We start from the raw sequence: 57,671 nt of genomic DNA, 5'->3' as shown, positions 1-57,671 counted from the left end.
TGAAATTATAGTTAAAGATACAGTACATACCGTTAAAAACTTTAAAATTTTCTTATGCATATTTGTTCACTCCAATTTATAAAGATTTAACCTTAGAAGATTATGTATTTCTAAGATTATATTATAAGCATTTCATAAGTATATGTGTTACCCTATTATTTATTATATAGTCTTTTAGTATATTACTCAATTTTTTTATTCAATATATACTAGTCAAAAATCGATAGTTGTTCAATCTTTATGGTTAAAAGATTTGAAACAGATAAACCAATCAGTCTAATATCAGCACTTATACTTACCTCTTTTAAAAGATTTTTAGAAATATTAAATATCTCCTTAGAGGATGTAATATGATTACTTAAAGTAATACCTCTAGTTTGAGTTCTAAAATTTGTATCCTTGATTTTTAATGTTATTGTTTTAGCTTGCATTTCTTTACTCTTCAATGAAAGCTCTAGTTCTAATGAAAATTTATATAAGTATTCTTGTAATATTTCTTTATTCTTTGTATGATTTGTAAATGTTCTCTCTACTCCTATAGACTTTCTTTCAGAAGATATGTTAACAGTTCTATTATCTATACCGCGAATTCTATTATATATTTCTCTACCAGACTTTCCAAAGAAATCTACTAGAAAATCTTCCGGTAATCTCATAAGTTCTTTAATTGTATATATGCCTATATTATTTAGCTTTTGAGAAGATTTTTTGCCTATTCCATGTACTGAGCTAACTGAAAGCGGCAACAATATATCTGGCACCATTTCTTTAGTTATTATTTTTATTCCATTTGGCTTATTCCAGTCAGATGCAAGCTTAGCTAAAAACTTATTATACGATATCCCCCTAGACATAGTTAATCCCGTCTCTTTTAGTACTTTATATTTTATCTCCTCAACTATCTCTAATGGATTTTTCTCTATATTAGAAACATCAAGATATGCTTCATCTATAGATACTGGCTCTATTAAGTCTGCGATCTCATATAGTATACCAAATACTTGTCTAGAAACTTCTTTATACCTTTCCATTCTGACAGGTAAAAATTGTCCATTAGGACATCTCTGTCTAGCTATAAATCCTGGCATAGCAGAGTGTACACCATATCTTCTAGCATGATAATTAGCAGTAGTTACAACACCATGTTCACTTTGTCCCCCTACTATTACTGGAAGTCCTTTAAGCTTAGGGTTGTCTACCTCTTCAACAGATGCGTAGAAAGCATCCATATCTAAATGAATGATTTTTAAATTTTTTGCTTGAGTTAAGTCTTTATAAGAATAAATTTAGAATCACTCTCTTCTTTAATAATCTTAACATCTATAAAATCATCTTATATCCATGAATTTTAAGCCATTCTTTTTTATCTCTATAGTCTGGTATTATAGATTCTACCATATTCCAATAGTCTTTAGAATGATTTTTATGATGCATATGACACATTTCATGAACTATTATGTAGTCAAGTACATCTGGTCTAGCCATTACACATCTCCAATTAAACAAAAGATCGTCTCTGTAAGTACAGCTTGCCCATATCCTTTTTTGCTGTTTTATTCGTATTGATCTTGGTTCTTTTTTAAAAAGATGTAAGTAGTATTTTACTCTCTCCTCGACTTTTTCTTTGGTTTTCTCTCTGTACCACTTTTCCATAGCTCCTTGAATTATACGTTTATCTTTTATACTAGTATATACATAAATTTTGCCTTGGAATAATTTTACCTGTGGATCTTTTATATTCTTATCAACTTCTATCTGGAGTAGGTAGCTTCTTCCTAAATACATGAAGGGTTCATTGTTTATAAATTTTCTATTAATCTTTTCATATTTTATATCTTTAAAATAAAGTATTTTCTTCTCTATCCAATTCGCTTTTATTTTTACTATATCAATTATATTTTCTTCACTCATACCTCTTGGTACTGATACTTTTATTTCATTCGGGGGTGTTATGGATATTTGTATAGTTTTTCTCTTTCTAAAAGCTACGTCAAATTCTATATATCTTGTTCCGTGCATAAATCCTAATCTCATTTAAAAACTCCTTAACTTATATCTTTTAGCTCATAGTAAGATTTTTAACATACGAAACTAATGGTTCTATCATTCTTATATCAGTAAAATCGACCTTATCACCATATGTTTCTAACAAAACTTTATCATCATCTGATAGTTCTTCTACTTTTTTCTTAGAAGTCATTCTCTTAACCATTGCCATCATAGCTCTATGAACAAAGTTTAGTTTCTTGTAGTCTATTCCTCCACGAGCATGAAAAAACTTTATCTTTTTACGCATTTCTTCTGTACAACTTTTTGCAATGGTTGGTTTAAAAATCTCTTTATCATCTATTGAAGCAAGACCTACTGTAAAGACCACTATATTTTTGGTTTTTAAAGAGTGAAAGTTTTCAGTTATAAGTCTTATACCATTAATACCACTTGCATAAAGTCCCCCACCAAATATTATTGTATCATATGCTAATAAATTCTCAGCTTTAATCTCTGAATATTCAAATAAATCAGCATTCAGATCATTTGATATCCATTCCGCATACCTTTTAGTGCTACCATACTTCGATTTATATAAAATAGCTACTTTACTCATGAATACCTCCCCCAAAGCTCTAGTTAATATTCTTCAAATCACTTTCATTTATCTTCATCATATCTTTTTAACATATGGTGAAATAAATCCAATTGTTTCTTCAGCTGATTTACAACAAGTATAAGTTTTATCTGCCCTTCATTTTATTGACATATCTACTCAGATTATAATACTTTTTACCCTATCAAGTTGAGTTTTAAGAGGTCGCATATATAATATTATTTAATTCTAAATAACTGTTTCATTACAATTTATTTCCACATGCTCATTATATCATATTTTTACCAAATGATAGAGGTAGTTTTAATTTTGTTATATTCTTATAATTTTTTCTTCAATGTTTAAGGCAGTACCTCCAACCTTTACCTTTTTAATTTCTTCATTCTCAATTGTTAAGTTACTTAAAATCTTTGAAGGTCTGTTCATAGAGTATCCTTGTTCAAAGACTAAGTTTTGCGCGTCTTCTTCAGGAATATCATATAAAGGAGAGAAGTTTCTACAATGAGCTATTGAATCATTTCTTGTTTCTAACGTAAATAGATGATATCCTACAGAATTTTGCTTTCTACTAAAGTCTAGTATCTTATTGAAATCAGGATTTATATTATTTAGTGTATTTAATAATTTTATTGGAATTAATATATCTCCTAATCCTGTGGAAACTATTGGTATGGAAAGATGACCAGATACTTCATCGAATTCATATTTACACCGTTCTATATAGGTTAACCTATTATGCTAGTAAAACTTACTAATAAAAAATTCTAGCAATTATGTTGACCTATCATTGATAACCTCAGCGAAATAAAGATAGGGAATAACATATGTTATAGTTATCTAAATATTCTATCAAAGAATTAGAAAATTTAAAGGATTTTTTCTTGCTAACCTATGTAGTCATTCATGGCATATACCAAGAATTTACTTCAGAATATATTAAATTTCATAAAAATGTAAATTATTTAATTTTATCCAATAACGAAATTATTACTATTAACATTGTAGGTAATTTACTATATATAGATTCTAAGAAAGATTTGTTTAACTTTTTTAGAAAAAATTCATTTGATTTATTCTCTAATTCCGACATAGAATTATATTAAACAGAACTCATATAAATCTACATTCTATTGTAGATAAAATTAGAAAAAGGCTTTCTTCTAAGTTTAAATATCCAAGTCATACCCGTAGAATAATTGATAGTATACCTATACCCATTTGTAAATCTGTAGAGCTGTATTTCATAAGGCTTTTGAGAGAATATCAACTTACGATAAATGTTTATCTAAAAAAGAAGCCTATATTGGTTTTAAGGTTCATATGTTATTCACTCTAGATAATTACATTACAGACTTCGTTTTAATCGATACTAGTGGAAATAACTCTAACGTTGCTTGAAACTTAGTTTCACCATCTAATTCTTTAATCATTGTAAGAGACAAAAGTTATATAAGTAAAAAATTAGCTTTTGAATTAAAACATAAAAAGAAATATACTTAATTTCTATGAAAAGATAAAAAGGTAAATCTCAATTTCCAAAGTCCTTTAATCAATCAATTTTTAAAGGATAGAAACTTCATTCTTAACTATCTGAACGACTTGCTATAATAAAGTTAAAGCAAAGTCTCTATGAAGATTAATAACAAGACTCAAAACTAAGATTTTAGGTCATAACATTTGGATAAGTAATCCATATATTAATTATAATTTCCTAAAATTAGTCTACCCTTATACATTGTAATATTTTTCTGATAGATAATTAGTTTTATCTATCACAATGAGTAAAATTAAATAAATCTACTATAGTATTCTTAATTATTTTATATATTTAGTTTCTAATATTTTATATACGTCTTTTTACCTAGTATTTAAGCTCTTCGCATTTTCTACTTACATCTTTCATACAAAATCACTATAATTTTATCATAGTAAATAAGTTTTTTATTTACTCATATCTGTAATATTTTTAGAATTATTAGTTATAAGACAATTATCTATTCATAAAAAAATTGACAAGAGAGGTATAACATCTTGTCAATTTTTTATGAATTCTTATATATTTAACTACTATTCTATTATCATATACTTTATTACGGCCTATACTTGTTTTCCAGCTATACCATCTATATAAATTCAGACCAAATACATTTTCACATATATTGAAATAACCTTATACTTTCTTGTGCCTTTACTTCATACACTTCATCCGACATCTATAGTTTGTTATTTTCCATCTTCATAGACTCCAATTTCATCAATTATTCTTGCAGCTCTTCTATCATATAGTTTATTGCAGCCCATACTTGTTTTCCAGCTATACCATCTACACTAAACTCAGACCAAGTATTTCGCCACATATATTGAAATAACCTTACACCTTCTTCCGTCTTTGCTCCATATACTCCATCTAGAGCTCCTACATCTATAGTCTGCCATCTTCCATCTTTATATACTCCCATTCCATTGATTATTCTTTGTAGTCGTAAAACATCTGATCCAGTAGATCCACGAGACAGTGTTGGTTCACCTCTATAGTACCATTTTATAACATTAGATAAAGAAGGTGCTGATGAACTCAATTTAACTATTTCTTCACCTAAATTTTCTTTTTCAGTGATAGAGTGCATTTCATTTATCAACATATGTTCACTTTCCATATCTTTAATATCAGTCTTTTGTAATTCATCATTTAGATTATCACTCTTTTCTAAAGTATTAATAATAGTAATTTGATCCTTTTCGTCTACTTCATTGCTATCACCCTGAGCATATACAGTTGATGTAGACGCTATCATTACTGATAGTGTTAAAATTGTTAATGTTTTTTTCACTTCTTATCTCCCCCTAGTTTATTTTAAACAATGTGATTAATATTGATTTTACATTGTTTACATCATTGTATATATCATATACATTTATATCAAGTTATGTATGCAAGCAACGCTTTAATTCATCTCATTTTTTCTATTATTAGCTTTAAATGTCACTGTTTTACAACAAATTCCATATGTTTAACGCTAAAATAGAAGCAAATTATATTTTTATATGTAATTAATGAATCGTATTATTTCTTATTTAATAAACAAAGTAATATGTTTTATTTCTATAAAGAGTTTAAATAATTAAATAAATCAAAAGTAACACTATAGTTAAAATTTCAACATGATTTTTTAGATATATTGAATCTTTCCTATCAAAATACGAAATAATTTTTATAATAAAAATCTTTGAATTTAAGAACTTAGCTATAAAATTGATGTTTTAAATTTGCTTTATCGTTTTATTACTTCTTCTGTTTATTTTTTATAGTAGTTAAGATTGTTCAAAATATTATTTCCTTGACTATGTTGACCTTATAAAATTTTCAATAATTCCGTAAACCACTATATATAGGATATAAAGATTTGTATGTAAAAACTTGTTTTAGAGTTAAAATAAGAAAAAGAAATAAAGTTAATTTCTATGAAAAAATAGTAAGTCTCACTTTCCAAATCCCTTTAGACAGTTAATTTTTAAAGATAGAAGAAAAGTAGAAACTTTATTTTGTCAACTGACTAGACAATTTAATATAAATAAGGTTAATAATAAAACTCAGAACTAAAATTTTAGGTCATAATATTTACTTATTTATTAATAAATGCTTGAACAAGTCTATTAGTCTAGCAAATATCAAAGAGTCAATATTTAGACAAATAATCCATATATGTTAATTCTGATTTCCTAAAACTAGTCTAAATTTATGAATTACTATACTCTTCTTGTTGGTAACTGATTTTAACTAACACAATAGATTAAGTTAATCTAGATTTCTTTTTTAGTACCATACTATTTTATTTGATGATATTCTTATTAAACATAATGATAATAGATAAACATAGTCTTTTCCTACATTCCCTTTTATAATTACTATTTTTCTTGATTCATATCATTAATCCTACTTTATTACTTATTTGCTTTATATTATATACTATGGTTTTTTTGATATATTCGATATGTATGAAAGTTAAAATTATCACTTGAAACTTTACTTAACAATATAGTATAGGTAATTAAATGTTTTAACGTTTTCTTTTCCACAATAATTCACTTCAATTCTAAATACCTAACTCTAAGTTATGATCCATTGATAACTATGCAGTTTTTTAGTACTAAGAAGTTTTACACTAAAAAACTATAAGTCTTGAATTTTATTTTTTTTTATAAAAAGAATAGACTATAGAATTTAATCTATAGTCTATTCTCCAATTTTATTTTGCTAGTTTGCTATTTAAGTCAAATTTACTATCTTCAACATCATCGTTTAATCCCAGATATTCAGCTATTATCTCCCTGGCGATTGGTGTTGTATTTCCACCACCACCTCCTTGGAATATAACTACTGAAACTGCTATTTGTGCTGCATCAGGGTTATAGTCTTCATATGGTGCATATACTGTACTCCAAGCAAAGTCATCATATTTTCTTTTTGTAACTGGGCTTATTCCATCTTTTTCTGCTGTACCGGTTTTAGCAGCAACATCTACCTCAAAGCCTCCGAATGCTCTACTAGCCGTACCATCTTTTTTAGCAACCATAGACATACCTTTTGCTGCTTCTTCTAGATATTTATAGTCTTTTATATCTATTCTTTTAACTTCTTTTTTAGGCTCATATGTCTTTTTAGTATTATCATAAGTTTGTATTCTATCTACTACACTCATCTTATGTTTATATCCTCCATTAGACAAGATAGCTATATAGTTTGCCATTTGTATTGGCGTATAAGCATTTTGACCTTGCCCTATAGAGATATTCAGTGTATCTCCTATTCTCCATCCTGATTGATCAAGATAAGTATATTTAATCCTATCTGCTAAGTCTTCACCCTTTTCACTTTCTGGAATCTTTCTTTCTCCATCTATTCCTAGTTTATCTAGCCTTTTAATTACTTCTCTTTTACTCAAAGGGTCTTCATACTCAGCCCAACTAGCTATTTCATCTATTGCAGCTTCTATTTTTTTCTCACTTAATTTCACATCTTCCTTTATATAATTATCTATATTGTCTTTTAAAAAGCGTTTTAATGATGATTTTGTACTTCTAGTTTTAGACTCTGTATCTGGAACTCCAGACACATATTCTCCTGGTATTTCTACTCCAGTTTTCTCACCCAATCCAAATTCTTTTGCTACTCTTAGTATACTATCTATTCCTGACTCTTTACTTAAAACTTCTCCAGTCTGAGGAATTCTTCCAAGAGCTACAGCATAGAAATAATAGTTACAAGATTGTTCTAAAGCATTGTAAAGATCTGTTGCTCCATGAGTCCTTCCACTTCTGCTCCATATTAAACATGGGAATTTTTTATTCCCTACTTTTACATATCCATAATCATATATCTTTTTCTTTGGACTAATTCCATTTTCCATACCTGCTATACCAGTTACCATTTTAAATATAGAACCAGGTTGAACTGGAGATTGAATTGCAATATTATAAAGTGGTAATCCATATTCATCATGTTTTGGATTTAAACTCTTCCAATCTTCACTAGATATACCTGTAGCAAATAAGTTAGGATCATAAGATGGATAGTTCGCTAAAGCTAGTACTTCACCAGTTCTAACATCTGTTGCAACTACCGATGCTGCGTATGCATTAGGGTAAGCTTTAGAGAAGTTATAGTTACCCCATTTACTTTCAAAGGTTCCTCCTCTTCTAATCTCTCTTAGTGCCTTTTCTAGTGACTCTTCTGCTATTCTTTGAAGATCTGCATCTATTGTAAGGTATAGTGTATCTCCTGGCTCAGCATCTTTTTCTTCTACTACTTTTACCACATTTCCGTGTGCGTCTGCCTCAACTATTTTACTACCATCTTTTCCTTTCAAGTAATCTTCAAATTGTACCTCTACACCTGTTTTTCCTATTAGTGTACTTGGAAGATATTTTTTTTCTTTTATATATTTTTCTATTTCATTTTCTTGTGCGATTTTACCTACATAACCTAGTATATGAGCTGCAGTTTGTCCATAAGGATAGTATCTGACAGGCTCTAGCGAAACTTTTATACCTGGTAATTCTAACTTATTTTCTTCTAGTTTAGCTACTGCTTTATCACTAATTCCATAAGCTATATTTATAGGATAATATCCTTGATATCCTACTTTACTTATTTCATCTAGTATCAATAGTGATGCTCTTGCCTCATACTCTGTTAATTTACTGTCTAACTCAGATTTTTTTCTTAAGTCATTAAATATTTGTTCAGTATCTTTCTTTTCATCCAACTTATATTTATCAATCCATGCATTTTTTTCTACGATAGGAGTGTACTCCCAGTCACTTATAGAGATTCTAGGGTTAGAATGCTCTTTTAGTACTATTGTCTGAGCTATTCCTTTTATTTTATCATGCTTTATAAACTCTTCTAATATACTTATTCTTTCCTTTTTAGAGTTTTTGTCTTTCTTTTTAGAATCCTCTACTTTAGTCTTTTCGATTTGTGCTATTTCCATAACCGCTTCCATAGGACTAGTATCTGATTTTAATTTATATTTTTTTAATAATTCTTTTTTCTCTTTTTCATTTTTATATTTATATATAGCTTTATTACCTTCTTTATCAGATGATACTTCTATTGGCATTTCTATATCATTCTCTTTAAATATATTTAATATAACTTCTCCTGGAACTACTGTAACTTCCTTATCTTTTTGTGGATAAGTTTTTTGGAATAGTTCTGACATTCTATTACTTTCTTTTAATATATTTATAAAGTCATCTATAGCTTTGCTCTCCATGGTTATACTTTTAAATGTTTTCATAAGACTTCTTTTTGTCTCTTTAAATTGCTCGTCATAGCTGAAAATCATAGGCTCTAACTTTATATCTGGAATTAATCCTTTGCTATCTACTATGTCGTATGCAATTTTACTTATTATAGGATCGTTTATTGTCTTTAGCACTATTTTTCTTGCATTTCTATTGTTTATAATTTGAATTATAGCACTTTTTGCATCTACATTTCCTTGTATACCATTCTCCTGTTTCCACTTATCTATATTTGTATTTTCATTATAAACAAATTCTACAGTATTATTATTCTGAACTACATCTATAGGAATCTTTATACCTTCATTTTCTAATATATTTATAACTTTTTTACCTACAGTAAAGTCTTTTATATTTTGGTGATTACTATACTTTGCACTTGAACTTATTAGCTCGCTAATTAGATTGTGCTCAATTATTGCATCTACAACTTTGTCAGTGGGAGTTTGTTCTGCTTCAAAGTACATATTCTCATTTCTATAAATATATGAGTTAAAAACTATTGGAAATTCATCTTTGTATGTTACTCCCTCTTCTTCTAAAATGTGAATTAGCTTTAATATAATTTCATTTCTCTCTTTTTTATCTTTAGTGTTTAGTTCATCCTTTATTAGTTGAACAGTAAAAGTTGCTTTATTTCCTGCTAAAAGTCTACCATATCTATCTCTTATTTCTCCTCTTGGGGCTGTAATTGGTATATGTTTTAGTTTTTTATTATTTGACTCCTCTCTCAACTCATCTCCACTTATGATAGTTAAAGATGCTAATCTAAAAGAGAGTATGAAAAAAGTTATTGACAATACAAATATCAATACACTATATCTATCTTTTAACTTTTCAAATAACTCTTTCAAACTTTCACCCCTTTTTTCTTGAATTTATTCTTTTTAATTAATTACATTTTCTTTGTAAAACTTATATGTGGCGCTCTATAGTATTTTAATATCTTTTTATATAAAATAATTGATAATAGTGAATTATATATAGTCTCTTTTAGCAAAATATTTTTTAGCATAAGCGTGAAACTTACATCTATAGATAAAAAAATCATAAATAAATAGTACATAATATGATATGCAAATGTAGAAACGAAAGTAGTTGAAAGTGGTAATAGTAGATTTTCTTTAAATACTTTGTTATCTAAAAGTCCTATTGAATATCCTATTGTAGCATATGTTAATGCATTTATTCCTATAGGTCCTCCAAAGAATATATCTTGTAATAATCCTGTTATCAAACCTATTATAGCTCCTATATTTTTTCCGGCTAGAAGTGCAAATATATTAACTAAAATAAGTGATGTGTTTGGTACCACTCCAGATATACCTATGTACTGAAATATAGTTGACTGAAGTATAAAGTTAAAGACTACTATTCCAATTATAATAAAAATATTCAACTCAATTGCTCCTTTATAGTTTAGTTCTGCTTTATAACAAAAACATCTCTTACTTTGCTAAAATCCACTGCTGGAGTTATTTCAATATCTACTAATAAGTTGTCACTTCTTTTTACTACCTTTGTTACTTCTCCTACATAAAGTCCTGGAGTGAAGGCTCCACCAAGTCCTGATGTAAATATCTTGTCTCCCTTAACCACATTCGACTTTACATCAAATAGTTCTCCTGATATTTTTCCTTCTAAATTTCCCTTTCCTATACCTCCATCTTGTGTTCTTCCTATAGTAAAGCTTACGCTGCTTCCACCATCTACTATAGATATAACTTTTGACCAATTATGTCCTACATCAACTACTCTACCTACAAGTCCTTCTACAACTACATCATTTTCTATCTCCGTACCTTGTACTATTATATCTCCTTTTTTTATACCATCTTTTGATCCTTTGTCTATAACAAATTTTTCAAACCAGTTTCCAGGATCTTTTCCTATTATTTTTGCTTTCGTAAGATTATATTGTGTATTATTAATTAATTCAAATTCATTTTTAAGATATTCTTTTCTATCTATTACACTTTCATATTTTCTTACTTGATCTTTCAGTGCAGCTACTTCTGTCTTTAACTTTTCATTCTCTTTTTTAAATGTAAACACATTTATAGCAGATTGAAATCCATCAGATATTCCATTTCCGATGCCATAGAACACTTTTTGAAATGGACTTAGTACATTTCCTAAAGCACTCTCTGCTTTAGTAATATTTTTCCTCCCAGATGCGGTAATTGATATAATTACAATTAGAATGATAGCAACAGACGTTACTATCATTCTTCCTTTATATTTCTTAAATATATTCATTTTATCACCAACTTGAAAATTCTAGTCTATTCTTCTAGAATTTTTCCCTATTCTCTTTAATGTATCTATATCTTCAAGTGCTCCCCCTGTACCTAATGCTACGCAATCTAGTGGATTTTCTGCTATGTGTACAGGCATTCCTGTTTCATTTCTTATAGTTTTATCTAAACCGTCTAAAAGTGCTCCTCCACCTGTAAGCATAATTCCAAATTCCATTACATCTGATGCTAATTCCGGTGGTGTTTTCTCCAGTGTATACTTTATTGCATCTATTATTCCACTTATAGGCTCTTTCATAGCTTCATAAATTTCTGCTGAACTTATTTCTATGGTTTTTGGTAGTCCAGTTACTAAATCTCTACCTGTTATCTTCATTTTGACTTCTTTATCTTTTAAATCTGCTGTTCCTATTTCTATCTTTACTTCTTCTGCTGTTCTTTCACCTATCATAAGGTTGTATTCTTTCTTTACATAGTTAACTATAGAATCATCTAATTCATCTCCACCAATTCTTATTGATCTACTAGTAACTATTCCTCCAAGAGATATTATGGCAACTTCTGTAGTTCCTCCACCTATATCTACAACCATGCTTCCTGTTGGTTCTTGAACTGGTAATCCTGCTCCTATCGCTGCTGCCATAGGCTCCTCTATAAGATAAGCTTCTCTAGCACCGGCTTGTACTGTTGCCTCTTCTACCGCTCTTTTTTCTACTTCTGTAACCCCTGAAGGCACACAAACTACTACTCTAGGTTGAACTATCGATTTTCTTGGATAAGCCTTTTTAATAAAGTACTTTAGCATACTTTGAGTAACGTCAAAATCTGCTATAACTCCATCACTTAAGGGTCTTATTGCTACAATATGACCCGGTGTTCTTCCTATCATTTTCTTTGCATCTTCTCCTACAGCCAATACCTCTTTAGTTTGTGTATGAATTGCCACTACTGAAGGTTCTTGTATAATTATACCTTTACCTTTTAAGTAAACTAGTGTGTTTGCTGTTCCTAAGTCTATTCCCATGTCTTTTGAAAACGAATCAAATATGCCCATCTTCTTTTGCTCCTTCCTAAAATATACCTTATAAAATATCCATTTCTTTTAAACTTATATGTTTTTATGTCCTATCACTATATGGTCTAGAACTCTTATTCCTAATATTTCACCACTCTCCATAAGTCTCCTAGTGATATTTATATCTTCTTTACTGGGTGTTGGATCTCCACTTGGATGGTTATGGACAAGTATGATTGATGCACTACTTCTTTTTATAGCTTGCTTATAGACTTCCCTGGGATGAACTATAGATGAGTTTAGATTTCCTACAGAAATTTCTTCTACGCCTATAATATGATTTTTGGTATCTAGCATTACTATTTTAAAGTGTTCTCTTTTTAAGTACTGCATATCTGCCATAAAGAAATCCACAATGTCTAGTGGTGATGTTATTTTCTTTTTATTTTTTGCTTCCGACAAAACAATTCTTTTGCCAAGCTCAACTGCTGCTAAAATCTGTGCTGCTTTGCAATTACCAATTCCTTTTACTCTAATTATTTCTTCTATAGAACTATCTGCTAAAGAAGCTATTCCATCTTCTCTAGTAGATAAAAGTTGATTTGCTAATTCTATAACAGAATGATCTCTGCTGCCCGTTCTTATGATTACAGCTATTAATTCACTGTTACTTAAGCTCATAGCACCATGATTAACCAATTTTTCAGTAGGTCTCTCATTTTCAGGTAGGTCCTTCATGGTATATTTGCTTTCAATTTTCATTTTAAAGCCCCTTTGAATCAGTATTTTAAAATATCATAGTAATTGTATATTGTAGTTTTTATCTAATAATTCTTCTAACTTTGCAATGGGTAGACCTACTACATTACTATAAGATCCTTCTATTGATTCTACTAAAACTTCTCCATATCCTTGTATACCATAAGCTCCGGCTTTATCTTTATATTCTTCTGTATCTAAGTATCTTTCAATTTTATCTTTAGTTAAGTCCTTAAATTTTACCCTTGTTACTTCATAGTCTACTATTTTTCTACTATTTCCTACTTCTATTATGGATACACCTGTTATAACTAAATGTGTATCACCACTTAAATGTTTAATCATATTTAATGCTTCTTCTCTATTTTGAGGTTTTCCTAATATATAGTCTTTATATACTATTGTATCAGCTGCTATTATTATATCACCTTCATTACATCTATTAGCTACATCTTGACATTTTTCAAATGCTAATGACATAACAGTTTTGATAGGATCATCATTCTTATCTACATACTCTTCTATATTACTACAAATAATATCAAATTTTAAGTCAAATCTATTAAGTATTTCTTTTCTTCTCGGAGAAGAAGAAGCCAAAATTATTTTTTTCATAGTTAGTTTATTCTCCTATTAACTTTTCTGTTATAAATACTTTTTTAGAGTTACTTTAATATTATCTATAGAAAATTTAGATCCTAACCCTACAAAGTATCCTGTAAATATACTCATTAAACTCATAATAGGAAGATATGAAAATATTTTTATATTCTGCATAATGAAACTTGCCACACCTATTTGAGTTATATTATAGGTTACAGCACCGAATAAACTTACACCTATTAAGCTAAAGTAATTACTAAAGTTCTTATAAACTATAGCCATAACAGTGGTGCTTATTACCGATGATGGTATACTATACATAAGTCCTGAGACGTTGCCTATTGCAACTGCTAAGGTTATACTTCTTAGTAATACAACTATTAGTGCTTCTTTAAATCCAAATAAAACTAGAGTTATTAGAAAAACCATATTTACCAGACCTAATTTTACCCCAGGAACTGGGATAGGTAAAGGTATCATATTTTCGATAATGCTTAGAGTTAATCCTATTGAAACTAGTAAAGATAAAAAGATTAATTTCTTTATATTCATAATTTCAGTCACTCTTTTCTTAATAGCTAATGGAGTCTATTTCATCTTGTGAATTTTTCTCTCCCCTTATCTCTATGACTAATCTATTCGGTAGACAAACTATTACTTCATCTACACTACTTATCCATCCTTGTTTTACATCTAATTTATCTGGACAGTCTGCGTCTATTACTCTTACTTTTTCACCTTGAATCTCTACCTTATTATACCCATATTGAGTTTTTATCTCTAAGTGTTTTTTTTCATTATCATTACTAAATGTAATCTTCTTATACTCTTTTCCATCAACTTCAATTACTGCATATTTATTACCTTTATTGGTAGCTATATTTTTTATATATATCATGCTTGAAAGGCTTAATAATATGATTAAAGCTGCAAGATATTTATCCCATTTAGTCATTTTTAGACATCCTTCCTTTTTTAATAAAAGTACTTGATATCACTATCTAAGTTTATCATTTCCTTATTTTATTTACAAGTTTTTATTTAATAGAGTTGCATAAAGCCTCATATTTTATTTTTATTCATAAAAAAACTACCCTTAAGTATCTAAATATACTTAAAGGTAGCTTTTTTATTATTTAAAAATAATGAATTTTTAATATTAAGATAATGTAATTGCTTTTTTAGGGCATTTTTCCGCACATACTCCACATCCAATACATTTATCTTGCATTACTACATGCTTTTGTTTTACTTCCCCTTCAATTGCATCTACTGGACACTGCTTTTTACAAATTGTGCATCCAATACATAAATCCTCATCTATTTTTGCCATTTTTCTTTTCTCAAAGTCTGCAGTTATAGCTTTTGTAGGACATTTTTCTGCACATATCATGCAGTTCGTACATTTGTCGTAATTTATATAAGCTAAGTTGTTTTCAAATCCTATTGCATCAAACGGACATGCTTTGACACATATCTGACAACCTATACATCCTGTTATACATTTAGATTTTACATCTTTTCCGAAATCTTTACTATTACAATCTATTACTACTTCTTGATCATAAGGAGTCCATGCTATAACTGATTTAGGACATACCTCTATACATTTTCCACAAGCAACACATTTATCTGGGTTTATTTTAGCTATCCCATCAACTATATCTATTGCATCAAACTCACATGCTCCTACACAAGTTCCATATCCTAAACAACCATAAGCACATGATTTATCTCCACCCGCAACCATAGCTGCTGCTCTACAGTCACTTATTCCTTCATACTTGAATTTATCAGTTGCATTACAGTTATTACCTTTACATATTACTCTAGCAACTTTTTTATCTGATGCACCTGCTTCTACGCCCATTATTTCACTAATTTTTTCTGCAACAGATGATCCTCCTACTGGACATGCGTTTACTGGTGCATTCCCACTAGCTATTGCCTCTGCAAGTCCACCACACCCTGGATATCCACAACCTCCACAGTTAGCTCCTGGAAGTGCATCTCCTATTGCTTCAATTTTAGGATCAGTAGGTACATGTAGAACTTTCGCTGCTATAGCTAAACCGATTCCAAATGCTAATCCTAAACCTCCTAAAGCTATTATTGATACTAATATAGTATTCATATCCTTTCACCTCCTAAACAAGTCCAACGAATCCTAAGAATGCTATTGACATAAGTCCTGCCGTTATTAATGCTATTGGTGTTCCTTGTAGCGATTCTGGCACATCAGCTAACTCTAATCGCTCTCTTATACCTGCAAATAAAACTATCGCTAATGTAAATCCTATAGCTGCTGATACTCCATTTACTATAGATCCTATTAAGTTTAAATTTTGATCTATATTAAGAATAGCAGCACCTAAAACAGCACAGTTAGTAGTTATAAGTGGTAAGAAAACCCCTAAAGATTGATATAGTGCAGGGCTTGATTTTTTAATAAACATTTCAACTGCTTGAACTAAAGTAGCTATAACTAGTATAAAAAATATCGTTTGTAAAAACTCTAGCTTAAAATTAACTAATATTGCTTTTTGTACTATATAAGTAGCTGCTGAAGCTATTGCCATAACAAAAGTTACTGCAGCCCCCATCCCTATAGAAGTCTCTACCTTTTTCGAAACCCCAAGGAACGGACATATTCCAAGGAACTTAGATAGTACAAAGTTATTTACAAATATCGAACTTATAATTATCGTAACTAAACTCATTATTCTTCCCCCTAATCATATATTATTAACAATTTGATTCTGCTTTCTTTTTACTATTAGTATATTTGTTTATTCCTGCTATCAACAAACCTAATACAATGAAAGCCCCAGGAGGTAGTATAAATATTAATGCCGGTTGGTATGACGCTCCTAATATTACTTTTCCGAAGAGTTGGCCAGCACCTAGTATTTCTCTTATAGCACCTAATATAGTAAGCCCAACAGTAAATCCTAATCCCATTCCTAATCCATCGAATGCTGAAGATCCTACATTATTTTTAAATGCAAAGGCTTCTGCTCTAGCTAATATCAAGCAGTTAACAACTATAAGTGGTATATATAAACCTAGTGTCTTATTAACGTCTGGTAGATATGCTTCTAGCAACATGCCTATGACAGTAACGAATGTTGCTATTATTACTATGAAAGCTGGAATACGTATTTCATCTGGTATAACTTTCTTAAGCAAAGATATAGCTATGTTAGATCCTATTAGAACTAATGCAGTAGCTAATCCCATCGATAGTCCATTTATAGCGTTTGTCGTAACACCTAGGGTAGGACACATTCCTATAAGCTGAATAAATACTGGATTTTCATTTACAATTCCCTTTTTTAATATCTTAAATATATTCATTTATTTTTCACCTCCATATAAATCTCCTATTTTGAAAGATTTTTATAAGCTACTATAGCTTCATTAACACTATCCGTAACTGCTTTTGTTGTTATTGTAGCTCCTGTTAGTGCCTGTATTTGATTTCCTGTAGGTGGTACTTTAACTACCGCTAAATTTTCTTCTGTAGTTTTTCCTTTGTATTGATTTTGGAATTCTGGAGTTGCAGCATTTGCTCCAAGTCCTGGAGTCTCTGTATTGCTTACTATCTTAACTCCTTCTAACTTTCCTTCCATTCCTATTCCCGTCATAACCACGACTGGTCCTGAGTATCCTGATATTGTAGTTTTTATAGTATAACCCACTACGTTCGAACCGTCTGTTCCTTCATATATTTCCGTTATAAGATTTGTTCCTTCTATTGCAGAGTTAAACTTATCTTTATCTAACTCTTTAAAATCTTTACCATTTGGCAAAACTTCTTTTCTTGCTAAATTATTCGCTTCTTCTTGTTGCTTAGCTATAATAACTTTTGTTTTTTCATTTAAAAACGATAGTATTCCTGCTGCAACTGAAGTGATTATAAGAAGTATTATTCCTAGTTTAACTATTTTGTTCATCTCACTTCACCTCCCCAAATACTTTCGGGCTAGTATATTTATCAATAAGTGGTGTAGCAACATTCATTAATAATATTGAGTATGAAACCCCTTCAGGGTATCCACCTTTAAGTCTTATAATTGCAGTTATCAATCCACAACCTATACCAAATATTATTTGTCCTTTTGGTGTAACTGGTGACGATGAGTAGTCAGTTGCCATAAAGAATGCTCCTAACATAAGTCCTCCAGCAAATAAATGATATAGAGTATCTGTAACTCCACCAGTGAATATTAACATAATTACAGCTACTGTTCCTATATAAGTGAATGGAATTCTCCAGTTTATAATTCCTCTATAGAATAAATATATTGCTCCTACTATTAATAAAATTGCTGATGTTTCTCCAAGAGATCCGGGTATATTACCTATAAATACATCCCATAGTGATGGTAATTGTTGGCCTACTGCTTCTCCACCTGGTTTTAATATTGCTAATGGACTTGCTGTTGTTACTGCATCTGCTCCTGTACTTGTCCATGTAGTCATTATTACCGGCCAAGAGGCTAGTAAAAATGCTCTTGCGGCCAATGCAGGGTTAATAAAATTGTTTCCAATCCCCCCAAATAACTGTTTACATATAGCTATTGCAAATATTGATCCTATTACTGGTATCCACCATGGTGCCGATGCAGGTATATTAAAAGCTAAAAGTAGACCTGTTACTGCAGCACTATAATCATTTATTGTAACTCGTTTTTTCATTGCTTTTTGCATTATATACTCTGTTGCTACCGCCGATACTACTGCAAGAATTATTAACTTTAGAGCTGCAAATCTAAAGAAAAATACACTTGCCAATGTAGCCGGTGCTAGCGCAATTAATACATCTCTCATTATCTTAGAAGTTGTTTCATTTGATAATATGTGTGGAGAAGATGATCCGAATAATCTATTTTCCATTTGTCTCCCTCCTATTTCTTGATTACTTAGATTTTCTCTTTCTAGCTAAAAGATCTTGCTTAGAAACTTTAATTGATTGTAATAGTGGTATTTTAGCCGGACAAATAAATGAACATGATCCGCACTCTATACAACTAAGTACATTGAGTTTTTCTGTCTCCTCGTGTCTCTCTTTTACTGAAAGTTGTCTTATAGATACTGGTTGTAAATTTACTGGACAGACTTCAACACATTTCCCACATCTTATGCATTGTTGTGCCTCTGGGATTTTTGCTTGCTCTTCTGATAGTACTAATATACCTGAAGTACCTTTTATAACAGGAACTTCATCAGTAAACTGAGCTCCACCCATCATAGGTCCACCCATTATAATTTTACCTGGTGTTCCTTTGTATCCACCACATTGTTCTATAACTTCTTTAAAAGGTGTTCCTAGCTTTACTATTAAGTTTTTAGGTGTATTTATTGCACCGCCTGTTATAGTAACTATTCTTTCTATTAGTGGCATACCTGTTTGTATAGCTGTAGCAACTGCCGCTGCTGTACCAACATTATTAACTACTACTCCAACATCCATTGGAAGTCCACCCACTGGTACTTTTCTTCCTGTAGTGGCATCTATAAGTCTTTTTTCATCTCCTTGAGGATATTTCGTCTCAAGTTCAACAATTTCTATATTTGGCTCATTTGCTGCAGCTTTTTTCAGAGCTTCTATAGCATCTTTTTTGTTATCTTCAACTCCGATACTTCCTTTGGTTACTCCAACTGCTTTCATAATTGCTTTTAAACCAAATATTACTTTTTCAGGTTGTTCTAACATTAATCTGTGGTCAGCAGTTAAAAAAGGTTCACATTCTGCACCATTTAATACAACAGTATCTACCTTTTTCTCTGGTGGTGGTGACAGTTTTACATGTGTAGGGAAACTTGCTCCTCCTAAGCCCGTTATTCCTGCTTCTTTGATGATGTTAACGATTTCATCTTTAGTAAGTTTATCTAAACTTCCTTTTGGTTTAACACTTTCATGAACTGCATCTGTACCGTCTGATTCAATTATTACTGACAATATTTTTCCATTGGGTGTATCTACTTCTGCTATTTTCTTCACAGTACCTGATATACTTGAATGAACTGCTGCTGATACAAATCCTGAAGCTTCCCCAATTTTCTGCCCTATCTTAACGCTATCTCCTACTTTAACTATTGGTTCACAAGGTGCACCAATATGCTGTTGCAGTGGTAACGTTACCATTTTAGGTTCTTTGGCCTTCTCCAAAGCAACTTTTTCTGTAAAGCTTTTAGAATACTCTGGATGTATTCCACCTTTAAAGCTTTTTAAACCCATTTTATTCACCTCTTCTAAACTTTTTTAAAATTTGTGTGTGTGTATATTTATCCAATAGCCTATATTCTCATACTTCTATTCAGTTTTGGTTAAATTTAAGTTAATTTAGTTTGACTTTATAAGCTTAAGGATTGGTTCAGCATAAGCAAACAAATAAAATTGTTAATTTAAATTGGTTGCTTATACTGCATAAAATTCAGATGGTAGTAAAAACCATCTGAATAAGTTTTTTCTTTATCTTTAAGATTATATCTTAATTTAAATTATCTTATGATACCCGTATTATTATTATACATATTATTATATATATAGTACATGGTATTTTAAAATGTATACAGAATATCTTACATATTGCTACATTATTCTTTGTTCTAACATTATATTAGAATTTTTCAAATTTCTCTATAAGTAGTTTTACGGTATTTCTACCCTTCTCATCAGAATAGCTTCTTATTCTTAAGTATTTATTATTATTTCTTACTTCTTCACCGTTTTCATTATATATCTGTCTTAATTTTATTGTATATAATATATATCGTTTAACATTGTATACAATATACTTATATATTACTTCTTTACTTTAACATTTTTCAAATCCCTCTATGAGCAGTTTTATAGCATTTTAACTGTTCTCATCAGAATAGCTTCTTATTCTTAAGTATTTTTTATTATTTCTTACCTCTCCACACTTTTTCATCATCTATATGCTTTCATTTTTATATTTTATAATTATTTATATAATTGAAGAAGTCTTTTATAAAGCTAAAGTATGTTTTCTTAACACTTTCCGTATTTTTAGTATCGAATTCATTAACTGCTTTTTTCTATTGTCTACATTCTCTTTTAATATTGAATATAGGTTTTTTAAATCATCATTATTTATTTTATCAGAATATTTTTCTATACTTTTCTCTATCTCCGTATTATTTTTATTCATCTTTATTTTTATTTCTTCATAGTTTGCTTCTGACATGTTTTTTTGCCACATACTTAGTTCTTCTATGTATATTTTATTAATTAGATTCGTAGTGTTTACCACTTCTTTATCAGATTCATTTATATCTAGTTGTTTACCTTGTATTCGTATTGACTTTATTTTTGAATTAGGATATTTCTCTTTTATCTTTTTTAGCTGATCCTCTACTTCTTTTTTATTAAAAGTTATACTTGTAAATACTTTATACTTATTATTAGACTTAGACACGTATCCTAAGATACCATCTAGATTTAGTTTATTTAAGAAGTCCTCTGCGCTAGGAAGATCAAGAAACTCCTTCACTTCTATATTATACAAATCAAGCTCGTCTAGTTCTGCTATTTTTTCTACTTTATCTACATTATTATTTGCACTTTCTTTAGCTTTTTCTGTATTACTACTTATATAAGGAACTATTATTCTTTTAGAAACTATTTTTCCAAACACTATACTCACCAAAGGTGCTATTAAAAAAAACATTATTACTAATATGTATTTCTCTTTTCTTTTATAGCTTTTTATTCTTCTGATTGTCAGTCTTCTCAACATCCTCATCTCCAATTATTATTAGTCTTTATTTTAGTATGTTCTATGATTAATATGATTTTACCTTTTAAAATTAACTTTATTTAGTTTCCTTTTTATTTTTAAGGGTAAAAAATCTATAACAACTTAAAATGTATCATAATACCATATTTACGAAAGGAGAATAACTATGAAATTGAAAGGAAAGATAGCAGTCGTAACTGGAGCAAGTTCAGGAATGGGAAGAGCTATATCTGTTCTATTCGCCAAGGAAGGTGCAAGTGTTTTTGCAATAGCTAGAAGAAAAGAAAAGCTTGATGATCTTGTAAATGAATCTAAAAACTTGGAGGGATCTATAGTTGCCTTTCAGGGTGATGTAACTCAAAAAGATAGCATGGAAAATATCTTAGACGAAGTGTTTGATAAGTCAGGGAGAATAGATATACTTGTAAATAATGCAGGTATTATGGATGACATGATGCCAGCTGGAGAAGTCTCTGACGAACTTTGGAATAAAGTTATAGATGTAAACTTAAATAGTCCCTTATATCTTTGTAGAAAAACTATTAATCTAATGATGGATAAAGGTACATGTAATATAATAAACGTTGCTTCTGTAGGCGGACTATATGGTTCTAGAGCAGGTCCTGCGTATACAGCGTCTAAATTTGGCTTAATAGGTCTGACAAAAAATATAGGATTTATGTATGCAAATAAAGGTATTAGATGCAATGCAATATGCCCTGGTGGTGTAGAAACTGAAATAGGAGTTGGTATGAAAAACCCAAGTCAATTTGGTATGGAGAAGGCAATGTCTGGTGCTGGGTATAACCCTAGATCAGGATCTTCTGAAGAAATAGCAAATATAGCACTTTTTCTAGCCTCAGATGATTCAAGCTTTGTAAATGGTACAACTATAGTTGCTGATTCAGGCTGGACAGCATATTAAAAAAAAGCGCTGTGTTATCTTACAACACAGCGCTTCTTTTTATATGGTGCGGATGATGGGACTTGAACCCATATGTCTTGGACACACGCCCCTCAAACGTGCCTGTCTGCCAGTTCCAGCACATCCGCATAAGGTTAGTAAATTTATTTTAACCTTATTTATTATAAAAGTCAATGATAGTTTTTATTTACTCTCTGTATGATATATTTTAGGTATAAACCATTCTTGAATATTATTATATATATTCACAAAGTTAGATTGGATGTCTCCTTGTAACTTTTTATTTCCTAATACCGCACCATTAGTAAAATATAGGCTAACATACGGCAAGTCATCTACTATTATCTTTTGTGTTTTTCCGTAATTCTTCTTTTTTCTTCTTTAGTTAGAGAATAATATATTTTATCTAATGATTCATCCATCTCTGGATTTTCATATTTCATAAAGTTATCTGGACTTCCTTTTCTGAACATAAAAGAAATATCTTGTGTAAATGATGTTTCCCATCCCAAAAGAGCAATTTCAAATTTCCCCGTCTTTATTTTTTTTTGAAAATTTGTCCAATCTTTTTCTACTAACTCTTCATTTATATCACTTTCATTAATTTGTTGGTAATCTTTTATAGCCTCAATACCTATATTTTTTAGATCCTCTGCTATCATGTCTAAGGCTCTAGTTCTTAGTCCATTGTATGAATTAGTAGTAAGCTTTATTGAAATCTTCTTGTTATCCTCATCCTCAAATAGTCCATCGCCATCTTTATCTTGCCATCCAGCTTTTTCAAGAATATCTCTTGCTTTTTTTACGTTATATTTGTATATGTTTTTTGCATCTTTAGAGACTAACCATGAATTTGGATTAATAGGAACATCCGTCTTTGTTGCATGTCCTAAATAAACTTTATTTATTATAGAATCTCTATTTATTCCATAGGCTATGGCTTTTCTAATAGCTAATCCCTTTTCACCTTCAAACATTTTATCCTTAAAGTTAAATGCTAGAAATTCATATTGTTGGGATGGAAATTCATGTACCTTTACTTTCTCACCTTGAGAATATTTTTCCCAGTCTACTCCCATGCTAAACGCAATATCAACTTGTCCCGATTCAAAAGATGTTAGCGCAAGTTCTTCATCTTTTAATACTTTTCCTATTATTGTTTTTATATATGGTTTACTTCCCCAATATTCGTCGTTTACTTTTAATTCTATAGACTTTAATTTATCATATTTCCCTTGTTTATATGGACCCGTACCTATTGGCTTATATTCTTTTATATCTAGGGCTTTTTCATAAGCTACTTTATCTTCAGTTGTTCCATTTCTAAAAGCATGCTCAGGTATTATTGGAAAAGTTAGTATTTCTAATATATTACTGCCTACACCTTCGAAATATATAGTCATATTATAGTCATCAGAAATATATATATCTTTTATATAATTTATGTCTGATATTCCTCCACTTTTATATATTTCAGGAATAGTCCCAGCATGTTTTCCATTTGATAGTCCATATTTAATTGTATCTACTGTGAATTTTACATCTGAACTTTTTAAAGTTTCACCATCATGCCATTTAACATCTTTTCTTAGAGATATATTTATACTCCCATCTCCATTTATACTATAACTTTCTGCTAATAATTCTTTAGGCTCTAAATTCTTATCAAGTTTGAACAAACCTTCAAACATAAGCTTATCAAAGTAATACATACTACTATCTCCAATTATTATTGGATTTAGTGCTTTTGTACGAGTTATTGGAACTATCATTTCACCACCAACAACTTTATTAGTTGTATCTATCTGGTCTTCTTTTTTATTACCATCTTTTCCAACAATCTTATTGTCCTTGCAAGATATTAAGCTTAAGGACAATAAGATTGTAAATATTATGCTTATAATTTTTCTAAAGTTCAAGCTAAGCTCCCCCTATTACTAAACAATCTTTATTAGTCTTGGGTTATGTACTATTCCAGGTATTCTCCCTCTTTTAGCAATCGGCTTTCCATCTACCTCTTTTATATCCATAGTCATATCTATAGCTGGAGCACCTGAAATGTAACTTCCTACGCCAAAAGAATCTACACCAGCATCTGATAGTATCTTTATTTTATCTGGTGTTAATCCTCCTGATACAAATATCTTAACCCAATTAAACCCATTTATATCTAGTTTTGCTCTTACCTCTTTAACTAATCCTGGAGTTACTCCACCTCTCTCACTTGGAGTATCTAATCTTATTCCATATAAATCTTTTCCTAAAGCTTCTGCAAGTCTTAGCGACTCTTCTACCTCATCTTTAAATGTATCTACTAGTACAATTCTTTTATAGTTCTCAGGCATTATATTATTATAAACTTCTGCTACTTCTAAAGTATCTCCTGCTACTAAGAAAGATGCGTGTGGAAGTGTACCAGTAGCATTTTCTCCTAATATCTTTGCCGCTAATATATTGCTTAGTGAACTAGCTCCTCCTATTCTAGCTGCTCTTTCCATAACTGGTGCTACAGATGGATGAACGTGTCTAGTTCCGAAGCATATAAATCCTTTGTCTCCACACACTTCTTTTATTTCTCTCGAAGCTGTAGCCCATCCACTTGGACTTGCTAAACATCCTAATATAATTGATTCATATATTCCAAAGTCTTTATATTTTCCTTTTATTCTAACGAGTGTTTCCTTAGGCTCAAATTCACTACCTTCCTCTAATGCCCAAATCTCAATACCTTTATCTTTTAATATGTTCTTCACTTCTTCTATTCCTACAAAAATACCTCCCTTTCTAGCAAATATCTCTGCAGTAACTTCTTTATCGTCTATTTCCATATGACTTAATATATTCATTGTTGTAAGAAAGTATATATCTGTGGTCATTCCTGAGAGTATTTCTTCATGCGTTGCTGAGTGTAGTAATCTTTTTTCTCTTTCTATATCGTATTTTTCTATATCTTCTATTTTATTTATTGGGTTCATTTCTAATCATCCTCTCCTAAAAAGTTGTTTTTTCCGTATATCTCATTATATTTTTCGTAAGAATTAAAGACTTTATCTACATATTCATCGGTTTCCTTGAATGGTATTTTTTTTAGCATCTTACCATCTTCACTATATCTTTCATCCTTTAGCCATTTAGACACATTTCCGCTCCCACCATTGTAAGCTGCTACCACTAACTGTAAGTTATTGTTAAATTGTTTTCTTAATTTATCTATATACCAGCACCCTATTCTTATGTTTACTTCAGGATCATATAGTAAATCATCATTGTAATTTTCTATACCGATTTCTTTAGCAGCCCACTCTCCTGTGATCGATGCTATTTGCATAAGACCTCTAGCATTCTTTATAGACTGGGCATCCTTATCAAATTTACTTTCTACCTTTATTATAGATGCGACAAATAGGGGGTCTATATTATATTCCTTAGAATATTTTTTTATATAATCTTGATACTTAATAGGATATATTGTTTTCTTAACATGATTCAGTCCATACCTTAGTCCTATAGCAATTATAGCCATTATGAGAACTGCAGCTATAACAGTCCTAAGCCTTATTGTAATAATTTTCATATATATCACCTCAGATACTACGAGATTTCTTTTAAAGCTTTTTCTATGTTTTCAATTAGAGTTTCCATATCTTTTGTGTTATCTATAATAGTATCTGCTAATTCCTTCTTTTCCTCTATAGACATTTGTGCGCTTACTCTTTTTACCGCTTCTTCATAACTTAAGTTATTTCTAATCATTAGTCTTTCTATTTCTGTTTTTTCATCACAGTATACTATCCATAGTTTATCTATACATATTCCTTTTGCTTCGAACTTATCTATAGTTTCTAATAATAATGGTACATCTAAAAATATAATGTCTTCTGAACTATAAAGTCCAATCTCCTTACTTATTTTTTCTATAATATAAGGATGAGTTATATCATTTACTTTAGCCCTTAATGTTTGACTATTAAATATCTTTTGCCCTAAATATACTCTATTTATAGTTTCATCATTATTTAAGATACTTTCTCCGAAATAATCTAATATTTTTTTATATGCTGGACTTCCAACTTCTACAATCTCTCTTGCAATCTTATCTGCGTCTATTATTTTAAATCCTTTTTCTTTTAAAATATTAGACACTGTGCTCTTGCCTGTAGCTATACCTCCCGTAAGTCCTATTACTTTCGCTTTATTTTGTTTCATACCAACTGTCACCCGTCTTCATGTCCACTTTCAATGGAACATTAAGTTTTATAGATTTCTCCATAATATTTCTTAGTAACTCTTTAACTTCCTCTATTTCATCTTTATATGCTTCTACTATGAGCTCATCATGAACCTGAAGTATTAATCTAGATTTAAGTTTTCTTTGCTTAAGCTCATAGTATACCCCAACCATAGCAACTTTAATTATATCAGCAGCACTTCCTTGTATAGGTGTATTCATAGCCATTCTTTCACCAAATGATCTTATATTAAAGTTTCTAGAACTAAGCTCCGGCAAGTATCTTCTTCTTTTTAAAATTGTTTCAACATATCCTTTTTTCTTTCCATCTTTTATTATAGAGTCCATAAATCCTTTAACATTTGTATATCTTTCAAAGTAATTATCTATATATTCTTTTGACTGTTTTCTACTTATATTTAAGTCTCTAGAAAGGCCAAAATCACTTATTCCATATATTATTCCAAAGTTAACTGCTTTAGCATTGCTTCTCATTGTTGACGTTACTTCATCAAGTGGTACATCGAATACTTCCGAGGCTGTTCTCCTATGTATATCCTCTCCAGTAAAAAACGCTTCTATAAGTTTCGGGTCATTAGATAGATGAGCCAAAACTCTTAATTCTATCTGAGAATAATCTGCATCTGCTAAAGTATAGTCTTCACTTTTAGGTATAAATACTTTCCTAATTTTCCTTCCTTCTTCAGTTCTTATAGGTATATTTTGTAGGTTAGGCTCGGTACTACTTATTCTTCCAGTAGTTGTTATAGTCTGATTAAAGCTTGAGTGAACTTTATTAGTGTTTTTATCCATTACATTTATAAGTCCATCTACATACGTACTCTTCAATTTCACTATTTGCCTATATTCTAATATCTTTTCAACTATAGGATGACTATCTATGAGTTTTTCTAGAACCTCTGCATTAGTTGAATATCCTGTTTTAGTCTTTTTTATAACTGGAAGCTCTAATTTATTGAACAGAATTTCTCCTAGCTGTTTAGGAGAGTTTATATTAAATTCTGTTTCAGAGTATTTATATATTTCTGCTGTTAAAATTTCTATTTTCTTATCAAATTCATTTCCTAATTCCTTTAAGCTTTCAAGATCAACTGTAAATCCTCTATACTCCATATCAGCTAGTACAGTAGCTAAAGGAATTTCTACGTCATAGAACAACTCTTCCATCTCTTGTTCTTTAAGAATTATTTCTATAGTAGGTCTTATATTGAATATGCTATCTACTATATTTACAAAGAATTTTGAAGTTTCTTCAATGTCCAAGTCTTTAAAGTTTTTACTTTTACCTTTTCCTAAAATATCTTCTTCACTATGAATGTCTCTTTTTAAATACTCTTTAGTTAATAGGTTTATATCATAATTACTTTGTGAAGGATTAATTAGATACTGTGCTATCATGCTATCAAAGTCAATACCTTGTAAATCTATACCGTACCTTAAAAGTATTATTATATCTTCTTTTATATTATGACTTATTTTCTTTATATCTCTGTCCTCTAATATTTCCTTAGAAATATCAAAGAAAACTTCCTTATCTATTTCCTCTAAATTAATATAATAATTATCTTTAGGATCATACTTAATTGCTAAACCCAGAACTTCTCCTGTAAGAGGATTATTTTCAAATGAAGTCTTAAATGTCAATTCTCCTGACTTTTTTATTTCACTATATACTTTTTCTACATCTTCTATTTTGTCTATTATTTTATATTCTAATTCAACTATTTCTTCACTCTTATTATCTGTATAATTGCCACCTATTTTTTCCAAGAGACTTTTAAACTCTAATTTTTGATATAGCTCACTTATCTCTTCATAATTAGGCTCTTTTATCTTCATGTCCTCTATATCTATATTTAGCGGTATAGTAGTTATTATTTCAGATAGTCTTCTACTCATAAACGCTTGATTCCTATATTCCACTAGATTTTCTTTCATCTTGCCTCTCAGACTATCTATATTTTCGTATATTCCTTCTATGGTCTTAAATTCCTTTAAAAGTTTAACTCCTGTTTTCTCTCCGATTCCTGGCACCCCAGGAATATTATCCGATTTATCACCCATTAATCCCTTTAAGTCTATAAACTGCTTAGGAGTCATCTCATATCTTTTCACAACTTCATCATAATCATATATTTCTAATTCCGTAATTCCTTTTCTAGTTAAAAGAATACTAGTTTTTTCACTTGCAAGTTGTAAATAGTCTTTATCTCCCGACACTGCAATAACGTTTAACCCTTGTTCTTCTCCCATTTTTACCAACGTTCCAGCCAAATCATCTGCCTCAAACCCATCTAACTCAAGTCTACTTATATTTAGTTTATCTAACACCTCTTTAAGTATAGGAAATTGAGTTAATAATTCATCAGGGGTTTTAGCTCTTCCAGCTTTATAGTCCGCGAACTCCTTATGTCTAAATGTTGGCCCTTTTTTATCAAATACCACACTTATGTAGTCTGGTTTATACTCATCTATAACTTTATAGAACATTGTTAAAAATCCGTATACTCCATTTGTATATATACCTTCAGCTGTAGAAAGTGGTGGTAACGCGTAGAAAGCTCTATGTAATAAACTATTTCCGTCTATTATCATTAGTTTTTTAGAACTCAAAAAATCATCTCCTTAGAATATAAGTATTTACATCCCTTTAATTACATATGTTAAGTATATATGAAAAAACATTCCGTTAAACTTACTTTCATATAATATTATAACTATATAAATACATGTTATTTACACAATTAGTCCCCTTATGTTTTTAATTTATCTTAAAGTACATTATTCTATATTGGGTAAAATAATATTGACCCTTACCCTTAAAAGCAAATGAATTATCTTTGTTTTATTATATCATACCATTTTAACTTTTTCTTCTTTTATATGTTACTCCCCTCTAATATCTTCACATTTTAAAACTAGATTCTAAAACTAGATTCTCTACTCCATTAAGAGAATTCCTAGCATTATAAGAAAATATATTTTAAGCATTTTACACTTTTTTATTGTTTATCCTCTATTTCTACTTACATAGGCTGTTTTATTATAAAAGTATTTATATAACTCAGCTCTTAATTTAAACATAAAAATAGGTAGACTATAGTTAACTCCATAATCTACCATCAATTTATCACACTCTTTATCCGAAGTTGATCATGACCTCTAATATATTTAACAATCTGACGGGAATTAAGGTTTCTTGATTTTCCTATTACTCCCACTAATGTTTTTCTTCACTTAACCCAACATCCCATAGCTTAGCATTACCAGAAATAATAATCTTAATTTCATTAGCATTATTTAAGTGTATTACCAAATTCTCTATAGCTTGATTATAAACCTCATTATACTGGACAACTATATTTCCATCCCTTATGATAATCACTTCTCCCTTGAAATCCTTACCGTCAGCAATTCCAATGGTAGAATAGAACATAACATCATTTTTGTTACTAAGATTATAGGTATAGGTTGTGCTTTCTCCATTTTCACTGCTATACAAGTTTATCTTAGGTTTTATTGTTTCACCTGCTACGGTAAAGCTTGGAATATTATCAACCAGTGGCATTCTTCCGTTTTGCTCCTCCAAGTTGTTCAGCGCCTCCCCCTTTTCCAGTGTATAAGCAATAGATTCAGACATAGCGATAACTCCAAATAGAAGCACTATAACAGACAGAGCAGAAGCAATGAGTTTTTTGAAGGTAATGGTTGGAGAAAAACCAATCCTATAAACGACATATCCTATAGCTGCACCTATTGTATTAGATATCACATCATCTACATCAAACGTGCCAAGATGAGTTAATGACTGGATCGTCTCAAGAGCTAGAATCACTAGGATAAACTTAGTGATGAATTTTCTAAAACTGATACGGTATAAGAGCGGGAATAACAAACCAAAAGGTATGAACGCAGCAATGTTTCCAAAGTCGTATATTCATGAAAAAGTCATTTTAGGAAACCTCAGAAGAACCCCAGACGGAATAAGCATAAAGATGTATCCACTTTGACCGGTAACATGTTCCAAACGATTAAAACCTAGGAACATAAAATATAATGTTAAAATCGTGTATGTAACGATTGTTGCAAAGAGCAGTTTTCGAGTTTTTACTTTCATAAAGTCTCCTTTCATCATACTTGCTTAGTGTATTTAGTTACTTGTGAATATTATCGAGATTATAGCTAGTTTTTTCATATTTTAGTTTCGATACGATTATACCATTTTTCAATTCTTTATTAAATTCTTTTTTGCAGTTTATCTTTTGCATAAATGTTTTTAAACTTATTCAATATTTTCTTTAAATTCAATTACACATTTCTCTATTAAAATATTAAGTCTAAAATACAAATTTTATTTTGAGCAAACAAAAAGACTCTGTTTAAGAGTCTTTTTGTTATATTATATACTTTCTTCTACCAATATCTGCTTTTCATATTTATATGGATGAAAAACAGATCTAGTATGTTCTCTATCACTATTAAATTCTATCGTAGCATGGTGCATGAAGTCACTTTTAATATAGTATCTTAAATCTATAAGTTTTAATACAACTTTGTCATCTTCCTCAGTTACTTCTGTATGAATAATTGAAGATGTGAACTCCTTAAAGTATAGACCTAGCTCAGTTGAATGTGCTTGTTCTATTAATCCATGATCCGTATTTTGTAAAGTCTTTATAATCTGTAGTTTATTAGTTATAAAATTTATTTTACCCACTAGTTTGTAAGTACTAGTCTCTATTACAAAATCCCATTTCAGAAAATTCATTAGGTCAGGTAATACATATACTTTGTCTGTTAATATATTTAATTTATATTTTCTTAATAAAAATCTATAAGCCTTATCTCTAGCTTTAGCTCTGAAAAGTATATAAATTGAAACTGTAGTTAACGCTATTATGATTTTTGACATTCTATCTATATCAAGAAAAACTAAAGATATTGATAGAACTGTTAATATAGGATCATAAAGCATTAATAAGTTTGCCAAATATTTTCTTTTTGTAAAAGGCATAAAGGGCCTAACTCCATATGAGTTTAGTCCATCAAAGAAAGTATGCGATAGTCCACCTAAAAATGTCCATATGAAAATTTTTGTGAACGTATATCCATCAAAGAGAAAAAACAGTCCTGCCGATATTACCAAAGATAAGAGTACTAGTGCAATAATCGAATGTGTAGGCCCTCTATGATGTTTTAAATATTTATAATCTCCCCAATATTTCATGACTATGTCTATATCAGGAGACATCGCACCTAAAATTGATCCTATAGTTATAGGATTTATAGTACTTGGTTCTCCACTTAACGTAGCTATCCCTAACCCTATAATTCCATGAGTTACTGGATCCATCTTATCACCACCATGATTATTTTTATATAATATCAACGATATTAATTATAACATATTTAAATACATTAGTAATTAAAAATAATATTTATTTTTATATATATTATTGATTTTCTTTAACTTTTGTGATAATATTTTTCTATTATAGATTGAGCCTGTGTGGCGGAATGGCAGACGCGTTCGACTCAAAATCGAATACCTTCTGGGTGTGGAGGTTCGAGTCCTCTCACAGGCACCATAATTAAATAAGCTTTTTAATGCACACACTTTGATGCTAATTTTCGAAGTGTGTTTTATTTTATGCGACTTTAAATTTTTAGCAACTTGATAGTGTTAATTCTTTATTGTATACTTAATAAAGAAGATTTTAGCATATATAGTTGTATAAAGTATTTTTATGAAAAATTTTAGAAAGCGGTGATATGTTTGGACTTTAGACAACTAGAGACATTTATACAAGTTGTAAAGTTGAAAAGTTTCTCAAAAGCAGCACAAAAATTATATCTTACTCAACCAACTATAACTAGTCATATACAAAATTTAGAGAACGAATTAGGCACTATTTTATTAAATAGATCTGGAAAATCCATATCACCTACTGGTGCTGGTGACTTATTATATAAATACGCTCTTAATATTGTAAATATGCGCAACATGGCTCAGTTTGACCTTGGCGTATATAAGGGAAGAATACAGGGTCACTTAGAGATTAGTATTAGCTCTATTCCAAGACATTATGTATTGCCAGTTTTACTAAAAGATTTTATAAACAAATATCCTGACGTTACTTTTTCAATAACAGACTATGACTCTAAGAACGTAGTTGACAGTATAATAGAAGGTGATACTGATTTTGGTATAATAGGTGCTGATTTTAATTCTCCGCATTTAGAATATATAAAGCTAATTGATGATGAGTTATGTCTTATTACTCCTAATAACAATGACTATCCTTGGGATAATTATACAGAATTAGATCCTCAATTTTTGCTCAATGAAAAGATTATTCTTAGAGAAAAGGGATCTGGTTCTAGACACTTAATTGAAACTCAATTCGAAGAAAACAATATAGATATTGAGGACTTAAAGGTTATAGCTTATATTGATGATAATGATGCTATTAAAAGGTTTGTTGAAATGGGTTTAGGAGTTAGTTTTACTTCAGAAAAATCTATTCGTCGTGAAGTTGAGATGGGACTATTGAAACCGTTTTCCATAAAAGGTTTCGAGCTCAAAAGAACTTTCTACTTCGTTTATCATAAGAAAAGACAACTATCGCCTTTAAGTAAAACTTTCAAAGACTTCGTAGTGGAATATATTGATAAATATGATTGTTTGTAATTATAATAATTATTTTTAAGGGGTTGTTACTTAACAACCCCTTAATTTATTTCTGTATATTATGCTTCTTTATAGAAAGCTTTATAGCCTTCATAAGTCATATAAATATCAGCTTTACTTGATATCTCAAAGGGTCCGTGAACACTTAATAAGCTAACTCCACAGTCAACTACTTCAGCACCATAGTTGGCTAATATATATGCGATAGTTCCTCCACCGCCTTGATCTACTTTCCCTAATTCTCCCATCTGCCAAATAATATTATTATTATTAAATATCTTTCTTATTTCACTAATATATTCTGAATTTGCATCGTTTGTAGATGACTTACCTCTTGCACCAGTGTACTTAACTAAACAAATTCCTTTTCCTAAAAACGGTGAATTTCTTTTATCTAATACATCTGGATAATTCGGGTCAAATGCTCCTACTGTATCTGCTGATAAAACTTTAGAATTTGCTAATGCTCTTTTTAGCTTAAGCTCATTATAACTTTCTTCTGTTAAGTTAATAATTTCCGCTACTGCATTCTCAAAAAATCTTGATTCCATACCTGTATTTCCTAAACTTCCAACCTCTTCTTTATCTGAAAATAATGCTACTGCTGTCCTATTAGGAGTGCTTGTATCTAGCATTGATTTTAGCGATGTATATACACAGACTCTGTCATCTTGACCGTATCCACCTATCATACTTCTATCTATACCTACATCTCTAGCTTTTCCAGCTGGCACTATTTCAAATTCTGCTGTAGTGAAATCTTGTTCCATTATTCCATATTTCTCATTTAATATATTTAGTATATTTAATTTTACTTTCTCGCTTATTTCACTATCATTATATGGTATACTTCCGAACAGTATATTTAATCCTTCACCGGTAATTCCTTCACCCATCTTTTTTTCCATTTGATCTTTCGCAAGATGTGGTAAAAGATCTGTTATAAAGAATACAGGATCTTTTTCATCTTCACCTATAGTTATATGTATTTTTTCTCCATTTGACTTTATAACTACTCCATGAAGTGATAGTGGTAAAGTTACCCATTGATACTTTTTAACACCACCGTAATAGTGAGTTTTAAGAAGTCCTAGTCCATCTTGCTCATACAGTGGAAATTGTTTTAGATCTATTCTTGGAGAGTCTACATGAGATGCTATGATATTCATACCATCTTCTATTTTTTCTTTTCCAATAATAAACATAGCTACCGATTTATCTTTATTATTTGCATATATTTTAGTGCCTGGAACCACTTTTATTTTCTTTTTAATAATACTTTCTAAACTTACATATCCATTCTCTTCTGCCATTTTTACTATATTGCTAACTACTTCTCTCTCTGTCTTTCCTTTGTCTAGAAAAATTTTATACTCTTCTCCCATATTTTTAACTATATCTAATTGACTATCTTCTAACTCTTCCCAAACATTTCTCCATTTATGAGTTAACTTCTCTTGAAGTGCCTTACCATCTGTTTTTTTTATCATCTTAAAACCTCCAATATATTATACATTCATTTGATGTATTTCTTTTCTTTCTTCATCCGTAAGAACTTTCTCTAAGTCTACAAGTAAAACTAGTCTATCATTAATTTTCCCTACTCCTGTTATAAACTTTATATCAATACCAGATACTATATCAGGAGCAGGATCTACATCATTGTCATCTATTTTTATAGTTTGTGATGCCTCATCAACTATAAATCCTACCTGATTATCATTTATATTTATAATGATTATTCTTGTATTATGATCATTATCTTTCAATTCTATGTTAAATCTTTTTTTAAGACATATAATAGGTATTACACTTCCCCTATAATTAATTATTCCATCTATAAAGCTAGGAACATTAGGTAATTTAACGGTTTCTTGATAAAGAATTATTTCACTTACGTTCATTATGTCTAGCCCATATTCTTCTTCACCTAGTTTAAATACTACATATTGTTTTTCAATCATTATAAATCCCCCTATATATTAAAAAATATATATCTTATAATTTTATTAATCTGTAAACTCTATACAGTCTAGTTGTTTTCTAAGGTTATTCTTAAAGCAATCTATATATTCTTTTCTTAACTTAGCTTGTTCTTTTTTTTCAGTTTCACTTAATCCTTCTTCTTTAGATTTCTTAGCTAAAAAGTTTATTCTTTCAATTTTTTCATTAGTTATCATTTAAATGCTTCCTTTCTATTATCTAATAATTTTCGTCCTATTAATTTAAAGAAAACAGCTTATTACGCTGCTTTCTTTATTATTATCTATTTTTACTTAATCTTTATACTACTACCTCTCTTTTGAATTTGAAAAGGAAGTATTATATCTGAGTTATCTGCGATCTCACCTTTTAGTTCTTTTATTATTCGTCTTATTGCAACTGCTCCAATATCATAGAAAGGTTCTTTTATCGTAGTTAGTGTCGGTCTAAATATAGAAGCTATTTTAATATCTCCAAATCCTGTAACTGATATTTCATCTGGAACTTTTATATCATTGTCATATAAATAGTTTAATACCCCAATAGCTAATTCATCGTAACTACAGAATATAGCTGTAACTTCTTTATTAAAGCCTATAATATCTCTTGCGACATCATAACCATCTTCTATGTCTCTATCCTTACTAAAATATATTATTTCTTCACAATCTTCATGTTCAGATATTGCTTTCTTATATCCTTCTAATTTATCCTTTTCTAAATAGAATTTATCTCCGTTGTTAGATATATATGCTATATCCTTATGCCCTAAACCAATTAGATAATTCGTCATTTCATATGATGCTTCAAAGTTATCTATCTTTACCGTAGGATAGTCTTGATAGTAGAATCGATTTAGGTATACAAAAGGTATTCTTAATTGCTTAGTTTTTTCATGTAATTCATTATTTAATGTGTTTGATATTAATATTATACCTTCTACTTGCTTAGTATTTAGTAAACGCAGGTATTTTAGTTCCGCTTCTTTATCTCCAAACGTACTACATAGTAATATATCATAATCATACATTTTTCCGACTTCCTCAATACCTCTTACCATTTCTGCAACGTATGAGTCTCCTAAATCTGTAACTATTACACCTATTAAATAAGATTTTTTAGTAACTAGCGATCTAGCTACTTCATTAGGCTTATATTCTAGTTCTTCAATAACTTCTAAAACTCTTTTTCTTATCTCTGAACTTACTGGCTTTGAGTCATTTATTACCCTAGATACTGTAGATATAGATACTCCAGCCTTTTTAGCAACGTCTTTTATTGTAGCTGCCACTTAATACTCCTCCCTTATGTAAATATACTAAAACTACTCGGTAATACCTCTAATGCTATTGGTAGTTCTCCACCATACTCTCCGTCTATATCAAATTGTGCTTTATTACTAGAGCTTATTTTAAGCTTTTTGGTTTTGAAGTATACGACATTAGGATTATTTATATGGTCACCTTTTAATAGGCTTATAAATATAGAAACGATGTCTAGTATTTCACATTTTTTTATTATAATACAGTCAAGTAGTCCGTCCTCAACTTGTGCTTTTGGTGCTAATTTTTTGAATCCTCCTATAGATGAGCTATTAGTTACTAAAAATAAAAAGACATCATCTTGTGAGTTATACTCTTCACTTTTTATAGAAACATTTAATGCATTTAACATTTGTTTTGGTACTTCTCTTAGTCCTGCTATATAATAAGCAGATCTTCCTAGTACAGTCTTAGCCTCTACAGGAACTTGATGTGCCACATTACTCAAAAGTCCACCAGCTAATACATTAACAAAGTATTTATCATTTACTTTTCCTAAATCTACATCTATTATATTTTCTCTCATAATCATATTCGCAAATTCTTTAGCACTTCTAGGTAGATTCATAAACGTAGCGAAGTCATTCACTGTACCTGCAGCAAGTATAGCTACGGGAATTTTTCTTTTTCCTTTGACTATTCCTGTTGCCACTTCATTTATTGTACCATCGCCACCACAAGCTATTAAAATATCCCAATCTTCTTCACAGCATTTTATTGTTTCATTCATAGCATCATTTTTGCCTCGGGTAGCGAATTTACCTACTATATATCCATTGTTCATTAAAATATTGCATATTGTATTTATTCTTTTCTGTATGGTTTGTCTGCCTGCTGAAGGATTGTATATTACCTTTACTTTCTTCATATAAGCCATTTCTACCTACCCTTTCTTAGTTAAATAATAAATTGGGTCTCACTTTATATTAGTATACTATTAACTTACATTAAAATCAAAGTAAAATAAATTTGTCCCATAATATAGTTTACTATATTATGGGACAAATTATTAATATATTGAATACTTATTTTATTTTTTTGGCAGGTGTATACATTTATCAAATGTATCTGCAGCTGCTTCCATAAGACATTCTGAGTAAGTTGGGTGTGCATGAACCATTTCTGCTAATTTTTCTGCAGTAACTCCTGCTTGTATTAATGCAGCAGCTTCGTTTATCATCTCAGCAGCATTAACTCCAACTATATGAACTCCTAGTATTTCACCATTATCATTATTAGTTACAACTTTTACAAATCCTTCTCTTTCTCCAGATGCTAATGCTCTACCATTGCTTCCGAATGGGAATTTACCTACTCCTACGTTAGAGTATTTTTCTCTTGCTTCTTTTTCTTGAAGTCCAACTGTTGATACTTCTGGTATTGTATATATACATGATGGAGTTTTTGATCCGTCGTAAACTTCATCTCCACCTAATGCATTTACAGCTGCTACTTCTGCCATTTTAGATGCTGAGTGAGCAAGCATTAATGTTGCGTTTACATCTCCAGGAGCATAGATTCCTTCTACACTTGTCTCCATCTTTTCATTTACAACTATAGCACCTCTGTTTGTTTCAAGTTCGATTTCTCCAATTCCCTCTAGGTTAGGTGATCTTCCTATAGCCATTAGTACTAAGTCTGCTTCAACAGGGTCTTTTCCTTCTAAGTGAAGTAATACACTGTCACCTTTATCTTCTATTTCTACTAATTTAGAAGATGTAAGCATTTTTATACCACTTTTCTTAAATGCTTTCATTAATTCATCACTTAACTCTTCATCTACCATGTTTAGTAGTTTTTCTTGTGAATGAACTATACTTACTTCTACTCCATAAGCATTAAATACTGTAGCTATTTCCGTACCTATAACTCCTCCACCAACTACTGCAAGTCTTTTTGGAAGTTCTTGAAGATCTAGTATTTCATCACTAGTAAGTACTTTAGAATTGTCTATTCCTTTTATAGGAATTCTAGCCACGTTTGATCCTCCAGCTAGTATTATCTTTTTAGTTTCTAATACTTCACCGCTATCTACAGCTACTTTTTTATCTTTAGTAATTGTTCCAATTCCCTTAAATACATCTATATCATAAGTTTTTAAAAGTAAACCTATTCCACCAGTAAGCTTTTTCACAACTCTGTTTTTATATGATACTATTTTTTTCATGTCTAATTCAAAAGAAGAATCACCTAGCTTAACTCCTCTACTTTTTAACTCTGCAAGTCCATGTATTAATTCTGCATTTTTAACATAAGTTTTTGTAGGTATACATCCTCTATTTAAGCATGTACCACCAAATTCATCTTTTTCTACTATAGCAACTTTCCCACCAAGTTGTGCAGCTTTTATAGCTCCTACATATCCCGCTGGTCCTCCACCTATAACTACAACATCATAAATTCCTTGAGTCATGTGTTCTTCCTCCTAGTATTCTATTTTTTATATTAAAATATATTTATAACTTTACAATTAAATACATAATTTAACCTATATTCTAGATTATAGCTTTGTATATTTGCATAAGTTTTATGGTTGGTATTTCCTTATGTAAATAAGTATCAACAGGCTAACTCTTGCGAACTACAAGCTGTTTATATTGTAACATATTTTATAATAAAGTCAACTATATAACAGCCTGTCCTATATTTATAAATATAAAAACGTGTCTTGTTTTTAAGACACGCTCTTTATTTATTTAGATCCTTGTGATTCATGCTTTTTTAAAAGATCTTGTAGTTTAGTTGCTTGCATTCCTGATTCTTCTGCAAACTCTTTAAAAGCTAATGCTACTTCTGTATCTCTTATCTTTTTTGAATGCTTTTCATAGTCTCTTACCATTTCTTGTGAGTCTAATATTTTTTTCTTTAATACATCTACTGTATTTAAGTTCATTCTAAACCCTCCTATTCTTAGATAAAGTTATTGGATTTCATATCAGTAATATTTTCTCTTAAAAAAATTTTTTTATGTAATATTTTCGAAAGTTTTTATTTTTTAAGTTCTATTCTACTTCATCCTACAGAATCTTTACTTATTACTATTACTTTAGTAAAATTAAATATATAAAGCTTCTTTTAATTATTGAAATAGGGGTGTTTAAATGTATGATTTTCATGTTCACAGTAACTTTTCTGGTGACTGTGAGTATAGTATGGAAGAAATGGTTAAAGGTGCAATTAAAAATAATATAAAAATGATGTCTTTTACTGATCATATGGATCATGATTACGGTAATTGTGAAGTTGACTTTATATTTGAAGTAGAAGATTATTTAAAACATTTTAATAAAGTTAAAGATAGTTTCAAAAATGATATAGAACTTTTAACTGGTGTTGAAATAGGTATGCAGCCTCATCTAGTTACAAAAATATATGATTTAATGCCTTTAGATGTTTTTGACTTTATAATAATGTCTATTCATACAGCTAAGGGTAGTGAGCTTCACGAAGGAGATTTTTATAAGAATAAGTCTGCTTCTAAAGCATATGCGGATTATTATGAAGACCTTTACACTTGTGTTAGCAATTTCGATAACTTTGATATAGTTGGTCATGTAAATATAATAGATAGATATACAAATTTTTTAAAAAATCCTGAAATTGAATTTAATGAGTACAAAGATTTATTAATAGAAGTTCTGAAAAAAATTATTTCTAAAGATAAAGGTATTGAAGTAAATACTTCTGGTATAAGATATGGGCTAGGTGCTTTTCATCCTAATGTTGAAATTCTGAAGCTATATAAACAACTTGGTGGAGAAATTATTACTTTTGGTTCAGATTCTCATACTCCTAAAGACCTAGGCTTCATGTATGCAGATGTATTAAATCTCTTAAGAGATTTAGACTTTAAATATATAACTACATTTAAAGAAAGAAAACACAACTTTATAAAAATATAATTATTTATATATTAAAGAACACCCAATACTCGCTATATTATTAGGGTGTTCTTTAATATATAAACTTATATCTCTTAAGCTTAAAATTATTTATTATTTATAATATCTTTATTTTTGTTTAAATGTTTTTCTAATATTTTAAAAGCAGATTCTTCTACCTCTTCATTTATTAACTCATTTATTTTATCTTCTATATCTGATTCTACATTTATTGTTTTTGGTTTATATAGTTTTGCTATTTTATCTGATGCTCTAACTATTTCTATCATTTGTATCTGTCTTTCATTATAATTTTTCTCTCTATATTTTTCACCTTTATGAAATCTAACCATTAGTCTTATTAGCTCTTTTTCTTCTTTATTGTTAATTTCAAAAAAGTTATTTATATTACTCTCTACATATTCAGCACCAATCTTATTATGATTATCTCCAGTATGTTTTTTTATATCATGAAGTAGAGCCCCAGCTATTATTAACTCCTTGTCTCTACCAGTAATATTAATATCATCTGCTATTTCTATTGATATGTCTTTTACTATTTTAGAATGTTTTAATAACTCATTCAGCTTGCTTGGTTCTATTTCTTCCTGATTTTGTTTTCGGACTTCTTCTAATAATTTTTTTCTATATTGTTATTTATATCTTCTTTTTTAACACATGCAGATAGCGTCAACATTAACACAACAGTTATTATAGTTAAAGTTCATTTCATAGGTAATTCATCTCCTTCTTAAAAAGATGATATCCTTTCCTCATACATTATTCAACTACTTACATATACTTATAGTTTATTTTTTATATTACTTATTTATCATTTGAACTACCATTTTTTTATCATACCCACATCTATCACATTGAAATATATGAATACATTCATCATGAGCTACTCCATCTACCAGTTGAGTTATGTCCCTAGATAGATAAGGACTATAACTATCTAAATAATCTACTAGCGGACCATTATCTTTCATCTTCTCTACACATCTCAAACACTTCATTTTTCTATCTACTAGTCCATTACATAGTGGACATATTAAATTCATTAAATCTACTCCTAACCAATTATTTTTATTTATCTTTTATGTATTTTCTATACTTATCTTATGTATCTTTGAGAATTTTATCCGTTAGTATTCAACAAAAAAGGATGAGCATTCAGTTGAATACTCATCCTTTTTATCGTATTATTTTTTTTGAGAAACTTCATATCTTTCAAGTAAATTATATGCAAGCATAGTAAGTATCATTATTCCTACACCTTTTACTCTATATGTGTACTTAATATTTCTATTATCTAATATATCATATTCTTCATGATTAAAGTCACCAAATGACTTATATTTACCGTCTTCTTGTAATTCTCTTATTGCGCCTCCATCCATGAACACCTCTACAGACTCTGGTAGATCTGATGCTGATACTAATCCTTTTATATCCATAGCTGAAACTATTGCTTGTGGCTCAAATTTAAATAGCTCTTCCTTTATTTTATTACTATCGTCAGTATCTAGATTTAATACTTCTACACCTTCATTTTTTAATAATGGCACTATAGGCTCTCCTATAGTTATATTTGTACCTAAAACTGCAACTTTTCTTCCTTCTAGTTTATATCCTATTTTCTCAAATATTTTCATTATTCCTAATGCCGTACAAGGAGGCGCTCCTCCTTCATTAAATCCATCAACATCTTTTGAAGGTAATATAGCTTTTACTATTTTTTCTTCGTCTATTTCCTTATTAGGAAGTGGTAACTGTACTAATATTCCGTGTACAGAGTCATCACTATTTAATTTTTCAATTAGATCAAGTAATTCTTTTTCTGTAGTTTGCTCTGGAAGTACATAACTTTGATATCCCGCTCCCATTTCTCTCATAATAATTCCTTTACTCTCTACATACTTAACACTTGCTGGGTCATCACCTACTAGTATTATAGCTAGTGTAGGCTTATTTTCTAACTTCATCATTTTTTCCTTTAATTCGGCTCTTATATCATCTGATATTTTCTGAACATCAATTCTACCCATATTTATCGACTTCCTCCTCATTTTTATATTATTTATTTTATGATTAAGCAAACTTTTAAGAAAACGTTTATTTCATAGACTCAACTTAAAAATTTGTTATTAAAGCTCATTTATTTAAAGTGTGTGTGTATTAAATAATATATAGGAATTGCTGTGGACTGGATTAACAGATATTCATATATTAAGTGTGTATTATATATTATAATCTATATTTTTTAATTTTCAAGGTTTGATATTTTGTTAACTTTTCTATTTGTAGCTTATATTCTACCTTATTTTGGCTTAAATATTTCTCACTTTTTCATCTATACACTATTCTATACGTTCTACTTTAGTCCCTATTTCTGTGTTCGATATTATTCCTTTGTTAGTATATACTTTTATCTTCCATATATATAAAATTTATTTACTTTTATTGGTATACTTTTACAGCATTTTTATCTTCTTTGAAAATTATTTAACAATACTATATTTCTTTTGCTTATTACTAAATAATATCATTTTTATTATATAGCTTAAATATTCTTATATGAGAGGTGATTAATTTATGAGTAAAAGAGATCTTCTATATGGTACCCTTATATTAACTATAGTTAATTTTTTATCTAGAATTATGGGCTTTGTATATAAGATAGCTATTTCTAAGCATATTGGTGCAGAAGGAGTCGGGCTTTTCCAAATGATAAGTCCAGTATTAATGTTTACTATCACTATTACAACCGCTGGTATTCCTATAGCTATTTCTCGGTTAGTTTCTGTTCATGCATCTAATGGCCGTAGTATAAAAAAGATTTTGAGAATTTCATTTCTTCTTAATTTAGTTTTATCCGTTATATTAAGCTTAATAATTTTTATATTTGCTGAAACCATAAGTCATAGTATTCTTAAAAATAAAGATATTTATCTATCTGTTTTATTTCTTATTCCATCAATTATAATAATATCTTTAGGTAGTATTTTTAGAGGTTACTTTTATGGAATAAAAAAAGTATTGCCATCTGGAATTGCTCAACTTATTGAACAATTTTCTAAGATAGCATTTGTGCTATATATTCTTACTAAGATTACCGCTGTAACTCCTAAAGTAGGTGTGATAATTTGCGTAATAGGAATAGCTGTGGGTGAACTTTTAGGATTCTTATGGATGATTATAAGTTATAAATTTACTTCATCTAAAGAGACACCGGTTAAGAAAGCTAGTTTATCATATTCAACTATCTTTTATGACATTTTTAAAATTTCACTTCCTATAACTTTATCTAGAATGTTAAGTGTTCTTCTACAACTTTTAAATTCAATATTAATTCCACAAAGACTTGTATTAGCAGGTTATACTTATAAACAGTCTATAGCTATATTCGGGAAATCTGTTGGAATGACTTTACCACTAATATATTTACCTTTTATGGTTACTTCCCCTTTAGTCGTAAACATTATCCCTATGTTATCTGAACTCGTTGCACTAAAAAAATATAGAGAAGTAAGGGAAAATATATATATAGCTTTAAGAATTACTTTTATATTGTCTATTCCAATGACTATATTTTTTGCTTTTTTCGGAGAACCTATAGGATTATTCTTATATGGTGATAAAGAGGTTGGAACTTACTTATCTGTTATTGGATATGGAACTATTTTTATGTCCTTGCAGCATATTCTTTCAGGTATCTTACAAGGAATAGGAAAAGAACGTATATCAACAATAAACAACCTAGTCGGAAATGTGTTCCAAGTTATATGTGCTTATTTCTTGTTAGCAAAACCAGGCTTTGGTATAAACGGTTTCTTTTTAAGCTTTATTCTTTCTGCGCTTATTACAACTTTACTAGATTATATGGTAGTTTGTAAAAGTACGAATATAAAAATCAACTTAATTTCTTATATGATAAAACCTCTTGTAGCTGCTATTTTTGCTTTACTTACTACTAAATTGTCATATAATTATATAGGTTTCTTACCTTGTATATTTGTCGGTATGTTTACGTACATTTTCACATTGTTTATAATTAAAGGCATTCCTAAATCTATATTTAAGTTAATATTTAGAATAAAAAAATCCTAGATTTTAAAATCTAGGATTTTTTTATTCCCGCAATGCCGTGAGCCCTTGCTAATTCACACCCGCATATCTCTGCAGGTGGGTGTCCTGCTAATATCTTTTGATTTCCTATTATAATTAGGCATATCATCCAATATTAAACTCAGACTCCCATATTAACTCTGTAGGTTGAATTACCATAAGCCCTCGAACATCTCAGGAGTTTCTTCTGAATTCATTATACTATAAGTCTTACATATTTGTAAATTACATTTTGCTCCATTATAAGGTGTTATATCGATTTATTTAATATTAGTTAACGTATGATAACGTTTTCTTATATTTTTACACCTTGACAAGCATTTTCGAACATTTCGTTTAGCTCATCTTCATTTAAAGTCTCTTTTTCTAGCAATTTACTCGTTACATTCTCTAATAATATTTCATTTTCTTTTAAAGTTTTTAAGGTTCTATCATAAAGTTCTTTTATTATTACTTTAGTTCTTTCTATGATATAACTATTACTTCCTAAGTTCGACCCTAAAACAACTTCATAATTTAATAATCCAATTTCTTCATCCATTCCAAACTTACCTACCATGGACATAGCCATATCTGTAGTTTTTTGTAAGTCGTTTAAAGCTCCTGTAGTTATATCGTCTTTTCCAAATTTTATTTCCTCTGCAGCCCTTCCACCTAATGCTACCATTATATTATTCTCTATATCTTTCTTAGTATGATACATTTTATCTTGTGGTATATTCATACTAAATCCACCAATTCCTTTGGTACTTGGGATAATGCTTATTTTAGTAACTCTATTTTTTGGTGAAGTTAACTTAGTCATTAACGCATGTCCAACTTCATGGTACGCAGTTATTTTCTTTTCTTCTAAAGATATACTGCTTCTATCCTTCTTTTCTTCTCCTGCTATAACTGTATAAAATGCTCTATCTATATGATTCATATTTATTTCAGTATCATTATGCTTTGCCGCCAACATTGCAGATTCATTCATAAGACTTTCCAACTTAGCACCACTAAAGTAAACTGTTTGGTATGCTATTTGTCTAAAGTCAACATTTTCAGAAACTGGTTTATCTTTGCTATGAAGCTCTAAAATTTTATGTCTTGCATTTATATCTGGAAGTCCTATTTCTATTTGTCTATCAAATCTACCTGGTCTTAAAAGCGCTTCATCTAGTGTATCTATTCTGTTAGTAGCTGCCATTACTATTATTCCTTCATTTCCTTTAAATCCTGACATCTCTGTTAATAATGCATTTAAAGTTCTATCCCCTTCATCAGAACCTCCTGAAGGTCCATCTTTTCTCTTTTTACCTAAAGCATCTATCTCATCTATAAATATTACACACTTCCCTTTTTGTCTAGCTTTCTTAAATAAATTTCTAATTCTACTTGCCCCAAGCCCTGTATAAACTTCCACAAAGTCTGATCCTGTTACTGCAAAAAATGGTACTTCTGCTTCACCAGCTAGTGCTTTTGCAAGTAATGTTTTTCCAGTTCCCGGAGGTCCATATAGTAATACACCTCTAGGCATTCTAGCTCCGTATCTTTCATATTTATCTGGATTTTTTATAAAGTCTACTAGCTCTTTAACACTATCCTTAGCTTCTTCATTTCCAGCTATGTCATCAAACTTAAGCTTTCCTGTTGTTCCCTCACTGCTTTCTATGTCTGACATCTGAGACATTTCTTTTTCAGCTTGTTTAGATGTATTTTTTCTAGTAGCATATAGTATTCCTGATATTCCAGCTAAAGTAACTATCAATATAACTGTGTTATTTAATATAGAATTGTCATTAGGCTCTATTACTTTCACATTAGACATTAAAAGTTTTTCCTTGAATCCCTCTGTTCTTGGGTTATCCGTTTTGAAGTATTTACCATCTTTAAGTTTTCCTTTTACTTTAGATCCTTCACTTAAAGAAACTTCTTCTACATTTTCCTTTTTAATTTCACTTAAAAACTTTTTGTATGTTATATCTGAATATTTTGATTGATTAGTCTTATAGAAATATATAGAAGAGCTTATGATAACCCCTAGTATTATTACACATGCTATAACTTTTTTACTGATTTTCATATTACTCCCCCAATCTATCGGTTTACATAATGTCTTTTTCTATTATAACATCTTTTTATAATTTTGTGTTCATATAAGAAAAAACTTACAAAAAAGCTGTTGTTACTTAGTGGCTTTTTTGTAAGTTTTTCATTATAAAGAACTTTTAAGAATGCTTAAGAGTTTATCTAGTCTTTCACTCTGTTCATTATCCAGCATGGGTTTTATTTGCTCTAGTTGACTTAATTTGTTTTTAAATTCATCCGCTCCCAAATCTTCAGATAATTTTTTATTTAACTGCATTATTTCAGAAAAAATTTCATCTTGTGATTTTTCAGAATAATTATCTGCTAAATTCTTTAACTGATCTAATTGCTCCTCATTAGGATTCACAGCATTTTTTATTTGTTCTAAAGCTTTTTCTACTTCCTTTTTATTTTCACTCAAATATACCACTCCCTTATTGATAGAATATTAGATACTTATGTTTCAATTAAGTCATATATTACTTTATTTACCTACTAAATTATAATAGATAATAGGATGCTTTTTTCATAATAATGTTCTCCTTGGAATAAACAAACTAATATTTTTACTTTTCATTGATTTTTCACTATTAGTAATATATTCGCCTCCATCTTTAATACTATATATAGTATAAATTCCTTTAATAATATATTTAACTAAATTTAAAGTAACATTATGTCTTTGAGTTTCATAGTATATTATATATTTTGTTTCAGGAGGTGTAAGCGAGTCTAATGAAAAATAATAATTTTTTAGTTTTTATTCCTTTATTACTTTTAGGTTCTACTGTTGCAAAACCCCCAGGAGATCGAAGAGCTAATATAGGTGCTTCTATTAGTAATTTCGTAAATGAGATCTCAAAATCTTTAACTATAGATGATATAAATCATTCTGTAGATACTCTAAGAAAAATAGGTCCATATCTTCCGGAGCCTTATGTAGAAAAAGTTAACTCTCTTGTTTTTAATTTCGATAAAATGAATAAAGTAGCCGAATTAGCTGAGTTCTTATCTAGTAATCAACCTAGTAATTCAGTAATAACTGCTCAAAATGTTTCATCTAAAGAAAGATTTAATCGTATATTGCTAACATTAAAAGATGATATACCTGATGATAAAATCAAAAATATAAGGCCACTTGTAGATTTAGTAGCAAATTTTGATAAATATAAAGGTATGGTAGGTATTATGTCTTCATTGAGTAATCAATCTGAGAAGCCAGAAGATAAGATGGAAAATATGATGAATATGGTTATGCCATTGCTAGGACAAAATGAAGAGTCTGCTAGTAAAGTTAAGGATATGATGAAGGTTTTTCAAACATTAGCTAGTGCATCCTCAGAAAATAAATCTAACAATGATGATGATGAAGATTAGGCAGAATATTTTACATAATAATCTATATAGCTATTCTTTATATGACTTACAAATAAAAGATCACTCTATTTTTAAACTGAAAAAATAGAGTGATCTTTTATTTCATTAATTACTTTTTAGACTAAGGTTGTTCAGTATGATCATTTCCTAAGTAGTGTAGTTTTGTCTTTATAACTATAATACTGTTATTTTTATTATGATCGATTTCTATATCACTTGGTCTTCCGTCGTCTTGACGATAAACTAGATATTGTTTCAATAAGTCAAGAGCTGAATCTTTATCAACTTCATCATATAAACCAAAAAAATCTCTTTCAGATACTTCTAGCGTCAATTGATATAAGCCATCTTTATCTCTACTTCTTGTTTCTCTTATATCGTTAAGCATACAGTATCACTCCTTACTTAGTTTATTTTTATATCTCTATTATTATAAACTAATCTACTAAAAGTATGTTAACTGTAACTTTTTTATATCTCTTTTTCTCTTGCTATATTTATAACATTTTTCATATCTTTTGGTAGACCAGCCTTTACTTCTTTATGTTCCCCATTTCTAGGTACTTTAAACTTCAAATAATAAGAATGTAGTGCTTGTCTATCTATAAGATTACTTTCAGTGTTATAAAGTGAGTCTCCTACTATAGCATGACCTATATGACTTAAGTGGACTCTTATTTGATGAGTTCTTCCAGTTTCTATCTTTACATCTAAAAGAGTAGTATTTTTATATCTTTCTACTACTTTATATCTAGTTATACATCTTTTACCGTCCTCTCTTACAATTCTTTTTATTGAATCTTCACCTTCTCTTTCTATAGGTAAATCTATTGTATCTTCATCTTTTTCCACTATGCCATCTACTAGAGCCATGTATCTTTTTTCAACTGTATCTTCTTGAAATTGTTTAGACATTTGCTGATGACCAAATGAATTTTTAGCAATAACTAGAACTCCTGATGTATTCATATCTAATCTATTTACAAATCTGACTTTTTTCTTTATATTTTTTTCTTTAAAATAATATGCCATTCCATTTAATATAGTTCCATATGGATGTCCTTTAGTTGGATGAACTACTATATTAGGCTCCTTATTTATAATAACTAAATCCAGATCTTCATATATTATATCTATTGGTATATCTGGATCTGGTATATTTATATCTTCCTCATCTGGTATTATTATCGTTATTATATCTCCTTTTTTAGCTTTTTGATTTCTATTAACCTTTTCACCGTTCAAAAATACTGACTTGTTTCTCACTAGTTTTGTAAAAAGCCTACTTGATATATCAAATTCCTTTTTTAAAATCTCTTCTACTTTTAAATCATCTATATTTGCCTTAAAAGATATTATACTTTCTGTCTCTTGAAAATAATTCATTATTTTATTCTCCTCTATAGTTATGCAATTATATATTTATTTTCACCATCATTTATTTTAACATATTACAAATAAAAAAATCCCCATAGAATTATTTTCTATAGAGATTTTTTATAATATTTATTTTTAAGATTTTTTACTTTAAAGGTACTTCTATTAAAGTCTCTCCCTCTGAATCCCATTCATAGATTTCATCTAAATTCTCAGATACGTAATATAAGCTTAAGATACCTGCTTCTTGTGAATCATTTTCGTAAATACCAAATAAGTAATATGTTTTTCCCTCTATTTCTTCTGCCTCTTCGAAAATCATAATTGCTTCTTCTGAGTAATTTTCTGATATTGCACTTTCTAGTACTAAAGCTGCTTTCTCTACTTCCTCAGGTATTTCATATTCTGAAGATATATTTACTGTTTTAGTATTACCATCCCATTCAACTAAAAATCCTAATTCCTCACTTATAAATCTTATAGGCACCATTGTTCTTCCATCTATCATTTTAGGCGCAACTTCCATTGTTCCTACTTCTCCGTTTACATCATACTCTTTACTATCTATTTTCATTTTTACGCTAGCACCTAGTTCAGTAAAGTCTAATTTTACTTCTTTTGTTTCAGCATTCCATTCAACTTTAGCTCCAAGATTTTCACTAACTACTCTTATCGGAACAAGTGTTCTTCCATCAATTACTACAGGATTTACATCTGTGTTTATAGTGTTTCCATCTATAACTATTGTAATTTTATCGCTTTGAGCAAATGAAACGCTAGAGCCTATTACTAATAACATAAGTATAACTGATAATATCTTTTTCATATAAAGATTCCCCCAATCGTATTTTTCTAAATTTTTAGTATAAAATGCTATCAATATATTCTAGTATTGTTTTGTTTTTTATTTTTTTCTTACTTCTATGTTACTTCATCAACATTATATTTTCATCGTAGCATGTATAGATATTTTTTATGTAGTTTATTCTATAGTACTCCTCCCTTAGCTAGAATTTTCTTAGATTTATGAGCACAATAATAGAAAATATATTTGCATTTATACCCAACTCAGTATATTCTTCATATTTAATGCTTTATCCTTTATTTCTTTTAAAAAATTACATAGCTTCCATCACAATGGAAGCTATGTATATATTCAAATTATTTTATTCACTTTTATTCACTTTGGAATCTATATCTTTTAATAAGTTCTCATCATAATTGCCAAACCAATCATTTAGTTTTGTTCTTGCTTTTTGTTTTACTTCATCATCTATATACATAGCTACTGTTATAATCGCTGCTATTAATACTCCTAAGTCATCTGTGTATCCAGCTACTGGAGTTATATCTATTATTGCATCTATTGGTGAAATAAAGTATCCTAAAGCTCCCATTATTGTTGCTTTAGCTTTCTTAGGTGTAGAAGATTTTTGTAAAGTATAGAATAGTAATAGTACTGCATATATTACAGAAATACCAGCTTTTTTAGTTGTTTTTATTATTTTTTGAAATAGTGAGTCTTCTGAAAATTCTTTTGAATAGTTCATAGTTCTTTCCTCCTAAAGTTAAATTATATTTTAACCATGTAATTAAAATTATACTCTAGATACTCAACTCTTAACAAATTCTAAATATTAACTACTATTAAACTAATATCCTATTTAAACTAGTTTTAACCTTATGGACTAGTATTATTGTTCCTCAATTTAGTATATAATAATATTATATTATTTCTTGTTTGTTTAAAGATCTTAGGGGGGATTTCAAATTGGAAGAGACAAATAAAAAAAGAATAATAAACATTATACATAATAATGACATGCCTTCAACCAAAGCATTTAAGTCTTTACATGATAAACTTTCTCGTAAAGATTATGAAATATATGAGGGATTCAATCCTGATGCTATATTGAACATATGTATAGGAGGAGATGGAGCTTTTCTAAGAACAGTTCATAGGTACCACTTTCCAGATATACCTTTCATAGGTGTGAATACTGGACACTTAGGATTTTTTCAAGAGATTTCTCCTGATAACTTAGATAAATTCGTGGATAAGTTTTGTGCTGAAGAATACAATATAGAAGAAATTTCACTCATACAAGCTGATATTTGTACTAGAGATGCTTGCATAACACTAAATGGTATTAATGAGATTGTTATAAAAGCAATAGAGTCTAGAGTCATACATCTAAATATTTATATTGATAACGAGCATTTTGAAAAAGTCAGTGGAGATGGTGTTATAATATCTACCCCTATTGGTAGTACAGCTTATAATTACTCTTGCGGTGGAAGTGTTATAAGTCCTTCTTTAAATGTACTTCAACTTACTCCAATAGCCCCTATAAACTCTAAGTCCTATAGATGTTTAAATAATAGCTTAATAATACCTAAAGATACGCCCATAGTATTTAGCCCTGAATATAGAGATGAAAACTCTGTTCTCATCATAGTAGATGGAAAACAATTTACATATGATAATATATCTGAAATAAGCTTTAGCTTTTCTGAAAAGACTTTAAAAAGACTTACTTTAAATAAAAAGAATTTTTGGGCTAATGTAAGAGACAAATTCTTATAATATTAATTTTATTTTCACACTGAAATTATATATATTATAAACTTATACTCATAATACAAGTAAAGGTTGAACATAATTTTCTTACTATGTTCAACCTTTATATTTAATTAATATAAAATTTTATCTTATATTAAGCTTTCCATCTCCTCTATAAGTTCTCCAAATAGTTTTAAAGCTCTTTCTACTGGTTCCTTGGTAGTCATATCTACTCCCGCTTTTTTAAGAGTTTCTATAGCATATTCTGAACTTCCGCTTTTTAAGAATCCTTTATATTTATCGACTGCACTCTCTCCTTCTTCTAATATCTTTTGAGAGAAGTCTATTGCAGCAGAAAACCCTGTTGCATATTGAAACACATAAAAATTGTAATAGAAGTGTGGTATTCTTGCCCACTCTACATCTATTTCATCATCTACTATAATATCTTTTCCATAGTACTTTTTATTTAGTTCCTTATACATTTCACTTAAATTGTCTGCTGTTAAAGCCCCTCCATTTTCAACTTCTCTATGTATGTCTCTTTCAAATTCTGCAAACATAGTTTGTCTGAAAATAGTTCCTCTAAACTGTTCTAAGTAATGGTTTAATAAGAAAAGTTTCTCTTCTTTTTTAGTTGTATTTTTAAGCATATAGTCTATTAGCAAAGCTTCATTAGTTGTAGAGGCTATTTCTGCTAAGAATATACTATATCCACCATATATATGAGGTTGATTAGTTTTAGAGTAGTAACTATGCATTGAATGTCCCATTTCATGAGCAAGCGTAAATACATTGTCTAATGTATCATGATAATTTAATAGTATAAAAGGATCTGAGTCGTAAGTACCCCAAGAGTATGCTCCGCTTCGCTTTCCTCTATTCTCATATACGTCTATCCATCTTGAATTGAATCCAGTGTTAACTATATCTGTATAATCTTTTCCTAGTGGAGTCAATCCCTTTAATACTATCTCTTTTGCTTCCTCATAAGGTATCTTCATATCTACCTCTTTTATAATTGGAGTATATAAATCATACATATGTAATTCATCTATTTCCAGTAGCCTTTTTCTTATACTTACGTATTTATGCATGAGATTAAGATTTTCATTTACTACATCTATTAGATTATCATAAACTGATGTATTTATATTATTTTCATCTAAAGAACTTTCTAGCGCTGAATCATAGTTTCTAACTTTGGCATGAAATATATTCTTTTTCACTTCACTATTTAAAGAAGTTGCAAATGTGTTTCTAAAACTATTATATGCTCCATAAAGACCTTTAAAAGCTTCTTCTCTTACTTTTCTATTTTTATTCTCCATTAATGGTATGAAATTTCCATGAGTTATCTCTATTTCTACACCATCCTCATTCTTTATAGCTGGAAACTTCATATCAGCATTATTAAGCATTGAGTATATGCTTTCAGGCGCACTTGATAACTCTCCCATTTGTGCTATTATAGATTCTTGCTCTTGTGATAGTATATGTTCCCTTTGTCTTAGTATCTCATTTATATAGTGTTCGTATATTTTTAAGTCACTTTCATTTTTTATATACTGCTTAAGCTTTTGTTCTTCTATTAATAATATCTCTGGAACTATAAAAGACACACTCTCTTCAATTTCAACTGAAGTACTAGACGCTCTGTCACTTAAAGTCTGATATTTACTATCAGTAGTATTCTCATCTAATCTCATTTTAGCGTAAGTATATAAATTTTCTATTATTCTGCTTATTTCATCTTTCAAGTTTAAAGTTTTTAATAAGCTTTCTGAACTATCCCCTATTTTTCCTTTAAATAAAGCTATTTCTTTAGACATTTCCTTTAGTTTTTTTATATCTTCTTCCCACTTTTCATCACTCTCATATAGCGATTTTAAGTTCCATTTATATTCTTCATTTATATCTTTTCTTTCTTTAACTAAATTATTATTTTCTGACAATAATATCATCTCCTTTTGTTTGCTATATATATTTTATCCTATAGTTCATAATTATAACACTATGAGGTAATTAAATTTTACTTTAACTTCAATAAAAATAGATATAGAGTATGTATTTTAAACATTTACTCTATATCTATAGTAATAATAATTTATGAAATTGTTCTTATTTTAATAGAATACTCTTACAAACTTTATTGAATATAAGTCTGCGACTACATGATCATCTGTCTCTGGTTCTCTTAATACTATGTGATCTATGCCTACCTCTAGTAACGTTCCTTCTCTATCCATAAGCATATTAGTTCCCAGAATAAACTCTACTTTTACGTATCTACCTATGATAGATCTTAAGTACCCCTGTATATAGTCCCTACTCCTTACAACCGGTGGTTCTTCTGGCTCAATTGGTTGAACAGGCTGCATAGGTGGTTGAAAAGGTTGCATAGGTGGCTGAAAAGGCTGCATAGGTGGTTGAAAAGGCTCAACAGGTCTACCAGGTCTATATGGTCTTGATGGCGATGACGGTGGTGGCATCGGCATAGATGGCGGCATTGGTACCGTTGGTTGCATCATCCCTTCAAAATCATAATATAATGGCTCAATATAAAAATCTTCAAAATTCATTTAATTTTTACCTCCTTATTTTTGGCTTTCTTTAAGTACTACTATATAGTTCTGTTGGATCATAAAAACAATGTTGTATTATCCTTGAGTTAAACTGACCACTTCCATTATACGGAAATACTGGTGGGCATGTAGGTACAAAAGGATTCATATACCATAAACATCTTCCTATATTCCATAACTTATTTCCAGCTAATGCCCAATCTGCTATCTGATAGTGTAAATCAGTTGGACGCATTGCCCAAATAGTTTGTGGGTTAGCTACTCCTCGTATGGTAGTTCTAACACAGTCAAATTGTCCTTCTTGAGTAATTACTCTTCTTAAGCTCCCCTGGTTAACCCTTTGATATTCTCCATCTGGTACATGTACCCTGTTCATTATTACAGTTGCTACTGCCTTCATCCCAGTTTCTCCTTCTCCTCCAGCTTCACATTGTATAACTCTAGCAAATAACTCCCTATCTGAAAAAGACAACATAACACCCCCTATCAACTGGATAATACTAATATATTATTAAATTTCTTTTTTGCTACTAATTTTTAAATTTTAAAAATAAAAAGGTTATCTGTTAAAAACTGATGATAATATCAGCCTTCAAGATAACCTTTTTTAAATACTATTATAATTTATTCTATTTTAATGTATTTAGTGCTTCTATGAAGAGATCTCTAGCTATAGGTGCTGCTGCACTTCCTCCAGTACTGCCACTATTCTCCAATACAACTGAAATAGCTAACTCGGGATCATCTGCTGGAGCAAATCCTATAAACCATGCATGTGATTTATCTGTTTCATTTTCAGCTGTACCAGTCTTACCTGCAACTTTCACATTTCTTATACTAGCATTTTTACCAGTACCACTACTTACTACCTTAACCATCATATCTTTTAATTGTTGAGATACTTCAGGTGTAGTAACTGTTGAAAGTGTTTTTGTATAGTTTTCTGTTAATATTTTTCCTTCTGGTGATTCAACTTGCTTTACTAAAATAGGTTTAACCATTTCTCCATTATTAGCTATTGCTGATGCAACCATAGCCATATTTAGAGGTGTAACTAATGTTTTCCCTTGTCCTATTGCTGTCACACCCAATTCTGTATCATCCATTCTCTTTTTTGAAAATACTGAGTTAGACACTTTTAGATCAAATGGTATTTCTTTATTTAACATATATTTTTCAGATACTTCTCTTAGTTTTTCTTTTCCTAACTGAACTCCCATCTGTCCAAACGCAACATTACATGATTTTACTAAAGCACCTTCTAAATCTAGTCTACCATGAGCTGTCTTATCATAGTCGTTCAGCGTATATCCATTTATTTTAACAGATCCTTTACAGTCATAGTTTGTGTTTATTCCTGGATTCTCTAAAGCTGCTGTTGCAGTTATAACTTTAAATATAGATCCTGGGGCATACAGTCCCATAGTTGATCTATTTAGAAGATATCCATCTTCACTTTCTACAATGTTTTTCCAATCTTCTCTTAAACTAGATGGATTAAATACTGGATTACTTGCCATAGCATAGATTTCTCCAGTCTTAGGATTCATAAGAACTATAGAACCTTTTTTTCCACCTAATAAATCATATGCTTTTTTTTGTAGTCTATTATCTATAGTTAAGACTAAATTGTTTCCGTGCTTTTCTTTACCACTTTTTATAATGTCTTTTAATTCTTCTATTGGATTTGTATCTCTTAAGTCAAGTAATTCTTCATTATAAGTAGACTCTAATCCAGCTTTTCCATATTCTCTATAACTATATCCAATTACATGTCCATACAACGAACCATAGTTATAATGTCTTACTTGAGTATCTCCCTCTTTCTGACTATATGCTAACACTGTATCATTTCTATCTGATATTGTTCCTCTTACTATCTTTTCTTCACCTAGCCATTTTCTTTTATTGTATGAATGTTCCTGTACTTTTTCTGCTTTCACTAGCTGAAAGTAACTTAAATATACTATTAAACTTATAAACAAACCACTTAATAAAACTAATACTCTAATTATTCTTTTGGACTCTATGTTCATGTTCATCCTCCTGTTCTAATTCAATATCTTCAGAAGCCACCTGCAGTATTGCTAGTGAGATGAAACTTGACACTAAAGAACTTCCCCCATAACTTATAAATGGAAGTGTTATACCTGTTAATGGGATCATTTTTACAACTCCGCCTAAAATTATAAACGCTTGAAAACCTATAGTAGCGGTAATTCCCAGTGACATAATCCTATAAAATTTATTTTCTTGTTGAAGAGTTATTTTTATTCCTCTATATACAATTATCATAAATAGCATGATTATAGCTATTCCCGCAAATACACCCATTTCTTCGCATATTGCTGAGAATATAAAGTCAGTATGAACTTCTGGTATAAACTCTGGATGTCCTAAACCTATTCCTGTCCCGAAAAATCCACCTGATGCAATGGCAAATAATGATTGAGTAATTTGATATCCTCTATCAGCTATATCTTTCCAAGGATTTATCCATATATCTACTCTCAATCTAACGTGACTAAAAAACATATAGCCTATTACCGCCATAAATATTGCCCCTACTAAATTAATCAAAATTAGCTTTCTATCTTCTTCATAAACATAAAACAGTGCATTAAATACTAAAAAGAATAGTAACGCTATACCTAATTCTCTCTGTAAAAATAAAAAACCTATATATGCATATGCTATA

At 29.6% G+C, this 57,671-nt stretch carries 54 protein-coding genes, 2 tRNA genes, 1 other RNA gene and 1 pseudogene (2 of these 58 cut by a window edge); 7 read left to right on the top strand and 51 right to left on the bottom strand.

All coding sequences use genetic code 11. From position 1 onward, the window contains the following. The 20 genes from CURI_RS05130 to CURI_RS05030 all read right to left on the bottom strand — a co-directional run. Positions 1-60: the start of a glycoside hydrolase family 10-like protein gene (locus CURI_RS05130; protein ID WP_014967166.1), read on the bottom strand. 1,362 nt of this gene lie to the left of the window's left edge; 60 of the gene's 1,422 nt are visible here — the first part of the coding sequence; the start codon lies at positions 58-60; its stop codon lies beyond the left edge, outside the window. Positions 61-209: 149 nt separating this feature from the next. Beyond that, positions 210-1,244, bottom strand: a complete 1,035-nt coding sequence (locus tag CURI_RS05125) for a DNA polymerase IV (RefSeq protein ID WP_338028505.1) — start codon at positions 1,242-1,244, stop codon at positions 210-212. Positions 1,245-1,320: 76 nt separating this feature from the next. Next, complete coding sequence (locus CURI_RS05120) at positions 1,321-2,034, bottom strand: M48 family metallopeptidase (RefSeq protein ID WP_014967164.1); 714 nt, start codon at positions 2,032-2,034, stop codon at positions 1,321-1,323. A gap of 25 nt (positions 2,035-2,059) precedes the next feature. Then, positions 2,060-2,605 (bottom strand): flavodoxin domain-containing protein, encoded by a 546-nt coding sequence (locus CURI_RS05115; protein WP_014967163.1) that lies wholly within the window; start codon positions 2,603-2,605, stop codon positions 2,060-2,062. Positions 2,606-4,863: 2,258 nt separating this feature from the next. Further along, entirely contained in the window at positions 4,864-5,436 is a 573-nt protein-coding gene (locus CURI_RS05105; protein WP_014967162.1) for a peptidoglycan-binding domain-containing protein, read from the bottom strand. A 1,416-nt stretch (positions 5,437-6,852) separates the two neighbouring features. Continuing rightward, positions 6,853-10,269, bottom strand: coding sequence for a penicillin-binding transpeptidase domain-containing protein (locus tag CURI_RS14970; RefSeq protein WP_014967161.1), 3,417 nt, complete (start codon positions 10,267-10,269; stop codon positions 6,853-6,855). Between the two features lie 41 nt (positions 10,270-10,310). Continuing rightward, a complete protein-coding gene (gene mreD, locus CURI_RS05095; RefSeq protein ID WP_014967160.1) occupies positions 10,311-10,814 on the bottom strand; it encodes a rod shape-determining protein MreD in 504 nt (167 codons plus the stop codon). A gap of 20 nt (positions 10,815-10,834) precedes the next feature. After that, positions 10,835-11,674 (bottom strand): rod shape-determining protein MreC, encoded by an 840-nt coding sequence (gene mreC, locus CURI_RS05090; RefSeq protein WP_014967159.1) that lies wholly within the window; start codon positions 11,672-11,674, stop codon positions 10,835-10,837. Positions 11,675-11,695: 21 nt separating this feature from the next. Further along, positions 11,696-12,727 carry a rod shape-determining protein gene (locus tag CURI_RS05085; RefSeq protein WP_014967158.1) on the bottom strand — a complete coding sequence of 344 codons (1,032 nt, stop codon included), beginning with the start codon at positions 12,725-12,727 and terminating at the stop codon, positions 11,696-11,698. Between the two features lie 54 nt (positions 12,728-12,781). Continuing rightward, positions 12,782-13,450: a RadC family protein gene (radC, locus tag CURI_RS05080; RefSeq protein WP_014967157.1), complete on the bottom strand. Its 669-nt coding sequence runs from the start codon at positions 13,448-13,450 to the stop codon at positions 12,782-12,784. Positions 13,451-13,483: 33 nt separating this feature from the next. Then, positions 13,484-14,062: a Maf family protein gene (locus CURI_RS05075; RefSeq protein ID WP_014967156.1), complete on the bottom strand. Its 579-nt coding sequence runs from the start codon at positions 14,060-14,062 to the stop codon at positions 13,484-13,486. Positions 14,063-14,092: 30 nt separating this feature from the next. Beyond that, a complete protein-coding gene (locus tag CURI_RS05070) occupies positions 14,093-14,602 on the bottom strand; it encodes a Gx transporter family protein (protein ID WP_014967155.1) in 510 nt (169 codons plus the stop codon). A gap of 19 nt (positions 14,603-14,621) precedes the next feature. Then, on the bottom strand, positions 14,622-15,005 hold the full coding sequence (locus tag CURI_RS05065; protein WP_014967154.1) for a NusG domain II-containing protein: 384 nt from the start codon (positions 15,003-15,005) through the stop codon (positions 14,622-14,624). Positions 15,006-15,209: 204 nt separating this feature from the next. Next, positions 15,210-16,184 carry an RnfABCDGE type electron transport complex subunit B gene (gene rnfB / locus CURI_RS05060; RefSeq protein WP_014967153.1) on the bottom strand — a complete coding sequence of 325 codons (975 nt, stop codon included), beginning with the start codon at positions 16,182-16,184 and terminating at the stop codon, positions 15,210-15,212. Positions 16,185-16,197: 13 nt separating this feature from the next. Next, a complete protein-coding gene (rsxA, locus tag CURI_RS05055; RefSeq protein ID WP_014967152.1) occupies positions 16,198-16,770 on the bottom strand; it encodes an electron transport complex subunit RsxA in 573 nt (190 codons plus the stop codon). A gap of 25 nt (positions 16,771-16,795) precedes the next feature. Further along, positions 16,796-17,407 (bottom strand): electron transport complex subunit RsxE, encoded by a 612-nt coding sequence (gene rsxE, locus CURI_RS05050; RefSeq protein ID WP_014967151.1) that lies wholly within the window; start codon positions 17,405-17,407, stop codon positions 16,796-16,798. 26 nt (positions 17,408-17,433) lie between these two features. Next, a complete protein-coding gene (locus CURI_RS05045; protein WP_014967150.1) occupies positions 17,434-18,006 on the bottom strand; it encodes an RnfABCDGE type electron transport complex subunit G in 573 nt (190 codons plus the stop codon). 1 nt (position 18,007) lies between these two features. Further along, positions 18,008-18,949, bottom strand: a complete 942-nt coding sequence (locus CURI_RS05040; RefSeq protein WP_014967149.1) for an RnfABCDGE type electron transport complex subunit D — start codon at positions 18,947-18,949, stop codon at positions 18,008-18,010. 22 nt (positions 18,950-18,971) lie between these two features. Then, the gene (gene rsxC, locus CURI_RS05035; protein WP_014967148.1) at positions 18,972-20,294 is read right to left on the bottom strand and encodes an electron transport complex subunit RsxC; all 1,323 of its coding nucleotides are present in this window, start codon (positions 20,292-20,294) and stop codon (positions 18,972-18,974) included. Positions 20,295-21,048: 754 nt separating this feature from the next. After that, positions 21,049-21,816 (bottom strand): hypothetical protein, encoded by a 768-nt coding sequence (locus CURI_RS05030; RefSeq protein WP_041701550.1) that lies wholly within the window; start codon positions 21,814-21,816, stop codon positions 21,049-21,051. Between the two features lie 169 nt (positions 21,817-21,985). On the opposite strand from CURI_RS05030, the gene CURI_RS05025 reads away from it, so the two are divergent. After that, on the top strand, positions 21,986-22,744 hold the full coding sequence (locus tag CURI_RS05025) for an SDR family NAD(P)-dependent oxidoreductase (RefSeq protein WP_014967146.1): 759 nt from the start codon (positions 21,986-21,988) through the stop codon (positions 22,742-22,744). 44 nt (positions 22,745-22,788) lie between these two features. Here CURI_RS05025 and CURI_RS05020 read toward each other — a convergent pair. From CURI_RS05020 to CURI_RS04985, 9 genes and pseudogenes are all read right to left on the bottom strand, one after another. Continuing rightward, positions 22,789-22,872, bottom strand: a tRNA-Leu gene (locus CURI_RS05020). Positions 22,873-23,085: 213 nt separating this feature from the next. Further along, entirely contained in the window at positions 23,086-24,663 is a 1,578-nt protein-coding gene (locus tag CURI_RS05015) for a peptide ABC transporter substrate-binding protein (RefSeq protein ID WP_014967145.1), read from the bottom strand. Between the two features lie 18 nt (positions 24,664-24,681). Beyond that, on the bottom strand, positions 24,682-25,719 hold the full coding sequence (locus tag CURI_RS05010; RefSeq protein ID WP_014967144.1) for a nicotinate phosphoribosyltransferase: 1,038 nt from the start codon (positions 25,717-25,719) through the stop codon (positions 24,682-24,684). A 2-nt stretch (positions 25,720-25,721) separates the two neighbouring features. Beyond that, the gene (locus CURI_RS05005; RefSeq protein ID WP_014967143.1) at positions 25,722-26,318 is read right to left on the bottom strand and encodes a lytic transglycosylase domain-containing protein; all 597 of its coding nucleotides are present in this window, start codon (positions 26,316-26,318) and stop codon (positions 25,722-25,724) included. A gap of 17 nt (positions 26,319-26,335) precedes the next feature. Beyond that, positions 26,336-26,950, bottom strand: a complete 615-nt coding sequence (gene coaE / locus CURI_RS05000; protein WP_014967142.1) for a dephospho-CoA kinase — start codon at positions 26,948-26,950, stop codon at positions 26,336-26,338. Continuing rightward, a complete protein-coding gene (gene polA, locus CURI_RS04995) occupies positions 26,937-29,606 on the bottom strand; it encodes a DNA polymerase I (RefSeq protein ID WP_014967141.1) in 2,670 nt (889 codons plus the stop codon). Before polA ends, coaE begins: the two co-directional genes overlap by 14 nt. 607 nt (positions 29,607-30,213) lie before the next feature. Then, complete coding sequence (locus CURI_RS16070; RefSeq protein WP_228370456.1) at positions 30,214-30,582, bottom strand: hypothetical protein; 369 nt, start codon at positions 30,580-30,582, stop codon at positions 30,214-30,216. A gap of 144 nt (positions 30,583-30,726) precedes the next feature. Further along, positions 30,727-30,912 (bottom strand): annotated as a pseudogene (locus tag CURI_RS16520) (VanZ family protein); the annotation flags it as partial. Positions 30,913-31,392: 480 nt separating this feature from the next. Beyond that, positions 31,393-32,346 (bottom strand): metal-dependent hydrolase, encoded by a 954-nt coding sequence (locus CURI_RS04985; protein WP_014967139.1) that lies wholly within the window; start codon positions 32,344-32,346, stop codon positions 31,393-31,395. A gap of 150 nt (positions 32,347-32,496) precedes the next feature. Here CURI_RS04985 and CURI_RS04980 point away from each other — a divergent pair. Next, positions 32,497-32,581, top strand: a tRNA-Leu gene (locus tag CURI_RS04980). Positions 32,582-32,769: 188 nt separating this feature from the next. Then, the gene (locus CURI_RS04975; protein WP_014967138.1) at positions 32,770-33,684 is read left to right on the top strand and encodes a selenium metabolism-associated LysR family transcriptional regulator; all 915 of its coding nucleotides are present in this window, start codon (positions 32,770-32,772) and stop codon (positions 33,682-33,684) included. 59 nt (positions 33,685-33,743) lie between these two features. On the opposite strand, the gene CURI_RS04970 is transcribed toward CURI_RS04975, so the two are convergent. From CURI_RS04970 to CURI_RS04945, 7 genes are all read right to left on the bottom strand, one after another. Continuing rightward, positions 33,744-35,174 (bottom strand): aminopeptidase, encoded by a 1,431-nt coding sequence (locus CURI_RS04970; RefSeq protein ID WP_014967137.1) that lies wholly within the window; start codon positions 35,172-35,174, stop codon positions 33,744-33,746. Positions 35,175-35,192: 18 nt separating this feature from the next. Continuing rightward, on the bottom strand, positions 35,193-35,648 hold the full coding sequence (locus CURI_RS04965) for a chemotaxis protein CheW (protein WP_014967136.1): 456 nt from the start codon (positions 35,646-35,648) through the stop codon (positions 35,193-35,195). A gap of 45 nt (positions 35,649-35,693) precedes the next feature. Then, positions 35,694-35,864: a DUF896 domain-containing protein gene (locus CURI_RS15280; RefSeq protein WP_014967135.1), complete on the bottom strand. Its 171-nt coding sequence runs from the start codon at positions 35,862-35,864 to the stop codon at positions 35,694-35,696. 92 nt (positions 35,865-35,956) lie between these two features. Then, complete coding sequence (locus tag CURI_RS04960) at positions 35,957-36,958, bottom strand: LacI family DNA-binding transcriptional regulator (RefSeq protein WP_014967134.1); 1,002 nt, start codon at positions 36,956-36,958, stop codon at positions 35,957-35,959. A gap of 14 nt (positions 36,959-36,972) precedes the next feature. Continuing rightward, positions 36,973-37,866, bottom strand: coding sequence for a diacylglycerol/lipid kinase family protein (locus CURI_RS04955; protein WP_014967133.1), 894 nt, complete (start codon positions 37,864-37,866; stop codon positions 36,973-36,975). Between the two features lie 153 nt (positions 37,867-38,019). Further along, entirely contained in the window at positions 38,020-39,402 is a 1,383-nt protein-coding gene (lpdA, locus tag CURI_RS04950) for a dihydrolipoyl dehydrogenase (RefSeq protein WP_014967132.1), read from the bottom strand. A gap of 279 nt (positions 39,403-39,681) precedes the next feature. Continuing rightward, on the bottom strand, positions 39,682-39,882 hold the full coding sequence (locus tag CURI_RS04945) for a hypothetical protein (RefSeq protein WP_014967131.1): 201 nt from the start codon (positions 39,880-39,882) through the stop codon (positions 39,682-39,684). A gap of 208 nt (positions 39,883-40,090) precedes the next feature. Here CURI_RS04945 and CURI_RS04940 point away from each other — a divergent pair, with 208 nt between their 5' ends. Beyond that, positions 40,091-40,891: a histidinol-phosphatase HisJ family protein gene (locus CURI_RS04940; RefSeq protein ID WP_014967130.1), complete on the top strand. Its 801-nt coding sequence runs from the start codon at positions 40,091-40,093 to the stop codon at positions 40,889-40,891. A gap of 86 nt (positions 40,892-40,977) precedes the next feature. Here the strand turns inward: CURI_RS04940 and CURI_RS15275 are convergent, their stop codons facing one another. From CURI_RS15275 to CURI_RS14965, 3 genes are all read right to left on the bottom strand, one after another. Further along, positions 40,978-41,457, bottom strand: a complete 480-nt coding sequence (locus CURI_RS15275; RefSeq protein WP_228370477.1) for an HD domain-containing protein — start codon at positions 41,455-41,457, stop codon at positions 40,978-40,980. A 234-nt stretch (positions 41,458-41,691) separates the two neighbouring features. Continuing rightward, positions 41,692-41,934 (bottom strand): hypothetical protein, encoded by a 243-nt coding sequence (locus CURI_RS04930; RefSeq protein WP_014967128.1) that lies wholly within the window; start codon positions 41,932-41,934, stop codon positions 41,692-41,694. A 141-nt stretch (positions 41,935-42,075) separates the two neighbouring features. Further along, a complete protein-coding gene (locus tag CURI_RS14965; RefSeq protein ID WP_014967127.1) occupies positions 42,076-42,921 on the bottom strand; it encodes a bifunctional 5,10-methylenetetrahydrofolate dehydrogenase/5,10-methenyltetrahydrofolate cyclohydrolase in 846 nt (281 codons plus the stop codon). A 547-nt stretch (positions 42,922-43,468) separates the two neighbouring features. Between CURI_RS14965 and CURI_RS04920 the strand changes: the two genes are divergently transcribed. Then, positions 43,469-44,983, top strand: a complete 1,515-nt coding sequence (locus CURI_RS04920; protein ID WP_014967126.1) for a putative polysaccharide biosynthesis protein — start codon at positions 43,469-43,471, stop codon at positions 44,981-44,983. Positions 44,984-45,003: 20 nt separating this feature from the next. Here the strand turns inward: CURI_RS04920 and ssrS are convergent. From ssrS to CURI_RS04910, 3 genes are all read right to left on the bottom strand, one after another. Beyond that, positions 45,004-45,185, bottom strand: a non-coding RNA gene (gene ssrS / locus CURI_RS15270) — 6S RNA. Between the two features lie 111 nt (positions 45,186-45,296). Next, positions 45,297-47,066, bottom strand: a complete 1,770-nt coding sequence (ftsH, locus tag CURI_RS04915; protein WP_014967125.1) for an ATP-dependent zinc metalloprotease FtsH — start codon at positions 47,064-47,066, stop codon at positions 45,297-45,299. Between the two features lie 132 nt (positions 47,067-47,198). Beyond that, positions 47,199-47,492, bottom strand: a complete 294-nt coding sequence (locus tag CURI_RS04910; protein WP_014967124.1) for a hypothetical protein — start codon at positions 47,490-47,492, stop codon at positions 47,199-47,201. A gap of 314 nt (positions 47,493-47,806) precedes the next feature. On the opposite strand from CURI_RS04910, the gene CURI_RS04905 reads away from it, so the two are divergent. Continuing rightward, positions 47,807-48,448 carry a hypothetical protein gene (locus CURI_RS04905; RefSeq protein ID WP_014967123.1) on the top strand — a complete coding sequence of 214 codons (642 nt, stop codon included), beginning with the start codon at positions 47,807-47,809 and terminating at the stop codon, positions 48,446-48,448. A gap of 121 nt (positions 48,449-48,569) precedes the next feature. Here the strand turns inward: CURI_RS04905 and CURI_RS04900 are convergent, their stop codons facing one another. The 4 genes from CURI_RS04900 to CURI_RS04885 form a co-directional block, all read right to left on the bottom strand. After that, positions 48,570-48,836: a hypothetical protein gene (locus CURI_RS04900; protein WP_014967122.1), complete on the bottom strand. Its 267-nt coding sequence runs from the start codon at positions 48,834-48,836 to the stop codon at positions 48,570-48,572. 83 nt (positions 48,837-48,919) lie between these two features. After that, complete coding sequence (locus CURI_RS04895) at positions 48,920-49,834, bottom strand: RluA family pseudouridine synthase (protein ID WP_014967121.1); 915 nt, start codon at positions 49,832-49,834, stop codon at positions 48,920-48,922. 136 nt (positions 49,835-49,970) lie between these two features. Then, a complete protein-coding gene (locus CURI_RS14960) occupies positions 49,971-50,651 on the bottom strand; it encodes a stalk domain-containing protein (protein WP_014967120.1) in 681 nt (226 codons plus the stop codon). 340 nt (positions 50,652-50,991) lie between these two features. Continuing rightward, a complete protein-coding gene (locus CURI_RS04885) occupies positions 50,992-51,375 on the bottom strand; it encodes a YkvA family protein (protein WP_014967119.1) in 384 nt (127 codons plus the stop codon). Positions 51,376-51,596: 221 nt separating this feature from the next. Between CURI_RS04885 and CURI_RS04880 the strand changes: the two genes are divergently transcribed. Then, a complete protein-coding gene (locus CURI_RS04880; RefSeq protein WP_014967118.1) occupies positions 51,597-52,412 on the top strand; it encodes an NAD(+)/NADH kinase in 816 nt (271 codons plus the stop codon). 125 nt (positions 52,413-52,537) lie between these two features. Here CURI_RS04880 and pepF read toward each other — a convergent pair whose 3' ends face one another. The 5 genes from pepF to CURI_RS04855 form a co-directional block, all read right to left on the bottom strand. Beyond that, positions 52,538-54,352: an oligoendopeptidase F gene (gene pepF / locus CURI_RS04875; RefSeq protein ID WP_144276000.1), complete on the bottom strand. Its 1,815-nt coding sequence runs from the start codon at positions 54,350-54,352 to the stop codon at positions 52,538-52,540. 162 nt (positions 54,353-54,514) lie between these two features. Next, on the bottom strand, positions 54,515-54,970 hold the full coding sequence (locus tag CURI_RS14955) for a hypothetical protein (RefSeq protein ID WP_014967116.1): 456 nt from the start codon (positions 54,968-54,970) through the stop codon (positions 54,515-54,517). Positions 54,971-55,001: 31 nt separating this feature from the next. Beyond that, positions 55,002-55,448 (bottom strand): cell wall hydrolase, encoded by a 447-nt coding sequence (locus CURI_RS04865; RefSeq protein ID WP_014967115.1) that lies wholly within the window; start codon positions 55,446-55,448, stop codon positions 55,002-55,004. Between the two features lie 154 nt (positions 55,449-55,602). Beyond that, on the bottom strand, positions 55,603-57,009 hold the full coding sequence (locus tag CURI_RS04860) for a peptidoglycan D,D-transpeptidase FtsI family protein (protein ID WP_014967114.1): 1,407 nt from the start codon (positions 57,007-57,009) through the stop codon (positions 55,603-55,605). Further along, positions 56,981-57,671 carry the 3' portion of an FtsW/RodA/SpoVE family cell cycle protein gene (locus CURI_RS04855; RefSeq protein WP_014967113.1) on the bottom strand. Its footprint extends 572 nt past the window's final position, so the window shows 691 of its 1,263 coding nt (coding positions 573-1,263); its start codon lies off the right edge, out of view — the gene reads right to left on this strand; the stop codon is at positions 56,981-56,983. The genes CURI_RS04860 and CURI_RS04855 overlap by 29 nt, the downstream gene beginning before the upstream one ends.

Origin of the sequence: Gottschalkia acidurici 9a, assembly GCF_000299355.1 — a bacterium.
Classification (GTDB): domain Bacteria; phylum Bacillota; class Clostridia; order Tissierellales; family Gottschalkiaceae; genus Gottschalkia; species Gottschalkia acidurici.
The sequence above is the reverse complement of the archived record's forward strand: the minus strand, read 5'-3'. Positions and strand labels throughout refer to the sequence as shown.

Bases quoted from the DNA above. Each gene is read 5' to 3' on its own strand.
- CURI_RS05120 (WP_014967164.1), bottom strand. From the start codon at position 2,034: ATGAGATTAGGATTTATGCACGGAACAAGATATATAGAATTTGACGTA.
- CURI_RS05115 (WP_014967163.1), bottom strand. From the start codon at position 2,605: ATGAGTAAAGTAGCTATTTTATATAAATCGAAGTATGGTAGCACTAAA.
- mreC (WP_014967159.1), bottom strand. From the start codon at position 11,674: ATGAATATATTTAAGAAATATAAAGGAAGAATGATAGTAACGTCTGTT.
- CURI_RS05085 (WP_014967158.1), bottom strand. From the start codon at position 12,727: ATGGGCATATTTGATTCGTTTTCAAAAGACATGGGAATAGACTTAGGA.
- radC (WP_014967157.1), bottom strand. From the start codon at position 13,450: ATGAAAATTGAAAGCAAATATACCATGAAGGACCTACCTGAAAATGAG.
- CURI_RS05075 (WP_014967156.1), bottom strand. From the start codon at position 14,062: ATGAAAAAAATAATTTTGGCTTCTTCTTCTCCGAGAAGAAAAGAAATA.
- CURI_RS05070 (WP_014967155.1), bottom strand. From the start codon at position 14,602: ATGAATATAAAGAAATTAATCTTTTTATCTTTACTAGTTTCAATAGGA.
- CURI_RS05065 (WP_014967154.1), bottom strand. From the start codon at position 15,005: ATGACTAAATGGGATAAATATCTTGCAGCTTTAATCATATTATTAAGC.
- rnfB (WP_014967153.1), bottom strand. From the start codon at position 16,184: ATGAATACTATATTAGTATCAATAATAGCTTTAGGAGGTTTAGGATTA.
- rsxA (WP_014967152.1), bottom strand. From the start codon at position 16,770: ATGAGTTTAGTTACGATAATTATAAGTTCGATATTTGTAAATAACTTT.
- rsxE (WP_014967151.1), bottom strand. From the start codon at position 17,407: ATGAATATATTTAAGATATTAAAAAAGGGAATTGTAAATGAAAATCCA.
- CURI_RS05045 (WP_014967150.1), bottom strand. From the start codon at position 18,006: ATGAACAAAATAGTTAAACTAGGAATAATACTTCTTATAATCACTTCA.
- CURI_RS05040 (WP_014967149.1), bottom strand. From the start codon at position 18,949: ATGGAAAATAGATTATTCGGATCATCTTCTCCACACATATTATCAAAT.
- rsxC (WP_014967148.1), bottom strand. From the start codon at position 20,294: ATGGGTTTAAAAAGCTTTAAAGGTGGAATACATCCAGAGTATTCTAAA.
- CURI_RS05025 (WP_014967146.1), top strand. From the start codon at position 21,986: ATGAAATTGAAAGGAAAGATAGCAGTCGTAACTGGAGCAAGTTCAGGA.
- CURI_RS05010 (WP_014967144.1), bottom strand. From the start codon at position 25,719: ATGAACCCAATAAATAAAATAGAAGATATAGAAAAATACGATATAGAA.
- CURI_RS05005 (WP_014967143.1), bottom strand. From the start codon at position 26,318: ATGAAAATTATTACAATAAGGCTTAGGACTGTTATAGCTGCAGTTCTC.
- coaE (WP_014967142.1), bottom strand. From the start codon at position 26,950: ATGAAACAAAATAAAGCGAAAGTAATAGGACTTACGGGAGGTATAGCT.
- CURI_RS04985 (WP_014967139.1), bottom strand. From the start codon at position 32,346: ATGGATCCAGTAACTCATGGAATTATAGGGTTAGGGATAGCTACGTTA.
- CURI_RS04970 (WP_014967137.1), bottom strand. From the start codon at position 35,174: ATGATAAAAAAAACAGATGGTAAGGCACTTCAAGAGAAGTTAACTCAT.
- CURI_RS04965 (WP_014967136.1), bottom strand. From the start codon at position 35,648: ATGATTGAAAAACAATATGTAGTATTTAAACTAGGTGAAGAAGAATAT.
- CURI_RS15280 (WP_014967135.1), bottom strand. From the start codon at position 35,864: ATGATAACTAATGAAAAAATTGAAAGAATAAACTTTTTAGCTAAGAAA.
- CURI_RS04955 (WP_014967133.1), bottom strand. From the start codon at position 37,866: ATGGCTTATATGAAGAAAGTAAAGGTAATATACAATCCTTCAGCAGGC.
- lpdA (WP_014967132.1), bottom strand. From the start codon at position 39,402: ATGACTCAAGGAATTTATGATGTTGTAGTTATAGGTGGAGGACCAGCG.
- CURI_RS04945 (WP_014967131.1), bottom strand. From the start codon at position 39,882: ATGAACTTAAATACAGTAGATGTATTAAAGAAAAAAATATTAGACTCA.
- CURI_RS04940 (WP_014967130.1), top strand. From the start codon at position 40,091: ATGTATGATTTTCATGTTCACAGTAACTTTTCTGGTGACTGTGAGTAT.
- CURI_RS04930 (WP_014967128.1), bottom strand. From the start codon at position 41,934: ATGAATTTAATATGTCCACTATGTAATGGACTAGTAGATAGAAAAATG.
- CURI_RS14965 (WP_014967127.1), bottom strand. From the start codon at position 42,921: ATGGGTAGAATTGATGTTCAGAAAATATCAGATGATATAAGAGCCGAA.
- CURI_RS04920 (WP_014967126.1), top strand. From the start codon at position 43,469: ATGAGTAAAAGAGATCTTCTATATGGTACCCTTATATTAACTATAGTT.
- ftsH (WP_014967125.1), bottom strand. From the start codon at position 47,066: ATGAAAATCAGTAAAAAAGTTATAGCATGTGTAATAATACTAGGGGTT.
- CURI_RS04905 (WP_014967123.1), top strand. From the start codon at position 47,807: ATGAAAAATAATAATTTTTTAGTTTTTATTCCTTTATTACTTTTAGGT.
- CURI_RS04900 (WP_014967122.1), bottom strand. From the start codon at position 48,836: ATGCTTAACGATATAAGAGAAACAAGAAGTAGAGATAAAGATGGCTTA.
- CURI_RS04895 (WP_014967121.1), bottom strand. From the start codon at position 49,834: ATGAATTATTTTCAAGAGACAGAAAGTATAATATCTTTTAAGGCAAAT.
- CURI_RS14960 (WP_014967120.1), bottom strand. From the start codon at position 50,651: ATGAAAAAGATATTATCAGTTATACTTATGTTATTAGTAATAGGCTCT.
- CURI_RS04885 (WP_014967119.1), bottom strand. From the start codon at position 51,375: ATGAACTATTCAAAAGAATTTTCAGAAGACTCACTATTTCAAAAAATA.
- pepF (WP_144276000.1), bottom strand. From the start codon at position 54,352: ATGATATTATTGTCAGAAAATAATAATTTAGTTAAAGAAAGAAAAGAT.
- CURI_RS14955 (WP_014967116.1), bottom strand. From the start codon at position 54,970: ATGAATTTTGAAGATTTTTATATTGAGCCATTATATTATGATTTTGAA.
- CURI_RS04865 (WP_014967115.1), bottom strand. From the start codon at position 55,448: ATGTTGTCTTTTTCAGATAGGGAGTTATTTGCTAGAGTTATACAATGT.
- CURI_RS04860 (WP_014967114.1), bottom strand. From the start codon at position 57,009: ATGAACATAGAGTCCAAAAGAATAATTAGAGTATTAGTTTTATTAAGT.